Here is a 54,960-nt window from a genome sequence, read left to right on the forward strand (position 1 = left end):
TTGTGCTGGAAGTCGGCGCGGGCATTCGCCACTTTGGCGTGCAGCTTCGCGATATGCCGCTTGTGCTTGCGTGCCCGCTGCGCTTTCGCCAGCTTGTCGGCCGCGCGCCGGCCGAACTGGTCATTGGGCAGTTTTTCGCCGGTCGAAAGTGTGGCGAAGTCTTTCAGGCCGAGATCGATACCGACGCCGGAACGGATCGGGCGCGCCGGAACATCGGGCATCTCGATCACGATGTTCAGGAACCAGTTGCCGCGCGCATCCTGCGCGAAGTTGGTGCCGTCCTTGATTTTGCCGTCGGGAAGCGACCGGCTGCTATTGAACACGCGGAAGGTGTGGCCGGCGAAGCGAAACGCGTCGCCCTCCCGCTTCAGGTCACGGCCCTTCAGCGGCACCCGGCCGAGCGACTTCCGGCCGCGATAGCGCAGGTAGGGGCGACGTCGCTGGCTGCGCGACTTCGCGTATTGCTCGCACGTGGCATTGACCGTGCCGGAGTGGATGCCGAGTGCCTTGCTGCTGCCAGTCGTCAGCACGTTCAGGTCGAAACCCGTCGGCCATTTCTTGTCCCACTTGAGCGCGTGCTTCTGCGTGTCGTTGCAGAAGTTCCACACGTAGTTCACCGCACGGCTCTGCTGGTTCGGCAGTCCGTTGAGCGACTTCACCCGGTAGCGATAGACAAGGATCATGCCGGTCATCCCAACCAATGGAAGAAGCTGCCTGTCAAGCGCGCTTCTTTCCTCCTCGCCATGCGCCCCGAAGGGAGTCCCCTTGGGGGAAATGACGAGGTTTCGCGGAGCAACTGATGACAACCGGCCTCGACCCTGCCCAGCCTGCCTGGTTCTTCGATTTCGTCTCGCCGTTCTCCTACCTGCTGCTCGAACAGCACGAAAAATGGCCGGACGTGCCGTTCGAGCCGGTCGCGGTGTCGCTGTACGACCTGCAGCGCCACTGGGGCCAGCGCCCGTCCGCGGACGTGCCCGCGAAGCGCATGTTCGTCTATCGCCATGCGCTGTTTCGCGCGGAGCAGCTCGGCATCCGCTTCAAGATGCCGCCCGCGCATCCGTTCGACTCCGACAAGGCGCTGCGCCTCGCGATCGCGCTGCGCGCCGACATCGCGACGGTGCGCGAGATGTTCCGCTTCATCTGGCGCGACGGCAACGACCCGTCGACGCCGGACGGCTTCGCGGCGCTGTGCGAGCGGGTCGGCGTCGGGCATGGCGACCAGCTGATCGAATTCGAGGAAACGGCCGCGCAGCTGCGCCGCCACACCGACGACGCGATCGCGCTCGGCGTGTTCGGCGTGCCGACGTTCTGGATGAACAAGCAGCTGTTCTGGGGCGAGGATGCGCTGCCGATGGTGCTGTACTGCGCACGCACGCCGACCTGGCTCGAAACGCAAGAGGTGAAGCGCATCAGCGCGCTGCCGAAGGGCCGCACGTAAGTGCGCGTGATACCGGTCATCACGCACGGGCGCGCGCGGCTGCGGTAAGGTTACGCTTCGCCCGGACACCCCCCATCGATGGAAGACGACGACCGTACCGCCTCGCTCGACATCTGGCTCGTGCGCGTGCTGCGCACGCTGCTGCTCGAGCGCAGCGTCACGCAGGCCGCGCTGCGCCTGAACCAGACCCAGCCTGCGATCAGCACGGCGCTGCGCAAGCTGCGCGAGACGCTGAACGACCCGATCCTCGTGCGCGGCAAATCCGGGATGGTGCCGACCGAATACGGCGCGTCGCTGCTCGACGCCGCGCAGCGCGCGCTGCGCGAGGTCGACTTCATCGCGACGCCGCACGGCGAGTTCGCGCCCGAAAGCGCGCGCCGCACCTTCCGCGTTGCCGCACCCGACTACCTGAACGATTTCTTCATGCCGACGCTGATCGAGCGGTTTCGCGACGCGGCGCCGCATGCGCATCTGGAAATCGATTCGCTGAACCCCGCGCTCGATCACGCGGGCGCGCTCGAATCGGGTGCGCTCGATCTCGTGATCGGCAACTGGCCGAAGCCGGACCCGCGCTTCGCGCGCGACGACCTGTTCTCCGACACCGTCGTCTGCCTGATGCGCGACTCGCACCCGCTCGCGCAGGCGACGCTCACGCGCGACGCATACGCCGCCGCCGCGCATCTCGCGCCCACGCCGTACACCGGCGACAAGCGCAACGCGATCGAAATCGGCCTCGCGCGCGCGGGCCTCACGCGGCGGATCGTCACGACGCTGCCGTACTTCGGGCTCGTGCCGCAGGTGCTGCTGCAATCGGACCTGATCTTCACGACGACGCGGCGCTTCGCGACCCACTACGCGCAGCTGCTGCCGCTCGTCGTGGTCGCGCCGCCGGTGCCGTTTCCGCGCATCCGCAGCTACCTGCTCACGCATCCGCAGCCCGACCGGCCGACCGACATCGCGTGGCTGCGCGCGCTGATGCAGAGCGTGTCGGGCGAGCTGACGGCCGCGCGCGGCGCGCGCAAGCGCTGACGCGCGATTCGCGCGCGCCGGCGGGCAGGTTCGCTTCGATGAAAGTTGCGTTGCGCGGCGACGCGCAACGCCGTTCGTGCGCCCCGGGGCGCGCGGGTGGTTCCGCTCAGGCGGTGCAGAACGTTTCCTGAAGATGCGTCCAGCGCACCGCGCCGGCCGTGTCGCGCGCGAACACCGCGGTCGCGCGCCGCGCGGGCAGTTCGCCGGTTGCCGCGTGCTGCGCTTCGAGATACGTGATCACCGCGTGCCGGTCGTCCGACGCGAGCACGCGGACATCCGACAACGTGATGCGCAGCCCCGCCTTCGCGCCGGCAAGCTTCGCGAACAGGTCGCGCGTGCCGTCGCGGTCGAACGCGCGGCCGTCGGTGAGGATCATCGTGAAGCCGGGCGCGAACGGCGCCATCAGCGCGTCGAGCGCCGCGCCCGTCGTGTCCGCGCCGGACAGCCAGCGTTCGATGGCGACGAGGCTCGTGTCGAGCGTGTCGAGGAAAACCTGGGAATCGGGCATGGTCACCTGCATCGGGAAAGCGCGCGGCCCATGCCGCGCGATCCATGCAGTGTAAGGAAAAGCGTGCGGCGCTGCGTCGAAGCGGTCAGCGCGCGTCAACGCACGCAGGGCACGTCGTCCGGCGTGCGGCCCGACGCCGCCGCCTTCACGTCGGCGACGGGCATGCCCGCGCGCGCCTGCAGCAGCTCCGCGCAGACGGCCACCGCGATCGCGCCGGGCGCCTTGTCGACGATGCCCGCGACGCCGATCGGGCACACCATCTCGCGCATCCGCGCCGGCTCGACGCCGCGCGCGACGAGCCGGCGCTCGAACTTCACGCGCTTGGTGCGCGAGCCGATCATCCCGAAGTACGCGAAGTCGCGCCGCCGCATGATCCGCTCCGCCAGCGCGAAATCGAGCGCGTGATTGTGCGTCATCACGAGGAAGTACGCGCCCGGCGGCGCTTCGTCGACGAGCGCGTCGGGCGTGTCGGTCGGCTCGGGCTGCACGTTCGGCGGACATTCGTCCGGGAACAGCTCGTCGCGCGTGTCGACCCACTGCACGACGCACGGCAGCGCGCCGAGCAGCGTGACGAGCGCATGGCCGACATGCCCCGCGCCGAACAGCACGATGTGCATCGGCACGGGCATGCCCGTCGCGCGGTTGCGCCGGCCGGTTCCCTGGGCGAACGTCATCTCAGCCTCGCGCCGCGCGCACGGCCTGCACCGCGCGCAGGATCGACTCGCCGGTCGCCGGCGCGTCGAGCGGCGGGTTCACGCGATAGTCGCCCACCGCCGCCACCGCGTCGCGCACCGCGAAGAACACCGAGAACGGCAGCAGCAGCGGCGGCTCGCCCACCGCCTTCGAGCGGTGGATGCTGTCCTCGACGTTGCGGTTCTGGAACAGCCGCACGTTGAACTCGGGCGGCGTGTCGTTGACGGTCGGGATCTTGTAGGTGGACGGCGCATGCGTCATCAGCTTGCCGCCCGCGTTCCACCACAGCTCCTCGGTCGTGAGCCAGCCCATCCCCTGGATGAACGCGCCCTCGACCTGGCCGATGTCGAGCGCCGGGTTCAGCGACGCGCCGACGTCGTGCAGCGCATCGACGCGCAGCGTGCGCATCTCGCCCGTCAGCGTGTCGATCACGACTTCCGACACGGCCGCGCCGTACGCGTAGTAGTAGAACGGCCGGCCCTGCAGCTTCGACTGGTCCCAGTACAGCTTCGGCGTCGCGTAGAACCCGTCGGACCACAGCTGCACGCGCGCGAGATACGCCTTCGCGATCACCTCGCCGAACGGCACGCCGGTCGCGCCGACCCACACGGTGTCGTTGCCGAACCGCACGTCGGCCGCGTTGACCGTGCCGCCGCCGTAGTGGCTCGCCGCGAACGCCGCGAGCCGCTCGCGCAGCTGCCGCGCGGCATCCTGCGCGGCCTTGCCGTTCAGGTCCGAGCCGGTCGACGCGGCGGTCGCCGACGTGTTCGCGACCTTGCTCGTGTCGGTGGCGGTCACGCGGATGCGCTCGAAGCGAATTCCCAGCTCGTGCGCGACGACCTGCGCGACCTTCGTGTTGAGGCCCTGCCCCATCTCCGTGCCGCCGTGGTTCACGAGCACCGAGCCGTCGGTGTAGATGTGGACGAGCGAGCCCGCCTGGTTGAAGTGCGTGACGTTGAACGCGATGCCGAACTTCACCGGCGTCAGCGCGATGCCCTTCTTCAGCACCGTGTTGCGCGCGTTGAATTCGCGCACGCCGGCACGCCGCGCGCGGTAGCCGCTCGTCGCCTCGAGTTCGGCGAGCAGCTCGGGCAGCACGTTGTCCTCGATCGTCTGCCCGTACGGCGTCACGTTGCGCTCGGTCTTGCCGTACAGGTTCGCGTAGCGCACGTCGAGCGGGTCGCGGCCGAGCGCGCGCGCGATGTCGTCGACGATGTACTCGATCGCGAACGCGCCCTGCGGGCCGCCGAAGCCGCGGAACGCGGTGTTCGACTGCGTGTTGGTCTTGCCGCAGTAGCCGGCGATCGACACGTCGGGCAGCCAGTACGCGTTGTCGAAGTGGCACACCGCGCGCGTCATCACCGGGCCCGACAGGTCGGCCGAGAAGCCGCAGCGCGACGTCATGTCGAGCGACACGCCGTCGATGCGGCCGTCGTCGTCGTAGCCCACGTCGAAGCGGTAGTGGAAATCGTGCCGCTTGCCGGTGATCATCATGTCGTCGTCGCGGTCCGGGCGCAGCTTCACCGGGCACAGCAGCTTCCACGCGGCAAGCGCCGCGCAGCACGCGAACAGGCCCGACTGCGATTCCTTGCCGCCGAAGCCGCCGCCCATCCGGCGGCATTCGACCAGCACGTTGTGCGACGCGACGCCGAGCACGTGCGCGACGAGGTGCTGCATCTCGCTCGGGTGCTGCGTCGAGCAGTACACGTGCATGCCGTCGTCGTCCTTCGGCACCGCGTAGGCGATCTGCCCTTCGAGATAGAACTGCTCCTGGCCGCCGAGAACCATCTCCGCCGCGTGACGGTGCGCAGCCGCGTCGAGATGCGCGGCCGCGTCGCCGCGCGCGAGCTTCAGCGGCGGGATCACGTACGACTCGGCGCGGCGCGCGTCCTGCGCGGTCAGGATCGCGGGCAGCTCCTCGTACTCGACCTTCGCGCGGCGCGCGGCGAGCCGCGCGGTTTCGTGCGACGTCGCGACGACGATGAACATCGGCTGGCCGACGAACTGCACGAGCCCGCTGGCGAGCACCGGGTCGTCGTGGATGATCGGGCCGCAGTCGTTCACGCCGGGAATGTCGTCGGCGGTGAACACGGCGACGACGCCGGGCGTCGCGCGCACCGCATCGAAATTCATCGACACGATCTTCGCGTGCGCCTTCGCGGAGAGCCCGAGCGCCGCGTGCAGCGTGCCGGCGACGAGCGGGATGTCGTCGGTGTAGGTGGCGCGCCCGCTCACGTGCAGGTGCGCGGATTCGTGCGGACGCGAGATGTGGACCTGCGCGGCGTCGGCCTGCGCGTCGAGGGTGTTCAGGAACGGTTCGGCTTGCTGGTTCATCGTGTGTTCTCCCTCGTCAGGCCCGCGCCGTTTCGGCGGCCACTTCGCGCACGCTCAATGCCTGCGGCGGCAGCGGGTCGTGCGCACGCGTCTCCAGCCAGAACCGATACATCAGGTTCTTCGCGGTCTCGAGGCGGTAGGCGCTCGTCGCGCGCATGTCGGTGAGCGGCTGGTAGTCGCGCTCGAGCGCCTGCATCGCGGCCTGCGCGGTCGCTTCGTGCCACTGCGCGCCGTCGAGCACGGCCTCCGTGTGCGTCGCGCGCTTCGGCGTGGCGGCCATCCCGCCGAACGCGATGCGCGGCTCGCGGATCGTGTCGCCGTCCGCGATGAACGCGAACGCCGCGCACACGGCCGAGATGTCCGAATCGAAGCGCTTCGACAGCTTGTAGGTGCGGAACTGCAGCTTCGCGCGCGCGCCGCGGCGGGTCGGCACCTTCACGCCGACGACGAATTCGTGCGGGGCCATGTCCTTCTGCTGGTAGCCCGTGTAGAGCGCCTCGAGCGGCAGCTCGCGCACGGTGTCGCCGCCGCGCAGCACCACGTGCGCGCCGAGCGCGATCAGCCCCGGCATCGAATCGCCGATCGGCGAGCCGTTCGCGACGTTGCCGCCGAGCGTGCCCGCGTTGCGGATCGGCAGCGACGCGAAGCGCTTCCACATCTCGGTCAGCTCCGGATAGGTGCCGGCCAGCGCCGCGTAACCCGCCTCGACGGTGACGCCCGCGCCGATCTCGATCCAGTCTTCGCCGTGCACGATGCGCTGCAGTTCGGCGACCTGGCCGACGTAGATCAGGTCGTCGAGCCGGCGCATCTGCTTGGTGACCCACAACCCGATGTCGGTGCTGCCCGCGAGGATCCGCGCGTCCGGGCGCTCGACCTTCAGCGCGGCGAGCGCGTCGAGCGTGCGCGGCGCGGCGAAGCGCGCGCCGCCGATCTCGTAGTCGAACGTGCCGTCGCGCTTCAGCGACGCGAGCGCGCGGGCGAGCGCGGCCGTGTCGACCGGCGGGGATGGCTGCGCCGCGCCTTCGCCGGCCGCGTCGAACATCTGCACCGCCGCATCGACGATCGGCCGGTAGCCCGTGCAGCGGCACAGGTTGCCGGTCAGCGCGTCGGCTATCTCGGTGCGCGTCGGCACGTCCTTCGCCTTCGCGCACGCGCCGCTGCCGCAGCCTTCGTGGCCGTGCTTCTCGTACAGCGCCCACATCGACATCACGAAACCGGGCGTGCAGAACCCGCATTGCGAGCCGTGGCAGTCGACCATCGCCTGCTGCACGGGGTGCAGCGAGCCGTCCGGCCGGCGCAGGTCCTCGACGGTCAAGAGCGCCTTGCCGTCGAGCGTCGGCAGGAACTGGATGCAGGCGTTGACGGCCTTGAACGCGACCTCGCCCGCGTCGGTCAGCTCGCCGACGACGACCGTGCACGCGCCGCAGTCGCCTTCCGCGCAGCCTTCCTTGGTGCCGGTGCAGTGCGCGTCCTCGCGCAGGTATTGCAGCACCGTGCGGGTGACGTCCGCGCCGCTGACCTCGCGGATCGCATGACGATGATAGAAACGGATCGGCTCACTCATGTCTCGTAACGTTCTTCAAGTTGGGGCAAGGCGGCCCGCGCCGATGGGGCTGGCCGTCGTCTTCTCTGACAGTTTCAACGCTATCACCGTCAAATTCCGCAACCCATAGCCCATCACGCATGCGGCCCATATAACTGAGGCGATATGGCGCAGAGGGCCCGATTCACTCAATGGTCACTGCGGCAAAACCGGTTCCATGGGAAAATCCCGATTCCATTTTCGGCCGCCTTCCGTGCGGTTTCGCTCATCGGTTCCGACCCCACATGTCCACCGATTCCGCCTCAACGCCGCGCAGCGGGTTCGCCGTCACGCTGCAAATCGTCTCCGTCGTCTGCTTCACGTTCATCTGCTACCTGACCATCGGCCTGCCGCTCGCGGTGCTGCCGGGCTTCGTCCATGACGACCTCGGCTTCTCGGCGATCGTCGCGGGCGCGGCGATCAGCGTGCAGTATTTCGCGACGCTCGCGTCGCGGCCGCTCGCCGGGCGCCTTGCCGATACGCTCGGCCCGAAGCAGACGGTCATGCGCGGGCTGATCGGCTGCGGCGTGTCGGGCGTGCTGCTGCTGGTCGCGCTGCTGCTCGCGCACTGGCCGGCGGGCAGCCTCGTGCTGCTGGTCGCGAGCCGGCTCGTGCTCGGCGTCGGCGAGAGCCTGTGCGGCACCGGCGCGATCCTGTGGGGCATCGGCCGGGTCGGCATCGCGCACAACGCAAAGGTGATCTCGTGGAACGGCATCGCGACCTACGGCGCGCTCGCGCTCGGCGCGCCGGTCGGCGTCGCGATCGCGCACACGCTGAACCCGGCGCTGATCGGCGTGATCGTGATCGCGCTCGCCGCGCTCGGCTACTATCTCGCGCGCCTGATCGCCGCGGTGCCGGTCGTGCACGGCGAACGGATGTCGTATGCGAGCGTGTTCACCCGCGTGCTGCCGCACGGCCTCGGCCTCGCGCTCGGCTCGGCCGGCTTCGGCTCGATCGCGACGTTCGTCACGCTGTACTACGCGGCGCGCCACTGGCCGAACGCCGCGCTGTCGCTGACGGTATTCGGCACGCTGTTCATCGGCGCGCGGCTGCTGTTCGCGAACACGATCAAGACCTACGGCGGCTTCCGCGTCGCGATCGTGTCGTTCGCGTTCGAAGCCGCGGGGCTGCTGTTGTTGTGGCTCGCGCCGGTGCCGCACGTCGCGCTGGTCGGCGCGGCGCTGACCGGCTTCGGCTTCGCGCTGATCTTCCCCGCGCTCGGCGTCGAGGCGGTCGCGCTCGTGCCGCCGGCAAGCCGCGGCGCGGCGCTGTCCGCGTATTCGGTGTTCCTCGACCTGTCGCTCGGCATCACCGGCCCGCTCGCGGGCTACGTCGCCGGCGCGTTCGGCTATCCGCAGGTGTTCCTGTTCGCCGCGGCGGCATCGGCCGCGGGCGTCGCGCTGTCGGCGCTGCTGTACCAGCGGCAGGCCCGCGTCGCCGGCAGCGGCGCGGCGGCCTGAGCCGACGGCTGCGCACTATCGCGGCAAGACGTTGAAATCCCGTAGCACGCCGGCCGCTTCGGGATGGTCCCGGAAGCAGATCGCGTCCTTGAGCCTGAGTTTGGACGCGGCCCGGTCGAAGAGGACAAGCGCTTGCGCCGTATTCATGTGCCGCGACATGTACAGGAAGCCATCGACCTGCTCCTTGTGCCGGTGCACGGCAAGCGACCATTGCTGCGGGATGTCGTAAGGGACAATCGTCGAGAGCGCCCCGTCGCCGCCCAGGTTCTTCAGCGGTACGCCATGCAGGCTCGCCACGCGCAGCGGCGAACCGGCAAAGGACAGCACGTAACGCTCGAATTCAGTCGTCACGAGCGGAAAGCCGCCGAGTCGAAGGTCCGCCACTTCGTCGTGCAACACCGTCTCGGCGAATGCGCAATGCAGGTCGAAGCCGAAATAGCAGGTGCCATACCTGCCCCGCTTGCGCGGGTCGTCGAATCGGTTGCCGCCTGACTTGCCGAAGTAGGGCTCGCCGGTGTTGTAACGCGATACGCGCACCAGCGTCGCCGGGTCGATTTCCCTGGTTGCGAGCGTCGCGCTCGCCAAATGCCTGCTCGGGGCCGCCAGCATCAAAAGCCGCTCGCTCCAGGCCCTAGCGTTCCGCAAAGGCCACTGCCGCCCGCTCCACCTGCTCGACCTTGCCTCGCGACAGCGCGTCCAGCGGCGTGATGTTGCCGAGCGAAGCCTTGGGGGCCGTGAAGAACTGCCATTTGCTCCATCCCGGCAAACTGCCCAGACGCTGCGTCACCTTTCCGAGCGTCTTGCGGTCGATATCGCCCGCGAGATAGAAGGCCGGATAATACTGCCCCGCCCCGACGTCCAATGTGAACATCCGCCCCGACGCGACCGCCTTGTTGAGCGCCTGCCGCGTAATACCCAGCCCTACCCGAACCTCGATGGCCGGCAGCAACCTGCCCTCGGCAACCAGCGTTTGCCGTTCGGACAGCGCGCGGCGCTCGAAATCGGCGGAGACGCCGTCCGTGCGCGCAGCCGGCTTCGCATGCCGTGCAGGATCGGCGGATTTTTTCTTGTCGCGGGTAGCGGCAGCGGCGATGCCGAAAGTGACCGTGGCGGCAACATCGATCACCTGGGCGATGCCGATCTTGAACAGGCGCCCCAATTGTTCGTCGGACAGCCTGAGCAGCGCGCGGGCCCGATCGGGCCCGAGCATGGTCGCGGCACCGACGGCGCTGCGCAGCGCCGCTTCGGTCTCGACATCGAGAATCGCAACCGTGCCTTCGATCGCATGGGCATGCCGGGTCATCATCGCCTCCTTTTGCTGCTTCAGGAAAGCGTAGTCCATCATTGCAACCACGTCAACCATGTCAACCAAACCGAAGCGCCACGGAATCTCCGGCGGACAATCCGGCGACGCCGGTCACGGCCGCCGCGCGCCTCCTGATCTTGACTGCGCTCCCGCGCGGGCCCGCCGTCAGGCCCTCGCGGTACCGGCAAACAGCCGTCGCGCCACGTCGAACGCGACCAGGTTGCCGGCCAGCACCAGCAGCAGGCCGACGACGGCCAGCGGCGACCACTGATAGCCCTCGAACACCGTCGACACGGCCAGCGCGACGATCGGGAACAGCACCGTGCAGTACGCGGCGCGCTCCGGCCCGATGCGGCCGACGAGGGTCAGGTACGCGGTGAAGCCGATCACCGAGCCCGGCACGGCGAGGTACACGAGCGCGCCGAGATAGCGCGGGCTCGGGTCGAGCGCGAACGGCAGCCCGGCCGCGGCGCTGCCGACGGTGAGGATCGCCGCGCCGATCAGCATCGCCCAGCCGTTGGTCGCGAGCGGATGGAGCCCCATCGACTGCATGCGGCTCGACAGCAGGTTGCCCGCCGAGAAGCACATCGTGCCGGCGAACGCGATCGCGAGGCCGACCCAGGTCGCATGGTCGTCGAGATGGCCAGCCATCTGCTGCCAGAACAGGCACGCGATGCCCGCCAGGCCGAGCAGCGCGCCGGCCACCGCCGACGGCCGCAGCGGGCGGCCCATGAACAGCCGGCCGTTGATCGAGTTCAGCAGCGGCGCGGTCGAGAAGATCACCGCGACGAGGCCGCTCGGCACGACCCGCTCCGCGTAGTAGAAGCACAGGAAGTTCAGGCAGAACAGCGCGAAACCCTGCGCGGCGAGGTAGCGCCACGCTTCGCGCGGCGGCCGGATCGGCCGGCGCATCGCGCGCAGCAGCACGAACAGCACGGCCGCCGCGATCCAGAAGCGCCACGCGATCGACACGGGCGGCGGCACGCTGCCGAGCTGCCACTTGATCGCGATCCAGGTGGTACCCCAGATCAGCACGGTGAGAATGTAGAGCGAGAGGTTCATGATGCAAGCCGGGACGTGAGACGGAGCCGCCGACTATGCGGCCGCGCGGCGCGCGCCGATTGTCCGGAATTGCGGTCTTTTGCCGGCGGGCCGCTGCCGCCGGGGCCTGCGCGCGTATACTCGCTCGTCATGCGCCCTCCGCCTCCCGCCCCGCCCGCCGCCCGCCCGTCCGCCGCCGCCATTGCCGGCGACGCGATGCCGTTCGGGCTGCAGTCGGTGTGCCGCACGCTCGCGGAGGCGAACGCGACGCTCGAGCGCTTCGCATGGCTCGGCGACCATCTCGCGATCGCCGAATGGACGCGGATCACCGAGGAAGCCGAGACGGTCTACGACCAGCCCGGCCACCACACGCTGTCGTGCTACCTCGACGGCGGCTACCGCACGGAGCGCCAGAAGGTGCCGCGCTACGGCGCGCCGAGCCTGCTGTGCGCGCTGCCCGGCGACCACGAATCGCGCTGGTGGGTGCGCGGCGAGATGCACTTCGTCCACCTGTACTTCCTGCCCGAGCACTTCACGCAGCGCGCGATCCGCGAGCTCGACCGCGAGCCGCGCGAGCTGACGCTCGCCGATCGCACCTACTTCGAGGACGCGCAGGTCGCGGCGCTGTGCCGCTCACTGGCGCTGGAGAGCTGGGAGGACGCCGACGGCCGGCTGCGCGCGAACGAGACCGCGCACGACGTGCTGAGCCTGCTGCTGCGCGGGCAAAGCACGATGCGCGACGATACGCCGTTCAAGGGCGGCCTCGCGCCCGCCGTGCGGCGCCGCGTGCGCGACTACATCGACACCTACCTGACGCAGCCGCTGACGCTCGGCGAGCTGGCCGACGTCGCCGCGCTGTCCGAATACCACTTCTCGCGGATGTTCCGCCTGTCGTTCGGCCGCGCGCCGCATGCGTGGATCGCCGAGCAGCGGCTCGCGCGGGCGCGCCTGCTGCTGCGCACGACGTCGCTGCCGCTCGCGCAGGTCGCCGCGGCGTGCGGCTACGCGAACGCCGGGCACTTCAGCCATCGCTTCCGCGACGCGCACGGCACGACGCCGAACACCTACCGGCGGGCGATGCGGGGCGGCTGACGCCGCCCGCCGCGCGTTCAGCCGCCGCGCTGCGACAGCTCCTGCTCGAGCGCCGCGACGCCGGCCGGCAGGTCCACCGGCACCTTCAGGTCGACCATCGTGCGGCCGAACGCGTGCAGCGTGCGGAACAGGTTGTGCTCGCGGCATTGCTCGCCCATCTGGCCGATCCGCACGATCGGCAAGCCGAACGAGCCGGAGATCTCGACCTGGTACTGCTTCGAGATATGCCCGCAGATCATGCCGGGCGTGAGGCCTTCGGGCGTCTCGATCCCGACCACCGACGAGAGCCGGCACGATTTCGGCGCATACAGCTTGAGCCCCATCGCCTCGACGCCCGCCTGCAGCGCGAGCGAGCAGCGCAGGTGGCGCGCGAAGCGGCTTTCGAGCGTCTCCGCGCAGACGAGCCGCAGCGCCTCGTGCAGCGCGAGCACGCCCGACACCGGCGCGGTGTAGTGATAGCCGGCGTTGTGCCAGAAGTTCTCCGCGAGCGCCATGTCGAGGCACCAGTGCGCGTTCGGCTCGGGGCGGTTCTTCATCCGCTCCCAGGCGGCGTCGGAGAATGCGATCAGCGACACGCCCGGGATCGACGACAGCCCTTTCTGCCCGCCGGTGATCACCGCGTCGATGCCCCACGCGTCCATCTCGAGCGGCATCGTCGACAGCGTGCACACCGCGTCGACGACGACGAGCGCGCCGGCCGCCTTGGCGAGCGCCGCGATGTCGCGCAGCTCGCGATTCCAGACGGTGTTGGAGGTTTCGCCGTGGACGATCGTGACGATCTCCGGGCGCTCGCGCGCGATCGCGTCGGCGATCTCGTCGAGGCTCGCGACGGCCCGGTCGGGCACCTCGAGCATCGCGACGTCGGCGCCGACGCGCGTGGCCATCTCGGCCATCCGCGCGCTGAAGAAGCCGTTGCGGATCGACAGCACGCGCGTGCCGCGCCACGCGAGGTTGGACATCGCCATTTCCATCGCGGCCGAACCGGGGCCCGCGACGCCGAGCACCCATTTCGTGCGGGTCTGGAACACGTAGCGCGCCATCTCCTTCACTTGCTCGATGACCTTCGCCATCGTCGCGCCGAGGTGGTTGATCACGATCGTGTTCGCCTTGGCCACCGCGGCCGGGATCGGAACCGGGCCGGCCCCCATCATCAGCAGCGGTTCTTCGGGCAGGATCGCGTCGAGCGGCACGACGACGGGACAGGGGATCGGCGAGTAATCGATGGACATGGCTGGAAAAAGGTGAGGAACGAAAAGGCACGGACGCGCGTCGCGCATTGCGGCGAATCCATCGATCATTCCCCGTTCCGCTGCATTGCGCAAGAGGATCGTGCGAATGAATCGCATGACACGCGCCCGCGCCGCCCAATATCGGCGCCGGCCGTGCGTGCGACGCGATTCCCCCTTTCAATGGCGGTGTTATTCGAATCGCCGTGAATCGGTTCCATTTTTTCGCGCATGCCGGCGCGTTTCCGGGCGCCGGCCGTCGCGCCGATCGCCCTGGAGAATCGAGAAAATGCGCTGCATCAAAAATCGGCGCCGCCGATTTGCGTGCGATTTAGACGATCGCCCCCAAAAACCCGCTATTGCGGCACGCATTGCCGGGGCATTGCGCAAAACACCGGAACATGCCGCGCGCACCGTCGCAACACATTGATCTAAAAAGTGATTTTTTAATCATGCAGGCTGCGCGTCACAAAAACGACATGCCGCTTTCCGGCGTCATCCGCCGCCGTTTTCGCTGCATCGCGATACGCGTGATCCCGATTTTATGCAACCCGATTCTTTTCTCAGGTTGACGGATATAGCCACTGTCATGAACAATCGGCAACGCTATCGAAAATCCTCTTTTTTCGACGCGATGTCGATATAGGGGTTGCGCAGCGTTGCTTTTAGACTTGCGCAACGCAAAAACACAACCATAATCAATCAACCGGGCCGGAAAAATACGCAAGCTCTGAACCAGATTCAGACCATGCGTGTATTCGTCTGCGTCGCAGAGCAACAAAGCTTCAGGCGCGCAGCACATCAACTCGGCGTGTCGAACGCCCTCGTCACGCGCTCGATCGCGATGCTCGAAGGCCATCTGAACACGCGCCTGATCCACCGCACCACGCGCAACCTGTCGCTCACCGAGGCGGGCGTGCGCTACCTCGACGGGTGTCGGGCGCTGCTCGAGGAATTCGATCACCTGGAGGCGTCGGTCGCGCATGCGGTGCGCGAGCCGATCGGCACGCTGCGCATCGTCGCGTCCGGCATGCTGTCGCCGCTCGCGCTGACGCCGCTCGTGAGCGGCTTCCAGCGCCGCTATCCGCAGGTGCGCGTGCAGCTCACCATCGCCGAAGGCCCGCTCGACGTGCTCGACACGGGCTACGACGTCGGCATCGTCACCGGCAACCGGCTCGACGGCAATCCCGCGCTGATCGGCCACGCGCTCACGCCGAACACGCTCGTCGCGTGCGCGGCGCCCGCGTATCTGCAGCGCCGCGGCGAGCCGCTCGTGCCCGACGACCTGCCGCGCCACGACTGGGTCGCGCTCGCGCCGCACCAGCACGTCAGCGCATGGCGGCTGGTCGGCCCGGACGACGCGGTCCATCCGGTAACCGTGCGCCCCGCGTACACGGTCAACCAGCTGTCGCTCGTGCAGGCGGCCGCCGTCGCAGGCTCGGGCGTCGCGGTGCTGCCGGAGAGCGTCGTCGCCGACGCGCTCGACAGCGGCGCGCTCGTGCGGCTGCTGCCCGGCTACCGGATCGACGACCCCGATGCGCAGCTGTCGCTCGTCTACCCGAACCGCCAGTTCGTGCCCGCCCGCACCCGCGGCTTCGTCGAGCACGCGCTCGAGCACTTCAGCACGCAGGCGGCCCGCTCCCACGCGAGCTATGCGTTCCTGCGCGACACGCGCGCGCCCGACCGGCCCGATATCGTCACGGGCCTGCAGTAACAGTAAACTGCACGCTTCAGCCTTCGGAGGTGCAGCGTGCGCGTGATCCTGTTCAGCAGCCGGCAGTACGACAACGATTCGTTCACCGTGGCGAACCGGCAGTTCGGCTACCGGCTGCATTTCCAGCCGTCGCATCTCGACGCGGAAACCGCGATCCTCGCGCACGGCTACGAAGTCGTGTGCCCGTTCGTCAACGACACCGTCGACGCGGCGGTGCTCGAGCGCCTCGCGGACGGCGGCACGCGGCTCGTCGCGCTGCGCTCGGCGGGCTTCAATCACGTCGACCTCGCGGCCGCCGAGCGGCTCGGCATCACGGTGGTGCGCGTGCCCGCGTACTCGCCGCACGCGGTGGCCGAGCATGCGGTCGCGCTGATCCTCGCGCTCAACCGCCGGCTGCCGCGCGCCGTCGCACGCACCCGCGAAGGCGACTTCTCGCTGAACGGCCTGCTCGGCTTCGACCTGCACGGCAAGACCGTCGGCGTGATCGGCACCGGCATCATCGGCAGCGTGTTCGCGAAGATCATGATGGGCTTCGGGATGCATGTGCTCGCGCACTCGGTGCCGCCGTACAACGACGAGCTGATCGCGTTCGGCGCCCGCTACGTCGCGCTCGACGAGCTGCTGCGCCACGCCGACATCGTCAGCCTGCACTGCCCGCTGCTGCCGTCCACGCATCACCTGATCAACGCGCGCACGCTTGCGCAGATGAAGCACGGCGCGATGCTGATCAACACCGGGCGCGGCGCGCTCGTCGATGCGCCGGCGCTGGTCGACGCGCTCAAGAGCGGCCAGCTCGGCCATCTCGGGCTCGACGTGTACGAGGAGGAAAGCGGGCTGTTCTTCGAAGACCATTCGGACCAGCCGCTGCAGGACGACGTGCTCGCACGGCTCCTGACGTTCCCGAACGTGATCGTCACGTCGCACCAGGCGTTCTTCACGCGCGAGGCGCTCGCGGAGATCGCGCACACGACGCTCGTCAACGTCGAGGCGTGGCACGCGGGCACGCCGCAGAACGTCGTGACGTCGAATCGCTGACCGCACGCGCAGACTTCATTCCGAAAACATCAACGATCACGCATTTCATTGCGACTGAAGCAACGCCGCCCGCCCGCGGTCTGCTATCGTTGCGCCGACGTCATCCCAGCCCTTGCCGCCCATGCGTTTCGACGATCCCGCCATCGCCGCCGTCTACCGCGCCATCTTCGAGCGGCGCGACATGCGCCATTTCACGTCGGCCCCCGTCGATCCGGCCGTGCTCGCGCGGCTGCTGCGCGCCGCGCACCATGCGCCGAGCGTCGGCTTCATGCAGCCGTGGCGCTTCATCCGCATCACCGATCCCGCGCTGCGCACACGTATCCATGCGCTCGTCGAAGCCGAGCGCCGCGCGACCGCCGATGCGCTCGGCGAGCGGCAGGACGAGTTCATGCGGCTGAAGGTCGAGGGCGTGCGCGAATGCGGCGAGCTGCTGGTCGTCGCGCTGGCCGACGGCCGGGAGCGCCATGTGTTCGGCCGCCGCACGCTGCCGGAGATGGATCTCGCGTCCGCCGCGTGCGCGATCCAGAACATGTGGCTCGCGGCCCGCGCCGAAGGGCTCGGGATGGGGTGGGTATCGCTGTTCGACGTCGACGCGCTGCGCACGCTGCTCGGCATGCCCGACGGCGCGAAGCCGATCGCGGTGCTGTGCCTCGGCCACGTCGACGCGTTCTACGCGAAGCCGATGCTCGAGGAAGAACGCTGGGCCGCGCGGATGCCCGTCGAAGCCTGCCTGTTCGAAAACGGCTGGAACGGCGCCCCGACCGAGTCGGCCGAACCGGCCGAACCAACCGATTCCGGCGCATTTCCCAAATTCTGAGATTTCTGCGAGCCTTTCCCCATCGCCTGAGCGCCCCGCCGTCGCTTGCCGGCAACAACCGTTCCGGCCCCAAACGTAGGGGTTTTCACTGAAGTAGAATCGCGGCTGACGTTCCCTCCGCCTGCCTTGCGCATCCCGCGCCCGGCGGCATTTCCCGGGCCCACCGCGATGCCTTTACCTCTTCTCGCCCTCGCCATTGCCGCATTTGGAATCGGTACCACCGAATTCGTGATCATGGGGCTGCTGCCCAACGTCGCGCGCGACCTCGGCGTGTCGATCCCGGCCGCCGGGATGCTCGTGTCCGGCTATGCGCTCGGCGTGACGATCGGCGCGCCGATCCTCGCGATCGTCACCGCGAAGATGCCGCGCAAGCGCGCGCTGATGGGGCTGATCGGCCTGTTCATCGCGGGCAACCTGTTCTGCGCGATCGCGCCCGGCTATGAAGTGCTGATGGCCGCGCGCGTCGTCACCGCGTTCTGCCACGGCGCGTTCTTCGGGATCGGCTCGGTGGTCGCGAGCAACCTCGTCGCGCCGAACCGCCGCGCGCAGGCGATCGCGCTGATGTTCACCGGCCTCACGCTCGCGAACGTGCTCGGCGTGCCGCTCGGCACTGCGCTCGGCCAGGCGTACGGCTGGCGCGCGACGTTCTGGGCGGTGACGGGCATCGGCATCGCCGCGGCCGCCGCGCTCGCGGTCTGCCTGCCGAAGCACCTCGCGATGCCGGAAACCAGCATCACCCGCGAATTCGGCGTGCTGAAGCACCCGCAGGTGCTGATGGTGCTCGGCATCAGCGTGCTCGCGTCCGCGAGCCTGTTCAGCGTGTTCACGTACATCACGCCGATCCTCGAGGACGTCACCGGCTTCTCGCCGCGCCAGGTCACCTACGTGCTGCTGCTGTTCGGCCTCGGCCTGACGGTCGGCGGCACGCTGGGCGGCAAGCTCGCCGACTGGCGGCGGATGCCGTCGCTGATCGCGACGCTCGCGCTGATCGGCGTCGTGCTCGCGCTGTTCGCCGGCACGATGCACATGCCGCTCGCCGCGCTCGCGACCATCTTCGTGTGGGGCGTGCTCGCGTTCGCGATCGTGCCGCCGCTGCAGATCCTGATCGTCGACCGGGCAAGCGACGCGCCGAACCTCGCGTCCACGCTCAACCAGGGCGCGTTCAACCTCGGCAACGCGACGGGCGCGTGGCTCGGCGGGATGGCGATCGGCGCCAGCGTGCCGCTCGTGAAGCTGCCGTGGGTCGGCGTCGCGATGGCGGTCGCCGCGCTCGCGCTCACGCTGTGGTCGGCGTCGCTCGAACGCCGGCCGGTCGCCGCGCCGACCGAATACGTGTAATGCAGGCCTCGCGCCGTGCGGCGATCGGGCCGCGCGGCGCGCGCCGTCGGCGCGTGCACCAGGCCCCGCGCGCTTGACGGCCTTCATGGACCGTTGCGGGCCGCCGGTGTAGCATCTCGGCCGATGAAAGCTATTCTTAATCGGGATTTCCTGGCGCTGATCCTGAGCGTCGCCGTCGTCGGCCTGGGCACCGGCGCCACCCTCCCCCTCACCGCACTCGCACTGACCGAAGCCGGCCACGGCACCAACGTCGTCGGCATGCTGACGGCCGCGCAGGCCCTCGGCGGCCTCGCGATCGTGCCGTTCGTCACCGCGCTCGCACGTCACATCGGCTCGCGCCGCGCGATCGTCGTGTCGGTCGTGCTGCTCGCGGCGGCCACCGCGCTGATGCAGTTCACGTCGAATCTGATCCTGTGGGGCGTGCTGCGCGTGCTGTGCGGCGCCGCACTGATGCTGCTGTTCACGATCGGCGAGGCCTGGGTCAACCAGCTCGCCGACGATTCGACACGCGGGCGCGTCGTCGCGATCTACGCCACCAATTTCACGCTGTTCCAGATGGCGGGCCCGGTGCTCGTCAGCCAGATCGCGGGCGCGACGAGCATCCGCTTCGCGCTGTGCGGCGCACTGTTCCTGCTCGCGCTGCCGACGCTCGCGACGATCCGGCGCGCGCCGCTCGCCGGCGACGACGCGCATCACGAGGCGCACGATCGCTGGCTCGACGTGCTGCCGCGCATGCCCGCGCTGATCATCGGCACCGGCTTCTTCGCGCTGTTCGACACGCTCGCGCTGTCGCTGCTGCCGCTCTACGCGATGGATCGCGGCGTCGCAAGCGCGACCGCCGTGCTGCTCGCGTCGATCATGCTGTTCGGCGATACCGCGATGCAGTTCCCGATCGGCTGGCTCGCGGACAAGCTCGGCCGCGAACGCGTGCACCTCGGCGCCGGCTGGATCGTGCTGGCCGGCCTGCCACTGCTGCCGTTCGTGATCACGAATCCGTGGCTGTGCTGGCCGCTGCTGTTCGTGCTCGGCGCGGCGGCCGGCAGCATCTACACGCTGTCGCTCGTCGCGTGCGGCGAGCGCTTCCGCGGCGCCGCGCTCGTCACCGCGAGCTCGCTCGTGTCGGCGTCGTGGAGCGCCGCGAGCTTCGGCGGCCCGCTCGTGGCGGGCGCGTTGATGGAGCAGTTGGGCAGCAATGCGCTGGTCGGCGTGCTGGTCGTCTGCGTCGCGGCGTTCGTCGCGGCCGCATTGTGGGAACGTCGCGCCGCGCTGCAACGCGCGGTCTGACGCCGGCGCCGTCGCCGGCGCTCACCGTGACGCGCGTGCGTGACGCCATACGTCCGCGCACACGCACCGCCGCCCGCCGGTACAACGAAAACGGCCCGCGCAATGCGGGCCGCCCTGTCCTTCCGGATTGCGCGTGACTTGTCGCGCCATCGCGCCGTCGCGCGTTACGCGCTCCGCGCCGGCAGGATCTTGCCGGCGCACGTGCCGAAGCCGACGCGATAGCCGTCGCCCTGGCACCAGCCGCCGAGCGTGAGCTCGTCGCCGTCCTCGATGAACGCGCGGCTGCCGCCGCCCGTCAGCGCGACCGGCTCCTTGCCGTTCCACGTCAGTTCGAGCAGGCTGCCGAACGAATCCTTGGTCGGCCCGCTGATCGTGCCCGAGCCCATCAGGTCGCCCACCCGCGTGTTGCAGCCCGACACCGTGTGATGCGCGAGCTGCTGCGCCATCGTCCAGTACATGTGCTTGAAGTTGGTGCGGCAGATCGTCGTCGCGTCGGCCGCGCCGTCGGCGCGCAGCGTCACTTCGAGCGTGATGTCGAAACCGTGCGCGCCTGCATGCCGCAGATACGCGAGCGGCTGCGGCGACTGCTCGGGCTGCGCGGTGCGGAACGGCTCGAGCGCGTCGAGCGTGACGATCCACGGCGAGATCGTCGTCGCGAAGGTCTTCGCGTTGAACGGCCCGAGCGGCACGTATTCCCACTGCTGGATGTCGCGCGCGCTCCAGTCGTTCAGCAGCACCATGCCGAAGATGTGCGCCTCGGCATCCTCGCACGCGATCGGCTCGCCGAGCGCGTTGCCGCGGCCGATGATGAAGCCCGTCTCCAGCTCGATGTCGAGCTTGCGGCATGCGCCGAACACCGGGCGCTCCTGGTCGGGCAGCTTCAGTTGCCCGTTCGGCCGACGCACCGGCGTGCCGCTGACCACCACCGACGACGCGCGGCCGTTGTAGCCGATCGGCATCTCCGACCAGTTCGGCAGCAGCGCGTTCTTCGGATCGCGGAACATCGAGCCGACGTTGGTCGCATGCTCCTTCGACGAATAGAAATCCGTATAGCCGGGGATGTCGACCGGCAGATGCAGCGTCGCGTCGCGCTGCGGCACGAGCACTTGCGCGCGCAGCGCCGCGTCGTCGCGCAGCCGCGCGGCGTCGCGCGCGAACAGCGCGCTCAATTGCACGCGCACGCCGCGCCATGCGTCGCGGCCGAGCGCGATGAACGCATTCAGCGTCGGCTGCGCGAACACGTCGCCGGCGCCGGCCGGCAGCGTCACGAGGCCCGCGCGCGCGAGCGCCGCGAGGTCGACGATCTGGTCGCCGAGCGCGACGCCCGCGCGGCGCGCCGTCTGCTTCGTATCGCTGAAGATGCCGAACGGCAGGTTCTGGATCGGGAAGTCGCACGCGGGTTCGTTCGCCGTGTCGACCCAGCTCTTGCGGGCCGGGTCGAGCGTCGCGCGCAGTTCAGGGGACATGCTCATCGTTGCTCCGGAGTGAAGTGTTTCTGGATGCCTTGCCAGCATTCGAAGTAGTCGGCCTGCAACTGCGCGGTGTCGAGCGCGAAGCGCGTCGGCCGGATCAGCGTGCGGGTCTCGAACATGAACGCCATCGTGTCGTCGACCTTGTGCGGCTTCGTCGTGTCGCTCGCCGACGCCTTATCGAACGTGTCGGCGTCCGGCCCGTGGCCCGCCATGCAGTTGTGCAGGCTCGCGCCGCCCGGCACGAAGCCTTCGGCCTTCGCGTCGTATGCGCCGTGCACGAGGCCCATGAATTCGCTCGCGACGTTGCGGTGGAACCAGGGCGGGCGGAACGTGTCCTCGGCCGCGAGCCAGCGCGGCGGGAAGATCACGAAGTCGATCGCATCGACGCCCGGCGTGTCGCTGGTCGAATGCAGCACGAGGAAGATCGACGGATCGGGATGGTCGTAGCTGATCGAGCCGATCGTGTTGAACAGGCGCAGGTCGTATTTGTACGGCACGTAGTTGCCGTGCCACGCGACGACGTCGAGCGGCGAATGGCCGATGTCCGCGCGCCACAGGCGCCCGTTCAGCTTCGTGACCAGTTCGAACGCGCCTTCGCGATCTTCATACGCGGCCTGCGGCGTCAGGAAGTCGCGCGGGTTCGCGAGGCCGTTCGAGCCGATCGGGCCGAGATCCGGCAGCCGCAGCAGCGCGCCGAAGTTCTCGCAGATGTAGCCGCGCGCGTGACCGTCGGGCAGCGCGACCGTGAAGCGCACGCCGCGCGGGATCACCGCGATCTCGAACGGCTCGACGTCGAGCCGGCCGAGTTCGGTTGCGATCTGCAGGCGCCCCTGCTGCGGGACGATCAGCAGCTCGCCGTCGGTGTTGTAGAAGAAGCGGTCCTGCATCGAGCGGTTCGCCGCATACAGGTGGATCGCGCAGCCGTTCATCGCGGCGGCCGACCCGTTGCCGGCCATCGTCACCCAGCCCTCGACGAAATCGACCGGCTCGACCGGCATCGGCAGCGGGTTCCAGCGCAGCTGGTTCGGCGGTGTCGGCGGCACGTCGGCCGAATCGCCGAACTCCGACACGAGCCGCTGCGGGCCGCCGAACGGCTCGAACGGCCGGTGCACGGCCGCCGGGCGGATCCGGTACAGCCAGGAGCGGCGGTTGTGGCTGCGCGGCGCGGTGAACGCGGTGCCCGACAGCTGCTCCGCATAGAGCCCGTACGGCGCGCGCTGCGGCGAGTTGCGGCCATGCGGCAGCGCGCCCGGCAGCGCCTCGGTCGCGAATTCGTTCGCGAATCCGCTCAGGTAGCCGGCAGTCGCCGGTGTCGACAGGTCAAGCGTCATCGTTTCAGTTCTCCCTCGATTCAGACGGCGCGCGGTGTCTCGGCACCGCGCCGCCGCGTCACGTTTGCAAGCCCGAGCACGAACAGCGCCGAACACAGCACCGGCACCGCCGCCGCATGGAACAGCGCGTCGTTCGACCAGTTCAGCGCGATCAGCTGCCCGCCGACGAGCGGCCCGAGCACCGAGCCGATCCGGCCGATGCCGAGGCTCCAGCCGATGCCCGTCGAGCGCAGCGAGGTCGGGTAGTACTGGCCCGCGAGCGCGTTCACGGCCGGCTGCCCGCCCACCACGCAGAAGCCGCCCGCGAACACGACGAGCAGCAGCCACGGCAGCGCGTGCGCGACCGAGCCGATCAGCCCGACCGACACCGCCGCGCCCGCGAAGCACGCGAACAGCACACGCACGAAACCGTAGCGCTCGATAAACCAGCCGAGCGACAGCGTGCCGATCACGCCGCCCGTCTGCAGCACGGTGCCGACGATCACCGCGGTGCCCGGCGCGTAGCCCGCGTCGCGCATCACGGTCGGCAGCCAGTTCGACAGGAAATACAGGTCGATCAGGTTCATGAAGCTGATCGCCCACAACAGCAGCGTGACCGGCAGCCGGCCGTCGCGGAACAGTTCGGCGACCGGCGCGCCGCTCGGCGCCTGCTCGCGCACGACGAGGCGCGTGCCGGCGTCGATGCCCGCGGCCGGCGCGAAGCGCGCGAGCCAGTCGCGAGCCTGCGCGTCGCGGCCTTTCAGCACCAGGAACTGCAGCGATTCGGGCAGCCGCGCGAGCATCGCGATCGCGAGCACGAGCGGCACCGCGCCGCCGACGAAGAACACCGCGCGCCAGCCGAGCGCGGGAATCAGCGCGGCGCTGATGAAGCCGCCGAGCGCCGCGCCGAGCGTGAAGCCGCACGACACGATCATCATCCGCTTCACGCGATGCGCGGCCGGGCTGAACTCGCCGACCAGCGCCATCGCGTTCGGCATGATGCAGCCGAGGCCGAGGCCCGTGACGAAGCGCAGCGCCATCAGCATCGGGATCGACTTCGCGAACGGCGTCGCGAGCATCGTCAGCGCGAAGAACAGCGTCGCGCCGATCAGCACCGGCCGCCGCCCGATCCGGTCGGCCAGCACCGACAGGCCGAGCGCGCCGAGCAGCATCCCGAACAGGCTCGCGCTGAACACCGGGCCGAGCGCCTGCTTCGGCACGCCCCACTCGGCGATCACGCTCGGCGCGACGTAGCCCATCGCCTGCGCATCGAAGCCGTCGATCACGAGACACAGCCCGCACAGCGCGAGCAGCATCCAGTGAAACGCGGGGCGATGCGTGTCGTCGATCACGCTCTCGACTTCGAGCGAACGTCCCGCGGCCGGCGCGGCGCTCATTGCACGGCCTCCGCGGCCGGATGCGCGGGCGGCGTCACGCCCTGGCGCGCGAGCGCCATCGCCTCGCGCAGCACATCGGCGTCGCCGATCTGGTTCGCGAGCAGCAGGATCAGCTTCGCGTTGACGAGCTGGCTGTCGCTGTCGGTCAGGTCGCGGTGCATGTCGATCAGCGCTTCGTAGAACGCGTCCGGATCGGCCAGGCGCGGGCGGGTGTCGAGATGGTGAGGCATCACGGGTGTCTCCGATGTGTCGTGGTCGGTCAGGCCGCGCAGGTCGCGCGCGCGAGCGCGTCGCCCACCGCCTGCCGGTCGAGCGCGCGCATCCGCGCGCATACGTGCTGGTCGGGGCGCAGCAGGTAGAACGTGCCGGGCTTCGCGTCGTAGCGCTGCGCGGCGAGGCCGTCGACGTCCTCCAGCACGTCGACACCCGGCGCACCCTGCACGGCCTGCGCCTGCCCGCGCGGCACGACCAGCACCGGCTTCACCGGCAGCGCGAGGCCGGCCACCGCCTGCGCGAGCGCGGGCGCGTCGCCGGGCAGGCCGAACAGCACGCCCGCGAAGCCGTCGCGCAGGTGCTGCAGCAGCCAGCCGGCCGCGCCGTGCGCGCGCACCGGCGCGTCCGCGGCCGCCGCGCCCGGCCGCATCGCGCCCGCGAACGCGTCGCCGCCGCGGTCCGGCGTGTTGAGCGGCGAATCGGCGAGCACCGCCGGCACCGACAGGCGGCCGCTGTTGACGAGCTTGCGCGCGAATTCGCAGTCGCGCGCCAGCTTCAGCGTCGCGTCGCGGAACACGCGCGACACGAGGCTCTTCGGCGTGATGAAGTCGGTCGAGCGCGTCGAGTTGCGGATGTTCTCGTCGGCCGCGAACTCGCGCTCGCTCGCATAGGTGTCGAGCAGCCGGTCGGGGGCCTGGCCGTCCAGCACGAGCTTCAGCTTCCACGCGAGGTTGTCGGCATCCTGCACGCCGCTGTTCGCGCCGCGCGCGCCGAACGGCGACACGCCGTGCGCCGAATCGCCGGCGAACAGCACGCGGCCGTGGCGGAACGCATCCATCCGCTGGCAGCGGAACGTGTAGACGCTCACCCACTCCAGTTCGAACTCGACGTCCGGGCCGAGCAGCGCGCGCACGCGCGGGATCACGCGCTCGGGCTGCTTCTCGGCGACCGGGTCGGCATCCCAGCCGAGCTGGAAGTCGATGCGCCACACGTTGTCCGGCTGGCGATGCAGCAGCACCGACTGGTTGCGGTGGAACGGCGGATCGAACCAGAACCAGCGCTCGGTCGGGAATTCCGCCTTCATCTTCACGTCGGCGATCAGGAAGCGGTCCTTGAAGGTGCGGCCGTGGCTCTCGAGGCCCATCAGCGTGCGCATCGGGCTGCGCGAGCCGTCCGCGGCGATCACGTAGCGCGCGCGCAGCGTCTCGACGCCCTCGGGCGTCTCGACCGTCACCGTCGCGTGTTCGGGCGTCTGCGCGATGCCCGACACCTTGTGCTTCCAGCGGATGTCGAGGTTCGGCAGCGCGAACGCGCGCTCGGCCAGATAGCCTTCGACGTAGTACTGCTGCAGGTTGATGAACGCCGGGCGCGCGTGGCCCGCCTCGGGCAGCAGGTCGAAGGCATACAGCTGCTCGTCCTGCAGGAACACCTTGCCGACGTGCCAGCTGACGCCCTTGTCGACGAAGCGCTCGCCGCAGCCGAGCCGGTCGAAGATCTCGAGCGTGCGCTTCGCGAAGCAGATCGCGCGCGAGCCGGTGGACAGCGTGTCGTCGTCGTCGAGCAGCACGACCGGCACGCCCTGCTGCGCGAGGTCGATCGCCGCAGCGAGGCCCACCGGGCCCGCGCCGACGACGATCACCGGATGGATCGCCGCATCGCGGCCGGCGTCGCGCTCCGCGCGCGGCCGGTACGCGAACTTCAGGGTCTGGTAATCGATGCTCATGGCTGTCGTCCGTCCGCTCGACCCTGGCTGCGGCGCGACGCCGCGCCCGCCTGCCCCGCCCGTTGCCCGCCGGCGGCCTTCCGGCCTGCCGGGCCCGCTTGGTCCATCTGCGACCCACGTTTCCACTCACCCGCCACGTCTCGCTCCTTGCTTCCTGTTGAATCGGGGACAGGACATCGCCGGGCGATGCCCGAATGCGCTTGTTTTGATCGGCGACAAACTCAGGATTTACGAATAGTAAAACCAATTACGGATAGTGAAAACAACGTAAACCCTAGGTCATCGCCCCGGGGACGGGATAACGATATGAGCGATTCGCCGAGCCGAGCCCGGCGGGCGCTGCTACTATCGAGACATGAGGCGGCCGGTTCGGCCGCCGTTTTTCCATTCCGATTCCCGATGATTCCGCCCACCATTCCCGAGCTGGTCACCCGCGCCGGGCAGTTGCCGTTCCTGCGGGATCACGTCGCGCTCGTCGACGGCGGCACCGCCTGCGCGCGGCTGCCCGAGCTGACGCTCAACAGCGCGTACGAACCGATCTACGACGTGACGATGCCGGGCGCGCCGCAGTCGACGTCGTTCGCCGACACGATCGAGCGCTACGGCGACGAGCTGGGTTTCCAGGCGGTCACGCTGGCGACGGGCAACGCGCCCGATCCGTTCGATTCGGCCGCCGACGATCAGGCGCTGGTCGCGGTCGACCGCCTGTCGCGCGCACTGCACGCGATCAATTTCTTCGGCGCGCAGCGCCACGGGCTGCTGTTCCTGCGCGTGCACGAACGTCTGCTGAAGAGCGTGAAATACGATCACGGCAAGCACTTCTCGTCGGTGCTGCAGCGGTTCGGCCTGCCGACGGAGCGGGTCGTGATCGAGCTGCCGGCGGCCGCGGTCGCGCACAAGACGTTCCTCGGCTACCTGACGCGCAGCTACCAGCACCACGGCTTCAAGGTCGCGGACAAGCTGCCCGACCCGGGCCGCATCCTCGCGGTCGAATCGGACATGGCGCGGCCGGACTACATCAAGATGGACGCGGGCATCGCGTTGCGCGACGGGATGGTCAAGGCGCTCGTCGCGTATGCGCAGCGCGCGCGGATTCCGCTGATCTTCGACGGCGTGGTCGACGAGACTCAGTGCGAACTGCTGCGGCAGCACGACGTGCGGTTCATGCAGGGGCCGGTGTTTGCGAAGGTGGTATCGGCTTGATGAGGGGATGAGCCGGGCCGGAGGCCTGTCGCTTCGGGCCGGGCGCTTGCGTGCCGGGTGTCACGCGTCGCCGCCGTCGTGCTTCGGCAGCGTGTCGCCGATCTCGAGGCCGGGAAACCGGCTCGCATACCAGATGTGCCACGCCGGGCGAATCCTCGATGGATCGTCGAGCGTCGCGTAGTTGATCTCGACCGTTTTCGGCGCATCGCGCAGCCGGTATTCGAGCTGCGCGCCGCATCGGCCGCAGAAGCGCCGCTCGCCCCATGCGCTCGACGCGTACACCACCGGCTCGCCGCGCAGGTAGTCGAACGCGTCGATCGGCACCGACGCGGACGCGAGCACGGCCGCGCCCGTCGTCTTCTGGCACAGCCGGCAATGACAGAAGCCGGCGTCGGTCGGGATTTGCGTGATCCGGTAACGGATCGCGCCGCAGGCGCAGCCGCCTTCCAGCGTTTCCGGGTGTGACATCGTCGACCTCGTCGTTTTCGCGCGTCGGGCCAACGATGATGAGCGCCGCTCGGCGCGTGCGCAACCGGCGCGTCACGCGCGCCCGGCGCATTTCGCGCTCAGCCGAGCTGCCCCAGCCGTTGCGCGAGCGCCTTCAGGCGCGGCCCGACCTGCGACCGGAACACGTCCTCCCCCATCGACGACGCCGGCCCGCTGCAGCTCAGGATCAGCCAGCGCCCCTCGCGCGGCTCGCGAAACGGCACCGCGGCCGCGTTGACGTCCGCATGCCACGCGCGGAACGAATAGCAGCAGCCGCCCGACGCGAACTCGGCCGCCGCGTCCTGCGCGGCGCGCACGAGCGCGTCGGCGTCGGGCCCCGCGCCAGCGGCCCGGTGCAGCTCCGCGTATAGCGCGCGCCGCACGTCCTCGGGCTGCACGGCCAGGTACGCGCGCCCCATCGAACTCGTCAGCATCGACAGCCGCGAGCCGGGCGCGAGCCCCAGCGTCAGCGCGGTCTCGCTGCGGATCGTCTCCAGATAGATCATGTCGAGCCCGTCGCGGCAGCCGAGCGACACCGCCGCGCCGATCTCGCGCGCGAGCGCCTGCATGTGCGGCCGCGCGAGGTCGAGCGTGCCCGTGCCGGACAGCAGCGCGTAGCCGAGCGACAGCACGCCGGCGTCGAGCGCGTATTTGCCGAGCGTGTCGTCGTAGCGCAGGTAGCCGAGCACCGTCAGCGTGTACGCGAGCCGGTTCACCGTCGCCTTCGGCAGGCCCGTGCGCTCCGCGAAATCGCGGTTGCCGAGCATCGTCTCGCCGGGACGGAAGGCGCGCAGCAGGTCCAGGCCGCGCGCGAGCGCCACGACGAACTTGCGTTCGTCGATCGGTTGATCGTCAATGGTTGAAGGCGTCATCTGATGCTACACTGGGATCAATTTGCAAAACATTGTTCCGCACAGCGGAACGTTAGTCAAGCGAGGAGATGACACGATGAGCGCTGCAACCTTTCATTGGGACGATCCGCTGCTGCTCGACCAGCAGCTCACCGAGGACGAGCGGATGGTGCGCGACGCCGCGCACGCGTATGCACAGGACAAGCTCGCGCCGCGTGTCACCGAGGCGTTCCGCCACGAACGCACCGATGCCGGGATCTTCCGTGAAATGGGCGAACTCGGCCTGCTCGGCCCGACGATCCCCGAGCAGTACGGCGGCCCGGGCCTCAACTACGTGAGCTACGGCCTGATCGCGCGCGAGGTCGAGCGCATCGATTCGGGCTACCGGTCGATGATGTCGGTGCAGTCGTCGCTCGTGATGGTGCCGATCCACGAATTCGGCTCCGACGCGCAAAAGGAGAAATACCTGCCGAAGCTCGCGACCGGCGAATGGATCGGCTGCTTCGGCCTCACCGAGCCGAACCACGGCTCCGATCCGGGCAGCATGGTCACGCGCGCGAAGAAGGTGTCCGGCGGCTATTCGCTGTCCGGCTCGAAGATGTGGATCACGAACTCGCCGATCGCCGACGTGTTCGTCGTCTGGGCGAAGCTCGAGGAAGACGGCCACGACACGATCCGCGGCTTCATCCTCGAGAAGGGCTGGAAGGGCCTGTCCGCGCCCGTGATCCACGGCAAGGTCGGCCTGCGCGCGTCGATCACCGGCGAGATCGTGCTCGACGAGGTGTTCGTGCCGGAAGAAAACCGCCTGCCGCACGTCGGCGGCCTGCGCGGCCCGTTCACCTGCCTGAACTCGGCGCGCTACGGCATCGCGTGGGGCGCGCTCGGCGCCGCCGAGGCCTGCTGGCACACCGCGCGCCAGTACGTGCTCGACCGCAAGCAGTTCGGCCGGCCGCTCGCCGCGAACCAGCTGATCCAGAAGAAGCTCGCCGACATGCAGACCGAAATCACGCTCGGCCTGCAAGGCGTGCTGCGCCTCGGCCGGATGAAGGACGAAGGCACCGCGGCCGTCGAGATCACGTCGATCATGAAGCGCAATTCGTGCGGCAAGTCGCTCGACATCGCGCGGCTCGCGCGCGACATGCTCGGCGGCAACGGCATCTCGGACGAGTTCTGCGTCGCGCGCCACCTCGTCAACCTCGAAGTGGTCAACACGTACGAAGGCACGCACGACATCCACGCGCTGATCCTCGGCCGCGCGCAAACCGGCATCCAGGCGTTCTTCTGATCGTCCGCGCGTGACGGCACGGCGGTGCGCGGTACGCGCCGCCGAGACAGAAGCAGAAAACAGAAACGGAAACGGCCCGCCCGGCGTCGATGCCGGGCGGGCCGTGCTGCCGATGCGCGAGCGTGCGCTGCGTGCCGTGCTTACTTGTTCGGCTGCGGCGTGAGGCGCAGGTACGGGCGCACCGCGTTGAAGCCCTTCGGGAAGCGCTTCTTCAGCTCTTCCGGATCCTGCAGCGACGGGACGATCACCACGTCGTCGCCATCCTTCCAGTTGCCCGGCGTCGCGACCTTGTAGTTGTCGGTCAGCTGCAGCGAGTCGATCACGCGCAGCACTTCATCGAAGTTGCGCCCGGTGCTGGCCGGATAGGTGATGATGAGCCGCACCTTCTTGTTCGGATCGATCACGAACAGCGAGCGCACGGTGAGCGTCTCGTTCGCGTTCGGGTGGATCATGTCGTAGAGCTGCGAGACCTTGCGATCCGCGTCCGCGATGATCGGGAAACCGACGACCGTCGACTGCGTGTCGTTGATGTCGTTGATCCAGCCCGCGTGCGATTCGACGCTGTCGACCGACAGCGCGATCACCTTCGCGTTGCGCTTCTCGAACTCGCCCTTCAGCTTCGAGGTCAGCCCGAGTTCCGTCGTGCATACCGGCGTGTAGTCGGCCGGATGGGAAAACAGCACGCCCCAGCCGTCGCCCAGCCACTCGTGAAACTTGATGCGGCCGAGGCTCGAATCCTGCTCGAAATCCGGCGCGATGTCGCCAAGACGCAGACCCATGTTGTTCCCTCCTTGAACTGTGCGTGGTGAAACCCGCGCCACCGGCGCGGGACAGTCGGGTAGCTTACGGGAAGCGGACGGCGGTGCGAACGATTATTCCGTTCGATATTCATACATTTTTATCATTTTTGCGCCGGGCCCCGCCGCGCCGTGAAACTTTTCCTCGCCGTTGTATCTCTTCCCATTCATTACAAATCGTTTACCATGCCATCTCCGCGCAGCAGCCCCGCGCGATCCCGGCTCGCCAGCGGGCACACGTTTCGCTACGATGTGAACCTGCAGCATGACAGCATGAAGGGAGTTGCAATGTCGGAAATCAACAAGGAGAAACTGATGTCGGATATCAAAACCGTTCTCGCGGACGCCGAAGATCTGCTCAAGCAAGCCGCGAGCAGCACGGGCGACCGTGCGGCCGAACTGCGCGAGAAAGCGATGTCGCGCCTGAAGCAGGCGAAGGACAAGGCAGCCGACGTTCAGGTCGTGGTGGTCGAGAAAGGCAAGAAGGCCGCGCGCGCGACGGACGACTACGTGCACGAGCACCCGTGGACGTCGATCGGCGTCGCGGCCGGTGTCGGCGTGCTGATCGGCCTGCTGATCAACCGCAAGTAACGCGCAGCCTGCGCCCTGTCGCCCGGCGCGCCGCCTGACGTGGCGCGCGGGCGCCGAAGCTGACTGGCGGCACGCCGCCGGTCGGCTTTGCCTTAGCCGCTTTCTGCGCGCGCAAGCGCCTCATTCATGACGACAGACACCACCTCGCAGTCCGCCGGCCACGGCCCGCTGCGCCGCTTTGCCGGCTCTGCAATCGGACTGCTGCAAACGCGCCTCGAGCTGGCGGGCATCGAGCTCGCCGAGGAGAAGGAGCGCCTGATGGGCGTGCTGTTCCTCGGCCTCGCCGCGATGATGCTGGCGACGATGGCGCTCATCAGCCTGACCGTGCTCGTCGCGATCGCCTTCTGGGATAGCTATCGCTGGCAATCGCTCGCAGTGGTCACCGCGCTGTATGCGTTCGCCGGCATCGGCTGCGCGCTGAAGGCGCGCGCGAACCTGCGCGATGCGCCGATCGTGTTCGAGGCCACGCTGGCCGAGCTCGAGAAAGACCGCGACGTGTTCCGCGGCAAGTCGTGAACGCGCACGCGTTCGTTCCTTTCATTCCACTCGCCGCCGCGCCATGAGCCAGAACGCCACAGGCAATCGTTACCGCCCCGCTTCGTCGCAATCGCGCTTGAGCGCCGCGCAAAATCGCGCCGTCCGCAAGGAATTGCTGATCCTGCGCGCCGAAGTCGAACGGCTGGAGCTCGCGGAGGCCGGTGCGGAAATACGACATTCCTTTTCCCGCTTCCGCTGGCTCAAGGTGCTGGTTCCGGGGTTCGGCAGCGGATCGCTCGGCCAGTCCGCGAAGAACCTCAATGCAAGCCTCGGCAACCTCGTCAACCAGTATCCGATGGTGAGTTCGCTGATCTCGCTGGTGCTCGCGAAACCCGTGCGCTCGCTGCTGCGCGCGAGTGCGGGGCCGGCGCTGAAGTGGGGTTTGCTCGGCTTCGCCGCGTGGGAAATCTACCGGATCCTGAAGGAATCGCGCGACGACGGCGAAGACGGGGCAGCCCGCGCGGAGTGACGCACGGCTGCGCGCGCATGACGCACATGGTGCGCATGCCGCGCACGCCGCGCATGCCGCATCACGTCATCGCACGCCCCAGCACTGCTGATCCCATTCGTTCGCGCCATCCGGCCGCACATTGCCTTTCGAGCCGTCAGCGCTCAGCGTGAACGCGCCGCATCGGTCGTCGCGCATCGGGCCGCCGTCGAGCGGGCTCGCCTCCAGCACGTAGGACACGAATGCATCATCGTCCGGACGCCGGATGGCCAGCCGATAGACGGCACGCCCGTCCGACGGCGCATGCGCGAGCGCGTCCGGCAATGCGGGCGGCGCAGCGCCGTCGAGCGTCTCGAGATACTGCGCCGCGCGATACAGCGCAGCCACGGCCGACGCGTGATGCGCCTGCGCGGCTTGCCGGTGGTACGACGGAATCGCGACACCCGTCAGGATCGCGACGATCGCCAGCGCGATCATCAATTCAAGCAACGTGAAGCCGGCCGGCCGACGCACGCGCACTCCACGCATCATCGATGCTGTGCCGCGACGCGGCGCCAGCGTTGCGCGACAATTCGCCCATCGCGCATCACGACCTGCGTCTGCAGCCAGACGGCGCTGGATGCGTGGGCCCCGACGCCGCGCGCGGTGACGAGGTATGCCCGCCCGTCAGCGGGCCACGCGAGCGACCATGCCTCGATCAGGCAGCGTGGCGGCCGCGCGACCATCGGCCATCCGGCAAACGGCGCGAACGCTTCGTGCATCGCCAGCGCAGGCACGCGACGCCATGCATCGGGTTCGGCATCCGACGCCCCGGCGATGAGATAAGGCACCACTCCGCCCTGCCGCAGGCGCGCAACGCAGGCGACGAGTGCCGCATCGGCGGCGTGAAACGCGATCAGGCGGTCCGACAACGCGCGTGTGCGGCGCGCCTCCGTCAATGCGGCTTCGAACCACGTGCCCGTCAGCGCCGCAACGGCCGCGCCGACCGCGACGACGGCCGGCAACGCCATGCCCGCGTCACGGCGCCGAACCATGCCGCGGGTGGGCGTCCATGCACGATGTCGGCCCAGGCTCATCGTGTCGCTCCGAGTGTGCGCCGCCCATCGGGCCGCTCGTCGCTGCGATCGGTCGATACGTTCCGCAACATGACGACGCGATGCAGCGTCAGCCGCGCGCGATGGTCCGGCGCGCTGGATGCAATGCCGTCGCAATCGACATGCCGGCCGCGCTCCCGCATCGGTTCGCCTCGCGCCCGCACGCAGAGATGCACGGCGATCACGTCATGCCAATCGTCTTCACGCATCGCGCCGGCGGCGACGAACTGCGTCTCGCCGCGCCGCAGATACCGCACCCGCAGCTGGTCGATTCCGGAAACGACAGGCTGCGCGGTCCCCAGGCGCCCGTTTCCTTCGCAATAGAGTTCGGGCTCGCCCGTCGACGGGCTGACGTGCGCGTCGAAGCGGTTCGACACGAGCGGCCGCGCCGCCGGCGCACCCACGCCCTGCCCGAGACAATCCGATACCTGGCCGCTGGCCGTCGGCCACGTCGACACGGCATCGCCGACGTATCGAACCAGCAATGCGTCGGACGATGCCTGCGCGGGTTCGCAGCGCACGTGTTCGTCGCTGCCGCGCACGCGCGCCGCTGCGCAACCGAACAGCGGCGGCAGCGATCGCGGCGCCGCGCCGTCGAGCGGCCGGAAGCCCGCCATCTGAATCTCCTGGCCGATCAGCGTCAATGCGGTGCTTGCGGCATCCCGCATGCGAAAACCGTCCTCGGCCCGGCGCTGCGCGACACGCTGTGCGTGGTACAGCGCGCCGACGGCCGCCAGCACGAGCAAGCCGACGGACATCGCGATCAGCATCTCGAGGAGCGTATGCGCTCGCGCGCGACGATCAATGCCCATCGGCCATCACCTCGCGAAACGGAATCCGCACACACGACGGCGGACGCGCCGACACACCGGCCGCGCCGCATTGCACAGGTGCAGCGGCGTCGCCGTCACGCCAACCGACGATGGCGAGCCGCACGCTACCCGCGCCGCCGTCGAGCTTCATCGCCCCTCCCGGCAACGAAGCAGCGGCGATCGCCGTCATACCCGCTTCCGCGCCGGGCGCCGCGTGCTCGAGTTCGATTCGCGCGTCGGCCAGCCATAACGCGCGTTCACGCCAGATCGTCGTGCGTTGCGCACGCGCCATCGTGAGCTGGCTGCCGGCCACCGCGAGCGTGATCAACGCGAGCAGCGCGACCGCCACCGTCGCCTCGATCAGCGACGCGCCACGCATCGTGTGCCGCAGGTTCACGATGCGCCCTCGCAACGGCCGGCGACGACGCGTGCCCGGCCGCCTGCGGCGATCCGCACGCAGCGCGACGAGCGCGCCGCGTCGGCCTCGGGCGCCCCGCGGGCCGGGCGCAGCTCGAATCGCCGGATCCCGCCGATCGCCTGGCCGGCCGGCGGTGCAAATGCCAGATCGTGCGCCACGCCCGCGACAGCCACGCCGGGGTCGCGCGGATACCGCCGCAACACGCGCGCCTGTTCGTCGAAATGCCCGCTCACGATCCAGCCGCACGACCATTCCGCATCATCGCAGCGCTGCCCGGATTGCAGGCAGGCGCCATCGCTCCCGGCCCGGCACAGCGTGACGCGCACACCGAGACGCGCCGCTTCGGCCCGCGCGAACGACAGCGCGCCGAGCAACGCACGCGAGCGGGCGTCGACCCGTTCGCGCATCTGCCACTGGTCGAATGCAGGCGCCGCGTAGAGGCCGAGTCCGGCCATCACCGCAACCACCACCATCAACTCGACGAGCGAGAATCCGCACGCCCGCCACCCTGTTCCACCGCGCCGCATCGCCACCCTCCGCCAACGTCATGCGACGACTGTAGCGGCGCGTACGCACGCGCACCATCTGCCGAACGGCCAGCTGGCGGCGCGCGAACGCCCCGGCCACAATCGGCGCAGGACGAGCAACCTGGAGGGAACGTAATGAAACAGCGCAGCGCGTCAGCGCTTACGCGTCGGCTTGGCGGCCGGAGAGGCGCGACGGAATTCTTCGATCACGTCGGCAAATTCGGAGACGTCTTCGAACCGGCGATATACCGATGCGAAACGCACGTAGGCAATCGTATCGAGGCCGCGCAACTCGTTCATCACGAGCTCGCCGAGCTTCTCGCTACGCACTTCGCGCTCGCCTGTCGCGAGCAGCTGATATTCGATGCGGGCGACCGCCGCGTCGATCGCGTCAGCCGCAACCGGCCGCTTGCGCAGCGCGAGTTGCATGCTGGCGACGATCTTGCGACGGTCGAACTCCGTGCGGCTGCCGTCCTTCTTCACGACGGCCGGCAATGCCAGCTCGACCCGCTCGTACGTCGTGAAACGCTTGTCGCAGGCCGAGCAGCGACGACGCCGGCGAATCGCGGCGCCATCTTCGGACACGCGAGAATCCACCACCTGCGTGTCGTCGCTCCGGCAGAACGGGCAGCGCATGAGCGATCAGCGATAGACCGGGAAACGCTTGGTCAGCTCGGCCACTTGCGTGCGCACGCGCTCGATCGTCGCCGCGTCTTCCGGGCTCTCGAGCACGTCGGCGATCAGGTTGCCGACCAGCTCGGCTTCCGCCGGGCCGAAGCCGCGCGTCGTCATCGCCGGCGAGCCAAGGCGCACGCCGCTCGTCACGAACGGTTTTTCCGGATCGTTCGGAATCGCGTTCTTGTTGACCGTGATGTGCGCGGCGCCGAGCGCGGCTTCCGCTGCCTTGCCGGTGATGTTCTTCGCGCGCAGGTCGACCAGCATCACGTGGCTTTCGGTGCGGCCCGACACGATGCGCAGGCCGCGCTTCACGAGCGTTTCAGCCAGCACGCGTGCGTTCTCGACCACCTTCTGCTGGTACGCCTTGAATTCCGGCGACAGCGCTTCCTTGAACGCGACGGCCTTCGCGGCGATCACGTGCATCAGCGGGCCACCCTGGATGCCCGGGAAGATCGCCGAGTTGATCTGCTTCTCGTACTCGGCCTTCATCAGGATCACGCCGCCGCGCGGGCCGCGCAGGCTCTTGTGCGTCGTGGTCGTGACGAAGTCGGCGTGCGGCACCGGGTTCGGGTAGACGCCCGCGGCGATCAGGCCAGCGTAGTGCGCCATGTCGACCATCAGGTACGCGCCGACCGACTTCGCGATCTTCGCGAGACGCTCGAAATCGATCTTCAGCGCGAATGCCGACGCGCCCGCGACGATCAGCTTCGGCTTGTGTTCCTGCGCGAGCTTCTCGGCGGCGTCATAGTCGATGTCTTCGTTTTCGTTCAGGCCGTAGCTGACGACGTTGAACCACTTGCCCGACATGTTCACCGGCGAGCCGTGCGTCAGGTGGCCGCCGTGCGCGAGGCTCATGCCCATGATCGTGTCGCCCGGCTTGAGCATCGCGAAGAACACGCCCTGGTTCGCCTGCGAACCCGAGTTCGGCTGGACGTTCGCGGCTTCCGCGCCGAACAGCGCCTTCACGCGATCGATCGCGAGCTGCTCGACGACGTCGACATACTCGCAACCGCCGTAATAGCGCTTGCCCGGATACCCTTCGGCGTACTTGTTCGTGAGTTGCGAGCCCTGCGCAGCCATCACGGCCGGGCTCGTGTAGTTTTCCGACGCGATCAGCTCGATGTGATCTTCCTGGCGGCGGTTTTCCTGTTCGATCGCGGCAAAGACTTCGGGATCGACGTTCGCAATGGTGCTTTGGGCTCTGTCAAACATACGGTTTCCGTTAAGTGTGTACAGGTTGACCGGGGTGGCCGAGTACATTGCGCTGCTGGAGGCACCAGCTCGACATGGCGGAAGAATCCGTATGACGCGAGACAGGACAGCCACCGGCGATGCACGCGACGGCGCACAACGGCTGCCCAGGCGAACGGCAAAAAACGATGCCCTGCGCTTCACGGTGGGACGCTCCACCTTGAACCCGAGGGTTCTATCGCCAGTCACGCAGGGGTGATGAACGCACTAGTTTATTGGATGCGTCATGAATAGGCAACCGCGCGGGCGCCGCCCGGACAATTGGGGACAGGCCCATCACGCCCGCAGCGTATACCTTCCGCCGCCTTGCCGCGGTGCGGCAATCACAGTACGCTTGCAGGTTCCTCATCCGCTTCTTTACCGACCAGGAGCAGCAATGATCGTGTTCGTCACAGGCGCGTCCGCCGGCTTCGGCGCCGCCATCGCCCGTGCCTTCGTCAAGGGTGGCCACCGCGTCGTCGCGACCGCGCGCCGCAAGGATCGCCTCGACGCGCTCGCCGCCGAGCTCGGCGACGCGCTGCTGCCGCTCGAGCTCGACGTGCGCGACCGCGCCGCCGTCGAGGCCGTCGAGGCCACGCTTCCCGCCGAATTCGCGGCGCTCGACGTGCTCGTCAACAACGCGGGCCTCGCGCTCGGCGTCGAGCCGGCGCAGAAAGCCAGCCTCGACGAATGGCAGACGATGATCGACACGAACTGCTCGGGGCTCGTGACGGTCACGCATGCACTGCTGCCCGGCATGATCGCGCGCGGCCGCGGCCACATCTTCAACCTCGGGTCGGTCGCCGGCATGTACCCGTATCCGGGCGGCAACGTCTACGGGGCGACCAAGGCATTCGTCAGACAATTCAGCCTGAACCTGCGCGCCGACCTGATCGGCACGCCGCTGCGCGTCACCGACATCGAGCCGGGCCTCTGCGGCGGCACCGAGTTCTCGAACGTCCGCTACCGCGGCGACGACACGAAGGCAGCGAACGTGTATGCGAACGTCCAGCCGCTCACGGCCGAGGACATCGCCGACACGATCTACTGGATCGCGACCCGCCCCGCGCACGTGAACATCAACACGATCGAGATGATGCCGGTCGCCCAGGCGCCCGCCGGCCTGACGATCCACCGCGGCTGACCGCCCTGCGGGCCCGGCCGCGGGCCGGCCCGCATCCCACAACATTCCGTTACGAATCGGTACCGAACCGGGTACCCCGGTTCCGGTAGAATGCGCGCCATGACCCAGCCTACCCGCCCCCCGGAAGCGCCTTCCGGCTTCGCCTGGCCGGTTCGCGTTTATTACGAGGATACGGACGCAGGCGGCATCGTCTTCTATGCCAACTACCTGAAATTCTTCGAGCGCGCGCGCACGGAGTGGCTGCGCGCCTGCGGCATCGACCAGCGGCGGCTCGCCGACGAAACGGGCGCGATCTTCATCGTCCGCAGCACCGCGCTCGACTATCGCGCGCCGGCGCGGCTCGACGACACGCTGGCGATCACGAGCCGGCCCGGGCGGATCGGCCGCGCGTCGGTGGAATTCATGCAGGAAGCGTGGCGCGGCGAAACGCTGCTCGTCTCGGGGCACATCCGCATCGGTTGCGTCGACCGCGACGGCATCCGGCCGGCGCCGATCCCGCCGGGCGTGCTCGACGCGCTGCAACGCGGGCCCGTCACCGAAGCCGGGCAGACTGTAGTGTCAACGGGGCCGGCATGAGCCCCGTTTAGACAAAGCCCATGAACTCGCCTTCCTGAATCGATACTAAGCAAGGTTCGGCGTCAGGGGCGGCAGCGGCAATCCGGCGCGCCGCGCGCTGCCGGCGCCGGGCGCTCCTGGCCTTGCACCGCTCGCCGGGCTCCCGGCCAAGCACTGTTGGCCAGGCACCCCCGAAGGGACGTTACTCAAACCTCTATGAATACTTCTCAAGACCTGTCGATCATTTCCCTCGTCCTCAATGCGAGCGTCCTGGCCCAGGCGGTGATGGGGCTGCTGCTGTTGCTGTCGCTGATGTCGTGGACCTTCATCTTCCGCAAGTGGTTCGCGATCCGCCGCGCGCGCGCGCAGACCGAACGCTTCGAGCGGGATTTCTGGTCGGGCGGCGACCTGCAGGCCTTGTACCAGAGCGCGGCGAACAACCGCCACACGATCGGCGCGCTCGAGCGGATCTTCGAATCGGGGATGCGCGAGTTCCTGAAGGCGAAGGAAAAGCGCATCAGCGATCCGGGCCTCGTCCTCGACGGCGCGCGGCGCGCAATGCGCGCATCGTTCCAGCGCGAAATGGACGTGCTCGAAGCGAACCTCGCGTTCCTCGCGTCGGTCGGCTCGGTCAGCCCGTACATCGGCCTGTTCGGCACGGTCTGGGGCATCATGAACTCGTTCCGCGGCCTCGCGAACGTCCAGCAGGCCACGCTCGCGAACGTCGCGCCGGGCATCGCCGAGGCGCTCGTCGCAACCGCGATCGGCCTGTTCGCCGCGATTCCGGCAGTCGTCGCGTACAACCGCTACGCGCACGACATCGACCGCCTCGCGATCCGCTTCGAGACCTTCATCGAAGAGTTCTCGAACATCCTGCAGCGTCAGGCCCAGTAAGGAGCACGCCATGGCAGGAACGCCCATCCGATCCAGCATGCGCGGCGGCCGCTCGCGCCGCGCGATGGCCGACATCAACGTCGTGCCGTACATCGACGTGATGCTCGTGCTGCTCGTGATCTTCATGGTCACCGCGCCGCTCGTCGCCCCGTCGATCATCAACCTGCCGACCGTCGGCAATGCCGCGCCGCAGGAGCAGACGCCGCCCGTCGTCGTCAACATCAAGGCCGACCGCACGATGAGCGTCAAGTACAAGAGCGCCTCGGGCGCGACGCAGGAAGACACGATGACCAAGGCCGAGCTCGACAGCTTCATCGTGGCCCGCCAGGCGGATCATCCCGACCAGCCGGTCGTGATCGCAGCGGACAAGACCGTGCAGTACGATGCAGTCATGACCGTGATGTCGGACCTGAAGGCGCGCGGCGTCAAGCGCGTCGGCCTCCTCGTCAAATCGCAATGAAACGGCAATCCCCGCGCGGCAGCGCCTACCCGCCGATGCCGCCGCGCGAGCGCGGCACGTGGCGCGCGTTCGCGCTCGCCGCGTTGATGCACGTGCTGCTCGCGCTGTTCCTGTATCACGGCGTGCAGTGGCAGAACAGCACGCCGGCCGGCGCCGAGGCCGAACTGTGGACGGCGGTGCCGGACACCACGCCCCCGCAACCGGTCGCGCCGCCGCCCGCGAAGGTCGCGCCGCCCCCTCCCCCGGTGAGGAACGAGGAAGCGGACATCGCGCTGCAGCAGAAGAAGCGCCAGCAGGAAGCCGCCGCGCGTGAAGCGCTGCTCGAGCAGCAGCGCCGCGCGGCGCAACTGAAGGCACAGCAGGAAGAAGACACCCGGCGCGCGCAGCTCGCGGCCAGGCAGGCGGCCGCGCTCGCCGCGCAGAAAGCCGCCGCGCAGAAAGCCGCCGAGCAGGAAAAGCAGAAGCAGGCCGACAAGCTCAAGCAGAAACAGCTTGCCGAGCAGCAGAAACTCGAACAGCAAAAGCTCGAGCAACAGAAGCAGGCGAAGCTCGAAGCCCAGCAGGCGGCCAAGGCGAAAGCCGAAGCCGCGTCGAAGGCGAAGGCCGAAGCGGCCGCGAAGGCCAAGGCAGACTCCGCGGCGAAGGCGAAGCTCGACCAGGAACGCCGCACGCGCCTCGCGCAGATGCAGGGCCTCGCGGGCGGTGGCGAAGGCGGCGGCGAGGGCCTCGCGAAGAGCGGCACCGGCACGGGCTCCGGCGGCAATGCGGCGTCCCCGGGCTACCCGGACAAGGTGCGGCGCCGCGTGAAGCCGAACATCGTCTGGGGCGGCGAGCGCGCGGGCCTGACGACGGTCGTCGCGATCCGCTGCACGCCGTCGGGCGATGTATTGAGCGTATCGATCCGCCGTTCGAGCGGAAATTCGGGGTGGGATCAAGCCGTGGTCAGTGCGATCCAGGCGTCGGTCCCGTTGCCGCCCGATTCTAACGGCCGTACCCCGTCGGACATTACGATTACCTTCAAGGCGGCGGAGTGAGCGGAAATGCGCTTACACTCCGGACGTCGCTGTAAGACGGGAACGAATCGGGTATTTTTACTGTCTCTGCGGTTGCGCAGCGATACAAGTCATACGGGAAGCAAGAAGCATGAGTTTGATGACGAAGCTAGGTTTCAGGGCACTCGTGGCCTCGTGTCTGATTGCGGCGGGCAGCGCCGCTAACGCGCAGGTCGACGTGCTGATCACCGGCGTCGGTTCGACCCAGTTCCCCATCGCCACCGCGAACTTCGCGAACGAGGCGGGCCTGCCCCAGCAGGTCACGTCGATCGTCCGCGCCGACCTCGCCCGCAGCGGCAAGTTCACCAACGTCGACGCCGGCAGCACGCCGGTGCCGGAAACCGCGCAGGTCGACCTCGGCGCGTGGAAGGCCAAGGGCGCGAATGCGTTCGTCGCCGGCAGCGTGAACCGCGAGGCAAACGGCCAGTACAAGGTCAACTTCATCCTGTACGACACCGTGAAGCAGCAGAGCCTCGGCGGCCTGTCGCTGACCGCGAACGACGGCACGCTGCGCACGGCCGGCCACAAGATCGCCGACTACATCTACCAGAAGCTGCTCGGTACGCGCGGCGTGTTCGCGACGCGCCTGTCGTACGTGATCAAGTCCGGCAACCGCTACCAGCTGCAGATTTCCGATTCGGACGGCCAGAACGCGCGCATCGCGCTGTCGAGCACCGAGCCGATCATCTCGCCGTCGTGGTCGCCGAGCGGCACGAAGGTCGCGTACGTCTCGTTCGAGCGCAAGAAGCCGATCGTCTACATCCACGACCTGCCGACCGGCCGCCGCTACATCGTGTCCGACCAGAAGGGCAACAACAGCGCGCCGGCGTGGTCGCCGGACAGCCAGACGCTGTCGGTCGCGCTGTCGCTGACGGGCAACACGCAGATCTACTCGGTCAATGCGAACGGCGGCGGCCTGCGCCGGCTGACGCAGAGCAGCTCGATCGACACCGAGCCGTTCTACTCGCCTGACGGCCGCTGGATCTACTTCACGAGCGACCGCGGCGGCGCGCCGCAGATCTACCGGATGCCGGCCCAGGGCGAAAGCGCCGGCTCGGCCCAGCGCGTGACCTTCACCGGCAGCTACAACACGAGCCCGCGCGTGAGCCCGGACGGCAAGCTGCTCGCTTACATCTCCCGCACGGGCGGGGGCTTCAAGCTCTACGTTCAGGATCTGCAGACGGGCGCGGCGAACGCGATCACGAATACCAGCCATGACGAGTCGCCGAGCTTTGCGGCGAACGGCCAGTACGTGCTGTACGCCACGCAGTCGGGTGGCCGCAACGTGCTGGCTGCCGTCCCGTCCGACGGCAGCGCGCCGCCGCAGATTCTGTCCGTCCAGGGCGGCTCCGTACGCGAGCCGTCGTGGGGACCCTTCATGCAATGACCACAAGGAGAGTAACCATGATGTCAAAAAAGGCTCGTCTGGCCCTGGCCGTGATGATGATCGGCGCACTGGCAGCATGTAAGTCGGGCGTGAAGCTCGACGACAAGGCCAACGCCGGCGCGGTGAGCACGCAGCCGAACCCGGAAAACGTCGCGCAAGTGAACGTCGATCCGCTGAACGATCCGAACAGCCCGCTCGCGAAGCGCAGCATCTACTTCGACTTCGACAGCTATTCGGTGAAGGACGAGTACCAGCCGCTGATGCAGCAGCACGCTCAGTACCTGAAGAGCCATCCGCAGCGTCACGTGCTGATCCAGGGCAACACCGACGAGCGCGGCACGAGCGAGTACAACCTGGCGCTGGGCCAGAAGCGTGCCGAAGCCGTCCGTCGCGCGATGGCGCTGCTCGGCGTGGCCGACGCGCAAATGGAAGCCGTGAGCCTCGGCAAGGAAAAGCCGCAGGCAGCGGGTCACGACGAAGCTTCGTGGGCGCAGAACCGCCGCGCGGATCTCGTCTACCAACAGTAAGTAACGGAAGAATCGCCGTATGACGCACCGTCTATCCTGGCTGCGCGTGGCCGCAGCCTTCTGCGTCGCCGGCGCGGCGTGGTCGGCCGCGCCGGCGCACGCCGGCATGTTCGACGACAACGAAGCGCGCCGCGCCGTGCTCGACCTGCGCAGCAAGAGCGACAATCTTGCGAACCAGTTGTCGGCCGCGCAACGCACGATCCTCGATCAGACCGCCCGCCTCGACCAGCTGAACCAGCAGGTCGCGACGCTGCGCGGCGAGAACGAGGATCTGACGAACCGGCTCACGACGCTCGAACGCCAGCAGAAGGAGTACTACACCGATCTCGATACGCGGCTCAAGAAGTTCGAGCCGCAGCAGAAGACGGTCGACGGTGTCGAAGGCACCGTGCAGCCGGGCGAGACGGACGCGTTCAATACAGCGCAGCAGCAGTTCCGCGACGGCAACTTCAAGGCGGCCGCCGCATCGTTCCGCAGCTTCATCGCGAAGTATCCGCAGAGCCCTTACCAGCCGACCGCGCAGTACTGGCTCGGCAACGCGCAGTACGCACTGCGCGACTACAAGGGTTCGACGGCGACGTGGCAGGGCATCGTCGGCAAGTACCCGCAGCATCCGCGCGCAGCCGATGCGATGCTGGCGATCGGCACGAACCAGCTCGAGCAAGGCCAGAAGGCGGCGGCGAAGAAGACCTTCGAACAGGTCGTCTCGCAGTACAGCGGGTCGAGCGCGGCGCAGACGGCACAGGGCAAGCTGCAGACGATGAAATAATTTAGCTCCGGGTTGTTGACGAGCTCAAAACCCGCCGCTATAATTTCGCCTCTTTGGGTCGTTAGCTCAGTTGGTAGAGCAGCGGACTTTTAATCCGTTGGTCGCGTGTTCGAGTCACGCACGGCCTACCAGATGGACGAAAAAGGGCTTAGCTTCGGCTAAGCCCTTTTTCTTTTGCGCCTCAATATCGGCGGCGCCTCGCCCAAACCACCGGCCTGCCCCGGAGCGGCCACGGCACCCGGGGCAAGTTGTCGCGCATCATCAAACAGCGCCGCAACCCAGTCGCCGAATTCTCGATCTGCTCCCCCCCTCGCCCGCATCCGGTCGGCTCACCGATTCTCACGTTCAGACGCGGTCGCGAACATAACTCCGACCGCCGCCCCCTGATCCATCCCGGAATCAACCCAAGCGAATCGGCCGACACCCTGCGCCGCACACCCTGCTGCGCCACGCTCACCCCGCGCCCCGCTCTTGCGCGACGCCAATCGTTCACTTTTAGAGAAACCCCATATCTGTATTTTTCATCCCGCACCCGCAATAAAATTCATATGATCTGCATGTTCTTTTACCTGCCGGCATCGCGCGTCAGCCGATGAGGATCAAGGAGAAGCCTACATGCTGGACGCCATCGTCATCACCGTCGGCATCGCGGCGGTCGCGGGTTCGTTGTTCTACAAATTCCTGTTGCTGCTGTACGAGGCCGACCAGCGCGCCGCCGCACGCCGACGGGAAAAAGTCCTGCGCGACGAATCCGACCCATTCTAAGAGCGGCACGCCGTCGCAGAACGGCGCCGGCAGGCACCCGCTACCCCAATCTGTCCTTCCCTTCCATTTCCGAGGAACAACCCATGCCACGCTCGCTTTCCACCCCGCTGTCCCAACGGCTCGGCATCGCCCTGCCGATCGTGCAAGGCCCGATGAACGGCGGCTCGACGCCCGAGATGGTCATCGCGGTCTCCAACGCCGGCGGTCTCGGCTCGCTCGCCGCGGCCAGCCTCAGCCCGGAGGCGATCCGCGCGCAGGTCGCGACGATCCGCGCCGGCACGTCGAAGCCGTTCGCCATCAACCTGTTCGTACTCGACACGCCCACGCCGACCGACGACGAAATCAGCCGCGCGCTCGAGCGGCTGCAGCCGATTCGCGCCGAGCTCGGCCTCGAGCAGGGACAGCCGCTCGAACGGTATTGCGAGAACTTTCGCGAGCAGCTCGACGCGCTCGTCGAGCTGAAGGTGCCGGTCGCGAGCTTCACGTTCGGCCTGCTCGACGCGCCGTCCGTCCGGCGCCTGCACGACGCCGGCAGCCTCGTCATCGGCACGGCCACCAGCGTCGCCGAAGCCCGCGCGTGGGAAGCCAACGGCGCGGACATCATCTGCGCGCAGGGCGCGGAGGCAGGCGGGCATCGCGGCACCTTCCTCGGCGACCTCGACGCCAGCATGGTCGGCACGCTCGCGCTCGTGCCGCAGATCGTCGACGCCGTGTCGCTGCCGGTGATCGCCGCGGGGGGCATCATGGACGGCCGCGGCATCGCCGCCGCGCTGACGCTGGGCGCGCAGGCCGCGCAGCTCGGCACGGCCTTCCTGACGAGCGCCGAATCGCCGATCCACCCCGCGTGGAAGGCGCAGATCCGCCAGGCGGCCGATACGTCGACGCGCACGAGCCGCACGTTCACCGGGCGCCCGGCGCGCGGAATCGTCAACGACTACATCCGCCGCATGGCCGAGTTCGAGCAGCACGTGCCCGCGTATCCGGTTCAGAACGCGCTGACGGCCGAGATCCGCAAGGCCGCGGGCGCCGCGAACCGCACCGACTTCATTTCGATGTGGGCCGGACAGGCGGCAGGCCTGAGCCGCCGGCGCGACGACGGCATCCCGGCCGAGGCGCTGGTGCACGCGCTCGCCGAGGAAACGGCCGCGGCGTTCGGCTAACTCAACCTCGCAACGCAACGACGCACGGCCCCTTCACGGGGCCGTGCGTCCGTCTTGATCCGCTTCTCCCGTTACCGGAACACCACCGTCTTGTTGCCGTTCGGCAAAATTCGGCGCTCCGCGAACCACTTCACCGCCCGCGCCAGCACCACGCACTCCGCGTCCCCGCCGATCGCCGCGAGCGCCTCAGGCGACATCGCGTGATCGATGCGCGCGACGTCCTGCTCGATGATCGGCCCCTCGTCGAGATCTCGCGTCACGAAATGCGCGGTCGCGCCGATCAGCTTGACGCCGCGCGCGTGGGCCTGGCCGTATGGCTGCGCGCCCTTGAAGCTCGGCAGGAACGAGTGATGGATGTTGATGACGCGCCCCTTCAGCGCATCGCAGAACCCGGCCGACAGGATCTGCATGTAGCGCGCGAGCACCACCAGTTCGATGTCGTGCGCGGCGACGAGCGCGAGGATGCCCCGCTCCTGCGCGGCCCGCGCGTCGGCCGATGCATGCGGCGGCAGCGGAAAATGATGGAACGGCACGTTGTAGCCGTCGACGAGCCGCGCGAGATCGCGATGATTCGACACGACGCCGCACACCTCGACCGGCAGCGTGCCGCTCGCGTAGCGAAACAGCAGGTCGTTCAGGCAATGGCCGAGCTTCGACGCCATCAGCAGCACCCGGGGGCGCTGCCGCGCGACGAAGAGCTGCCACTGCAGGTCCGCCCCGTGATCGAGCACGCCGATGCCCGCGCGCAGCGCCGCCTCGGTCGCGCCGCCTTCGTCCACCGCGAATACGATCCGCATGAACAGCCGTTGCGACGACGGATCGCTGTACTGCGCCGAATCCAGCACGTGGCCGCCCAGTTCCGCAAGCAGGCTCGATACGCGGTGAATCATGCCGCGCTGCGCGCGGCACGACGCGACCAGCACGTATTCGACACTCGCCTGCGCGAGCGTCGCCGCGGCCCCGTCGGGCGAGCGGGCTTCGCTTTGTGTCAACACGACGTCTCCTCCTCGTCAGATCGCGGCATGCGCTTTGCCGCTGCGCGCCGCCATGTTCAGGTGGTCCACCACGTCGCCGAGCCGGCGGATGCCCTCGGTGATGTCGGCGGCGCTCAGCGCGCAGAACGGCACGCGCAGGAATTGGTAGCCGGGATGCGCGTCGAAGAACGCGTTTCCCGACGACAGCACGAGCCCCGCCTCCGCGGCCGCCGTCTGCAGCGATCGCTCGTCGATGCGCGCACCGAGCCGCAGCGACGCGAAAAACCCGCCTTCGGGCCTCACGAACAGCCGCCCGGGCAGGTAGCGCTCGATCGCCTGCACGCAGGTTTCGAGCCGCGGCCCATACAGGTGCCGCAGGCGGTCGAGCTGCGGCGCGAGCTGGCCGCTCTCGCACCACGCCGCCACGATGCCCTGCGCGAAGAAGCTCGGCGTGATGTAGTGCCGCTCGGCGACGCTCGCGACGCGCTTCACGACCTCGTCCGGCGCCACCAGGAACCCGGTCCTGACGCCCGGGCTGATCAGCTTCGTGAACGAGCTGAGATGCAGCGTCAGGTCCGGCGCCATGCTGTGCAGCGACGGCAGCGGCGTGCCGCGATAGCGGAGCAAGCCGTAAGGCCCGTCCTCGACGAGCAGGAACCGGTGCTCGCGCGCGCAGCGGATCACGGTGCGCCGCGCCTCGACGCTCATGCACGCGCCGGTCGGATTCTGGAAATCGGGAATCAGATAGACGAGCTTGGGCCGGTGGCGTCGCAGCGCGCGCTCGAACGCGTCGATGCACATGCCGTCGTCGCCGACGTCGATGCCGACGATCGTGACGCCATGCTGCCGCAGGGTCGTGATCGCGCGGTCGTAGGTCGGGCGCTCGACGAACACGACGTCGCCCGGCTTCAGGTAGGCGTCGCAGATGAAATTGAACAGTTCGAGCGAGCCGTGGCCGATCAGCACGTTCGACATCTTGCTGTCGAACCACGACGCGATGAATTCGCGCAGCGGCGGATAGCCGAACGCCGGCCCGTACTGCAGCATCCGGCCGGCGTCGCGCTCGAGCGCGGCCGCCGCCATCGCGCGCAGCGAGTCGACCGGAAACGATTGCGGATCGGGAACGCCGCGCGACAAATCGATCGTTTTCATGGGAATCCTGTGGGCATGAGGGTTAGTTGGCGAGACGGACCGTGCCGCGCGCGCGCGGATCGGACGCGGCTTCCGGCATGTCGCCGTTGACGCGAATCACCTGGATGTCGCCGTTCGTGAAACGCGGCCGCAGGTTGTAGCCGCGCGCGAGAAGCTCGTCGGCGAGCGCGCCCTCGATCGGCGCGTAAGGCTCCCAGTACACGGTGTTGACGGGCAGCAGCTGGTGATGAACGCGCATCTTCGCGACGGCTTTCGCGAGCGACATGTCGAACGAATGCAGGTTGCTGAGCACCTGGAAGATCGATCCGAAGATCCGCGACCCGCCCGGCGTGCCGATCACGATGGACACGCGGCCGTCCTTCGTCAGGATCGTGGGCGTCATCGACGACAGCATCCGCTTGCCCGGCGCGATCGCATTCGCATCCGTGCCGACGAGGTCGAACCGGTTGGCCGCGCCCGGTTTCGCGGAGAAATCGTCCATGTCGTTGTTCAGCAGGAAGCCCGCGCCCTCCACGACGATGCCGCTGCCGAACTTCGAGTTCAGCGTGTACGTGTTGGACACCGCGTTGCCGAACTTGTCGACGATCGAGAAGTGCGTGGTCTCCTCGCTCTCCTCCAGCCCTGGCTGGACGGCGTCGACCGGCGTCGGCGTCGCGAGATCGACCTCCGCCGCGCGGCGGCGGATATAGGCGGGATGCAGCAGCGCGTCGACCGGCATCTCCTGGAAGGCCGGGTCGCCCAGATATTCGGCGCGATCCGCGAACACGCGCTTCGACATTTCCGCGAACAGGTGAACGTACTGCGTCGAGTTGTGCTCGACGCCCGCGAATGCGGCGCTCAGCACGTCCTTCATCTTCAGCAGCTGAAGCAGCCCGATCCCGCCCGAGCTGGGCGGCGGCGCGGTCACCACCTGGTAGCCGTTCCAGTCCGCGACGAGCGGCTTGCGCCAGATCGTGCGGTATTGGCGCAGATCGTCCTTCGTGATCGGCACGTCGAGGTCGGTCAGCTGCTTGACCAGCAAGTCCGCCGTCACGCCGAGATAGAACTCGCCGACGCCGTAACGCGCGATCCGCTCGAGCGTATTGGCGAGATCCGGCTGGCGGAACACGCCGCCCTCCTCCATCTTGCCGAAGAACTGCGTGAAGTTCGTCTTGCCCTCGAAATCGGCCAGCATCACGTCGCGACGCTCGATCAACTGGCGATGCACGATGAAGCCCAGCTTCGCGTAGCGGATCGCGGGCGCCACGAGCCGCCGCCACGGCAGGCTGCCGAACCGGCGGTGCGCATCCCACAGCCCGCGCACGGTGCCCGGCACGGCGACCGAATGGCGGCCGACCACGCACATGCCCGGCACGACCTCGCCCGCTTCGTCCAGGTACATGTCGCGCCGCGCATTCGCCGGCGCGCATTCGCGGTAGTCGAGGAAGTACGGCGAGCCGTCGTAATGGATGTTCATGAACCCGCCGCCGCCGATGTTGCCCGCTTCCGGATAGGTGACGGCCAGCACGAACGCCGCCGCGACCGCGGCGTCGACCGCGTTGCCGCCTTCCGCCAGCACCGCCTCGGCCTCGTGCGCGCTGTACACGTCCGGCGCGGCCACGGCGCCTGCCTTCAGCACCTGCGTCTGCCGCGCACCGACCTCCTGCTTCATCTTCCGCACGACGCGCTGCGACTCCTCGGCCGCCTCGCGCGCCCGGGCGTCATAGTCGCGTTCGCGCTGGGTCGGTTTCTTGTTGGTGATCTTCATGGTCTGCCAGTCTCGATGGAATGAATGAAACGGCGCGCGGGCCGGCCGGGGAAACCGCCCGCGCGCCCCGTCCGTCAGCCGAGCACGGCTTCCGGATGCGCGAGCGTCTGCGGCAGCGGCGCCGACGCGCCGAGGAACACGCCCGGCCGGTTCGGGTGGTAGGCGAAATGCATCGGATGCTCGCGGCGCTCGACGGCGTCGAACACCGCCTGCGCGATCTCGGGCGCCTGCGCGAATCCGCCGGTGTTGTGCCCGCCCGTGATCACGCAGCGGCCGCCGTTCGCGCCCGGCAGGATCTCGAACACGCCGAGGCCCGACGACGTCCACGGGCGCACGCAGTACTTGAAGCTGTCCCGCAGGTTGCCGGCCTCGGCCGCCGCGCGGTACGACGCGGGAAAGTACTTGGCGGCCGTGTCGACGAGCCCCTCGTAGATCTGCCGCAGCTGCGCGAGGTCGACGTTGCGCGGATCGACGCCGGTATGGCCGTATCCCGAGCCGATCACGAGGATCGGCCGGCCGTGCTCATCCGTCGCGACGGTGATGTTCGCGTCCTCGGTGATGTGCCCCTTGCGCGCCAGCTTCAGCGAGTGGCGCAGGTCGGGCTCGAGATTCGGAATGCGCAGCCACGCGCCGAGCACGCCGTGGATCTTGCCCTTCGTCTCGGTGCCGCTCAGCAGCGCATCGCCGTACGCGCCGGTCGACAGCACGTAGTGATCGGCCTCCAGCACGTCACCGTCGATCCGCACGCCGCACACCCGTGCCTGCGCATCCCGCTCGAGGCTCTGCACGCTGCGCTCCCACGTGAACTCCGCGCCGCCCGCACGCAGGCGCCGCAGCAGTTCGCGGACGAACTTGTGCGAATTGACCGTGAAGCCGACGACATGGACGCCGCCCGCGACATGGCCGCCGCGCACCGCATCGGCAAGCGCCGGATGCTGCTGCGCAACCTCCTGCGGCGTGAGCACGTGCCGGGTCGCGCCGATGCGGTTCTGCCGCCGCACCGCGGCCGCGAACTGCGTCTTGTCCGAGTAGAGCCGCAGGATGCCCTCGCGCATCAGCGCGGCCGTGAACAAATCCGGATCGTCGTCGATCCAGCGGGTCCATTTCGGATGGCTCGCGCGCGACAGCGCGAAGATGTCCTCGTTGTACTTGTCGGCCAGCCAGACCGGAATGCCCTCGAACTCCCGGACCCAGCGCAGTTCGCCGTCGGACAGCGTCTCCTGCCAGTGGACGTTCCAGCCGAGCTCCGTCACGCTGCGCCGGAACAGGCTGTTCATCGTCAGCGAGACCTGCCGGTCGTTGTAGTTGTCCATCTCCGACAGCGTGAACATGCGTGCGTCGTCGCCGCCGTGGCTGCATCCGTATGCCGTCCACGCGCGGGCCGCGCCGGGATCCGGCCGCGCATCGACGAAATGCACCGCATAGCCCTCTTGCTGCAGCCGGTAACCCGTCACGAGATTGACGAGCCCCGCGCCGACCAGCAGCACTTTCGTGCGGCCGGCAACGACGTCGGGCAGCGCGGCTTCGTCGACGGCGAAGCGGCTGCGCAGCGCCTGCTTGACCCAGCGGCCTTCGAGCAGGTCGAATGCATTCACGTACGCGTCGCCGAGGGATTTTCCGACCGCCTGCAGCGTCACGCTGCGGCCCGCCTCGATCTCGCCCGACGGCGCGTAGTCGAGCAGGTCGTGCGCGTTCGGATCGGGAATCACGACACGCACGACGTAGACCGTCGATGCGCGCGCCGCCGCCCATTCGTCGATCGCTTTCCGGGGAACCGGCTCGCTCGAGATCAGCGCGTCGATCTCCCCCTCGATCAGCGTGCGCGCCAGCATGTCCTGGCTCTTGTTCAGCAGATCCGGGCGGTAGACCACGTTGTCCGCAAGCAGCGAATCCTGAAGCGGCTGACTCAGCAAATCTAGCAACAGTATCTTCATGGTGGTGTCCGATGGAGTGTCGGTAAGGGTCATGGATGCGCGCCGCGCATCCGGAACGTTCGCGCGCGGGCGTCAGCCGTGCGGCAGGAACTTCAGCAGCGCGAGCACGTAGACATAGGCGATCGCCATGCCGAGCGCGCAGAAGCGCCAGTTCGATACGAAACTGGTGTCGCGGCTCGACATCTGCAGGCTCGTCGCGGCGAGGATCGAGCAGATCGACACGGGCGACAGCAGGTTCGACATCACGAACATCGACGTCCAGGCGAGATACTGGACGTACGTCGGCCCGAGCGCGGTCGCATCCACGAGCGGGAAGAAGATGCCGAACAGGATCATCGGGTGCACGCCGAGCATCGTGATCGCCGGCAGCACGCCGATCAGCAGCACGCCGATCGCATAGGGATTGGCGAGCGGCGCGCGCGCGGCCTGCGGCAGGTACGCGGCGAGATCGATGTGCTGGATCGTGAAGATCAGCAGGCTCGACGCCGCGAGCAGCAGCAGCTCCGGCGCGATCCCGTCGATGCTCTTCGGCGCTTCCTTCGCCAGCGTCTGCGCGGCCTTGCCGCCCGACAGCACCAACAGCTCGAATGCGTAGCCGGACACCATCGCGAACGCGAACGACCAGGTCAGCTTGTTCGTCGCCACGTAGCAGATCACGCCGAACGCCGTCACCATCGCCGCGAGCACGATCGGCTTGAGCTTGTCGACCTCGCGCGCCTTGCCCGGACCGTCGTCGAGCTCGAGATGCGGCGTCATCGCCCCCGCGACGACGAACAGCGCCAGCGGCATGCCGAGCAACAGCACCGCGGCGGTGTCCAGATGCGGGATCGCCGCCGCGATCGACGCCGACGCGACCGTCGTCGGCAGGACGAACATCGATGCGCACAGCGCGCGCATCGTGATCCGCGCGATGCCGAGCCGGTTCTTCACCTGCGGCCCGCAGACGGCGCCCATCATCGAGATCGCCCCCTGGCTCGTGAACAGCGTGAGCGCCATCGTCGCGAGCGCGACGCGCACCGAGTTCCGCGCGCCGGCGGGCGGCGTGATGAGCCGGCTGCTGACGAGCGCGGCGAGCCCCGAGCGCGTCAGGCTGTGCCGGAACAGCGACACGCCCACGAGCAGCGCCATCACCGGCGAGAAACGCCCCATCGCCGCCAGCAGCTGCGGCGCATCGAGCGCGTTCCCGACGAGCGGCACGCAAATCACGAAGATGCCCGCCGCATACCAGAGCGTCTGCTTCTTGCGGCTCTCCTTCGACATGCAGAGGATCGCGAGCGGGATGCAGACGATCACGCCGACGCTCGACGCCAGCTTGGGAAGCGCCGCGGAAAACGCGATCGCCGCCAGCAGCAGCAGCGAGCTCAGTATCAGCGCGCTGACTTTCTGCCATCCGTTCAACATGATGTTCTCCTTATCGTTTCAGATGGATTGCAGAAATTCGTTGAGCAGGTGAGGTTCGGTCACCATCGGATCGTGCCGCGCGTCCAGTTCTCGCCAGATCCAGCCCGGCTGCGCGCGAATGTCCTTCTTGAGCTTCGCGAGCGGCGCGAACGAGTGTGCGACGCAGTCGACATAGATGCGCGGCACGCCGTTTCCGATCGGGTTCTTCAGGTGGAACTTCTCCTGGTAAGGACCGACCGGATGCGGCGTCAGCAACGACCCGACCCACGCCTTGTCCTCCTCCGCGACGATGTCGTAGGTGCTGAGCGGCGGCGGCGGAATCGCGATGCCGTTGCCTTCGCGGGCCACCTGCTCGAGCCGCTTGCGGGTGATTTCCGCCGGCTGCGCGTCGAATGCGGACACGCCGTTCGGCACCACGAGCGCATCGAGATAGACGAGCGTCCTGAGCGTGTGCGGAATCCGGTCGGCCACGCCGCTGATGATGAGCCCGGAAAAGCCGCTGCCCACGAGAACCACGTCGCTCAGCCCTTCGTACTGGATGTGATTCACGATGCTCGTGATGTGGGTGGTGAGCGTGATGTCCTTCGACAGCAGGTGCTTGGCTTCGCCCACGCCCGGGCACGTCGGCGTGGACACGTAATGCCCGGCCGCGCGCAGCTCCTTCGCGACCTTCTTCCAGCACCAGCCCCCATACCACGCGCCGTGCACGAGCACGAACGTCTTCGCCTTCGACTGCGATTTCTCCGGCGTCCTGGCCGCCGCGTCCTGCGCGTTGACCTGCCGGGCCGCGAACGCGCCCAGCGCGAGGCCGAGCGCCCCCTGGTTGAAGTTTCGACGATTCATGGTTCGGTCTCCTGTCATGCGGTTTCGGCTGCCAGCGGCTGCTCCGCCTGGCAGCGCGCCTCGATGTCGTTCGCCATCGCGATGCAGGCATGGCCCGCATCCTGCAGCCCGCGCGAATTCGAAAACGGGCGCGGCAGCACGTACGTATAGAAGTGCGCGCCTTCCACCACATAGCCGAGCGCCCACAGGTTCGGGATCACGTCGCCTGCGCGGTTGATCACGTTGACGCCCTGCGTGATCTCGATGCCGCTCGGCTTGAAGGCGCCGTTTTCGAACGGCGTGATGACGCCGGACGCGAGCATGTTCCGAACCAGCGGCGACGGGCTCGCTTCGGGTTCGAAGAGGTCGACCTTCGCGCGGATCAGCACGTCGAACGCCTCCTGCACCGGCTCGGCGAAACGATCGGTCGACAGCGTGAAGCAATGGTGCTGCTCGTCGTAGCCGAGATCCGGCTTCGGACCGAAAAAGGACAGCACGCCTGCGTCGATCAGCGCGAGCATTTCCATGTTCCGCTCCTTCGGCGGCCCGCTTGCGATGCGGTTGCTGATCGAACACCAGTACGACAGGAAGCGGCGGTGCGATTCCGGCGTCAGCCGGCAGTAGTCGACCGCGTGCCGGATGTTGTCGCGGATGTCGCGCAGGATGTCGGCCGCCGCCTTGCGCGGATTGTCGACGTTGCCGGCGAAGCAGTCCGCGATGTCCTCGGTCAGGTGGCTGCGGACGTACTTGCGGTACGCGTCCTGGTCGACGAACTCGAGATGCGCGGCGGGCACCATCAACAGGTCGACCGCCGCGCCGATCTCCGGCTCGATCTCGTAGCTCGCCGGATCCGCCCACACGCCCGACACGGAGCTCGAGTACACGTAAGCCATTTCCTTTCTCAGCGTCGGCCACAGGTCGCGATCGAAATCGAGTTGCGCGTTGCCGCGCTCGGCCAGGTTCTTCGCCCGACATACGTCGACGAAATCGCGCGTGAAGAATTTCGCCTTGTACTGGCCGTAGGTGCCTTTCTGGTTCACGGCCCGCCCTCCCGCCGGCAGGCCTTGGCGCGAAAACACGGTGATCTTCGGCTCGCGTCCGCAGGCCACATAGCGATAGCGGTCGAACGACACCTTCTCGAAGCGGCCGCCGAGCCCGATCGTCAACGCCGAAATGGCGTCCGCCGCCGTCAGGCCGGTGCCGCAAATCGCGACGCGCGCCTGCGAACTGATCGAATTGAGCGACGTG

Annotated in this window: 56 protein-coding genes, 1 tRNA gene and 1 riboswitch (1 of these 58 only partly in view); of the genes, 25 read left to right on the forward strand and 32 right to left on the reverse strand. The window is 68.4% G+C overall.

Annotated features, from left to right (window positions below; genetic code table 11):
- A partial coding sequence (locus tag HWY45_RS29070) for an RNA-guided endonuclease InsQ/TnpB family protein (protein WP_244111026.1) occupies window positions 1-683 on the reverse strand: 683 nt, incomplete at its 3' end.
- Between the two features lie 116 nt (window positions 684-799).
- Here HWY45_RS29070 and HWY45_RS29075 point away from each other — a divergent pair.
- Both HWY45_RS29075 and HWY45_RS29080 read left to right on the forward strand, forming a co-directional pair.
- Window positions 800-1,438, forward strand: coding sequence for a DsbA family protein (locus HWY45_RS29075; RefSeq protein WP_059802428.1), 639 nt, complete (start codon window positions 800-802; stop codon window positions 1,436-1,438).
- A 78-nt stretch (window positions 1,439-1,516) separates the two neighbouring features.
- Complete coding sequence (locus HWY45_RS29080) at window positions 1,517-2,467, forward strand: LysR family transcriptional regulator (protein WP_059565315.1); 951 nt, start codon at window positions 1,517-1,519, stop codon at window positions 2,465-2,467.
- Window positions 2,468-2,573: 106 nt separating this feature from the next.
- Here the strand turns inward: HWY45_RS29080 and HWY45_RS29085 are convergent, their stop codons facing one another.
- The 4 genes from HWY45_RS29085 to xdhA all read right to left on the reverse strand — a co-directional run bounded on the left by HWY45_RS29085 (window position 2,574) and on the right by xdhA (window position 7,566).
- Window positions 2,574-2,975 (reverse strand): nuclear transport factor 2 family protein, encoded by a 402-nt coding sequence (locus tag HWY45_RS29085; RefSeq protein ID WP_059882691.1) that lies wholly within the window; start codon window positions 2,973-2,975, stop codon window positions 2,574-2,576.
- 95 nt (window positions 2,976-3,070) lie between these two features.
- Complete coding sequence (xdhC, locus tag HWY45_RS29090; RefSeq protein ID WP_059882670.1) at window positions 3,071-3,649, reverse strand: xanthine dehydrogenase accessory protein XdhC; 579 nt, start codon at window positions 3,647-3,649, stop codon at window positions 3,071-3,073.
- A 1-nt stretch (window position 3,650) separates the two neighbouring features.
- Window positions 3,651-6,002 (reverse strand): xanthine dehydrogenase molybdopterin binding subunit, encoded by a 2,352-nt coding sequence (gene xdhB / locus HWY45_RS29095; RefSeq protein WP_059882669.1) that lies wholly within the window; start codon window positions 6,000-6,002, stop codon window positions 3,651-3,653.
- A gap of 16 nt (window positions 6,003-6,018) precedes the next feature.
- Window positions 6,019-7,566, reverse strand: a complete 1,548-nt coding sequence (xdhA, locus tag HWY45_RS29100) for a xanthine dehydrogenase small subunit (protein WP_059882667.1) — start codon at window positions 7,564-7,566, stop codon at window positions 6,019-6,021.
- Between the two features lie 263 nt (window positions 7,567-7,829).
- Here xdhA and HWY45_RS29105 point away from each other — a divergent pair, with 263 nt between their 5' ends.
- Entirely contained in the window at window positions 7,830-9,044 is a 1,215-nt protein-coding gene (locus HWY45_RS29105; protein WP_059882666.1) for an MFS transporter, read from the forward strand.
- 15 nt (window positions 9,045-9,059) lie between these two features.
- Here HWY45_RS29105 and HWY45_RS29110 read toward each other — a convergent pair whose 3' ends face one another.
- The 3 genes from HWY45_RS29110 to HWY45_RS29120 form a co-directional block, all read right to left on the reverse strand.
- Complete coding sequence (locus HWY45_RS29110) at window positions 9,060-9,653, reverse strand: RES family NAD+ phosphorylase (RefSeq protein WP_059882664.1); 594 nt, start codon at window positions 9,651-9,653, stop codon at window positions 9,060-9,062.
- 22 nt (window positions 9,654-9,675) lie between these two features.
- Complete coding sequence (locus HWY45_RS29115; RefSeq protein WP_230947022.1) at window positions 9,676-10,389, reverse strand: hypothetical protein; 714 nt, start codon at window positions 10,387-10,389, stop codon at window positions 9,676-9,678.
- Window positions 10,390-10,515: 126 nt separating this feature from the next.
- Entirely contained in the window at window positions 10,516-11,412 is an 897-nt protein-coding gene (locus HWY45_RS29120; protein WP_059802443.1) for a DMT family transporter, read from the reverse strand.
- Window positions 11,413-11,541: 129 nt separating this feature from the next.
- Here HWY45_RS29120 and HWY45_RS29125 point away from each other — a divergent pair, with 129 nt between their 5' ends.
- Window positions 11,542-12,483 carry an AraC family transcriptional regulator gene (locus tag HWY45_RS29125; RefSeq protein WP_059565483.1) on the forward strand — a complete coding sequence of 314 codons (942 nt, stop codon included), beginning with the start codon at window positions 11,542-11,544 and terminating at the stop codon, window positions 12,481-12,483.
- Between the two features lie 17 nt (window positions 12,484-12,500).
- On the opposite strand, the gene HWY45_RS29130 is transcribed toward HWY45_RS29125, so the two are convergent.
- Window positions 12,501-13,712, reverse strand: a complete 1,212-nt coding sequence (locus tag HWY45_RS29130) for a pyridoxal-phosphate-dependent aminotransferase family protein (RefSeq protein WP_059882662.1) — start codon at window positions 13,710-13,712, stop codon at window positions 12,501-12,503.
- A gap of 463 nt (window positions 13,713-14,175) precedes the next feature.
- On the reverse strand, window positions 14,176-14,568 hold the full coding sequence (locus HWY45_RS37000) for a hypothetical protein (RefSeq protein ID WP_244111027.1): 393 nt from the start codon (window positions 14,566-14,568) through the stop codon (window positions 14,176-14,178).
- On the opposite strand from HWY45_RS37000, the gene HWY45_RS29140 reads away from it, so the two are divergent.
- The 5 genes from HWY45_RS29140 (at window position 14,458) to HWY45_RS29160 (ending at window position 19,897) form a co-directional block, all read left to right on the forward strand.
- The gene (locus tag HWY45_RS29140) at window positions 14,458-15,423 is read left to right on the forward strand and encodes a LysR family transcriptional regulator (RefSeq protein WP_230941824.1); all 966 of its coding nucleotides are present in this window, start codon (window positions 14,458-14,460) and stop codon (window positions 15,421-15,423) included. The genes HWY45_RS37000 and HWY45_RS29140 overlap by 111 nt on opposite strands.
- Window positions 15,424-15,459: 36 nt before the next feature.
- Window positions 15,460-16,458 (forward strand): 2-hydroxyacid dehydrogenase, encoded by a 999-nt coding sequence (locus tag HWY45_RS29145; RefSeq protein WP_059565307.1) that lies wholly within the window; start codon window positions 15,460-15,462, stop codon window positions 16,456-16,458.
- Between the two features lie 121 nt (window positions 16,459-16,579).
- Window positions 16,580-17,275, forward strand: coding sequence for a 5,6-dimethylbenzimidazole synthase (gene bluB / locus HWY45_RS29150; RefSeq protein ID WP_059802447.1), 696 nt, complete (start codon window positions 16,580-16,582; stop codon window positions 17,273-17,275).
- Between the two features lie 168 nt (window positions 17,276-17,443).
- Window positions 17,444-18,613 carry an MFS transporter gene (locus HWY45_RS29155; protein WP_059882660.1) on the forward strand — a complete coding sequence of 390 codons (1,170 nt, stop codon included), beginning with the start codon at window positions 17,444-17,446 and terminating at the stop codon, window positions 18,611-18,613.
- Between the two features lie 123 nt (window positions 18,614-18,736).
- A complete protein-coding gene (locus HWY45_RS29160) occupies window positions 18,737-19,897 on the forward strand; it encodes an MFS transporter (RefSeq protein WP_059565304.1) in 1,161 nt (386 codons plus the stop codon).
- Between the two features lie 164 nt (window positions 19,898-20,061).
- Here the strand turns inward: HWY45_RS29160 and fahA are convergent, their stop codons facing one another.
- From fahA to HWY45_RS29185, 5 genes are read right to left on the reverse strand one after another with little or no spacing between them, the layout of a single operon-like run.
- Window positions 20,062-21,369: a fumarylacetoacetase gene (gene fahA / locus HWY45_RS29165; protein WP_059882658.1), complete on the reverse strand. Its 1,308-nt coding sequence runs from the start codon at window positions 21,367-21,369 to the stop codon at window positions 20,062-20,064.
- Window positions 21,366-22,700 (reverse strand): homogentisate 1,2-dioxygenase, encoded by a 1,335-nt coding sequence (gene hmgA, locus HWY45_RS29170; protein WP_059882656.1) that lies wholly within the window; start codon window positions 22,698-22,700, stop codon window positions 21,366-21,368. The genes fahA and hmgA overlap by 4 nt, the downstream gene beginning before the upstream one ends.
- Window positions 22,701-22,720: 20 nt before the next feature.
- The gene (locus HWY45_RS29175) at window positions 22,721-24,076 is read right to left on the reverse strand and encodes an MFS transporter (protein ID WP_059882654.1); all 1,356 of its coding nucleotides are present in this window, start codon (window positions 24,074-24,076) and stop codon (window positions 22,721-22,723) included.
- Window positions 24,073-24,306, reverse strand: a complete 234-nt coding sequence (locus tag HWY45_RS29180) for a DUF2783 domain-containing protein (protein WP_059565300.1) — start codon at window positions 24,304-24,306, stop codon at window positions 24,073-24,075. The genes HWY45_RS29175 and HWY45_RS29180 overlap by 4 nt, the downstream gene beginning before the upstream one ends.
- Before the next feature lie 29 nt (window positions 24,307-24,335).
- Window positions 24,336-26,012 (reverse strand): FAD-dependent oxidoreductase, encoded by a 1,677-nt coding sequence (locus HWY45_RS29185; RefSeq protein ID WP_059882652.1) that lies wholly within the window; start codon window positions 26,010-26,012, stop codon window positions 24,336-24,338.
- Between the two features lie 399 nt (window positions 26,013-26,411).
- Here HWY45_RS29185 and HWY45_RS29190 point away from each other — a divergent pair, with 399 nt between their 5' ends.
- A complete protein-coding gene (locus HWY45_RS29190; protein WP_059565298.1) occupies window positions 26,412-27,215 on the forward strand; it encodes an EAL domain-containing protein in 804 nt (267 codons plus the stop codon).
- A gap of 60 nt (window positions 27,216-27,275) precedes the next feature.
- Here the strand turns inward: HWY45_RS29190 and HWY45_RS29195 are convergent, their stop codons facing one another.
- The gene (locus HWY45_RS29195; RefSeq protein WP_059882650.1) at window positions 27,276-27,683 is read right to left on the reverse strand and encodes a GFA family protein; all 408 of its coding nucleotides are present in this window, start codon (window positions 27,681-27,683) and stop codon (window positions 27,276-27,278) included.
- Window positions 27,684-27,781: 98 nt separating this feature from the next.
- Window positions 27,782-28,573 carry an IclR family transcriptional regulator gene (locus HWY45_RS29200; RefSeq protein WP_059882649.1) on the reverse strand — a complete coding sequence of 264 codons (792 nt, stop codon included), beginning with the start codon at window positions 28,571-28,573 and terminating at the stop codon, window positions 27,782-27,784.
- 76 nt (window positions 28,574-28,649) lie between these two features.
- Here HWY45_RS29200 and HWY45_RS29205 point away from each other — a divergent pair, with 76 nt between their 5' ends.
- Window positions 28,650-29,837 (forward strand): acyl-CoA dehydrogenase, encoded by a 1,188-nt coding sequence (locus tag HWY45_RS29205; protein ID WP_059882647.1) that lies wholly within the window; start codon window positions 28,650-28,652, stop codon window positions 29,835-29,837.
- 140 nt (window positions 29,838-29,977) lie between these two features.
- Here the strand turns inward: HWY45_RS29205 and HWY45_RS29210 are convergent, their stop codons facing one another.
- Complete coding sequence (locus HWY45_RS29210) at window positions 29,978-30,616, reverse strand: peroxiredoxin (protein ID WP_059565295.1); 639 nt, start codon at window positions 30,614-30,616, stop codon at window positions 29,978-29,980.
- Between the two features lie 306 nt (window positions 30,617-30,922).
- Between HWY45_RS29210 and HWY45_RS29215 the strand changes: the two genes are divergently transcribed.
- From HWY45_RS29215 to HWY45_RS29225, 3 genes are all read left to right on the forward strand, one after another.
- Window positions 30,923-31,225, forward strand: a complete 303-nt coding sequence (locus tag HWY45_RS29215) for an ElaB/YgaM/YqjD family protein (protein WP_026044969.1) — start codon at window positions 30,923-30,925, stop codon at window positions 31,223-31,225.
- A gap of 126 nt (window positions 31,226-31,351) precedes the next feature.
- Complete coding sequence (locus HWY45_RS29220; RefSeq protein ID WP_059882645.1) at window positions 31,352-31,741, forward strand: phage holin family protein; 390 nt, start codon at window positions 31,352-31,354, stop codon at window positions 31,739-31,741.
- 43 nt (window positions 31,742-31,784) lie between these two features.
- Window positions 31,785-32,231, forward strand: coding sequence for a DUF3318 domain-containing protein (locus HWY45_RS29225; protein WP_059882643.1), 447 nt, complete (start codon window positions 31,785-31,787; stop codon window positions 32,229-32,231).
- Between the two features lie 66 nt (window positions 32,232-32,297).
- On the opposite strand, the gene HWY45_RS29230 is transcribed toward HWY45_RS29225, so the two are convergent.
- The 7 genes from HWY45_RS29230 to glyA all read right to left on the reverse strand — a co-directional run bounded on the left by HWY45_RS29230 (window position 32,298) and on the right by glyA (window position 36,951).
- Window positions 32,298-32,723 carry a type IV pilin protein gene (locus HWY45_RS29230; protein WP_059882684.1) on the reverse strand — a complete coding sequence of 142 codons (426 nt, stop codon included), beginning with the start codon at window positions 32,721-32,723 and terminating at the stop codon, window positions 32,298-32,300.
- A 14-nt stretch (window positions 32,724-32,737) separates the two neighbouring features.
- On the reverse strand, window positions 32,738-33,244 hold the full coding sequence (locus HWY45_RS29235) for a pilus assembly PilX family protein (RefSeq protein ID WP_059882641.1): 507 nt from the start codon (window positions 33,242-33,244) through the stop codon (window positions 32,738-32,740).
- Between the two features lie 38 nt (window positions 33,245-33,282).
- Window positions 33,283-34,116: a type IV pilus assembly protein gene (locus HWY45_RS29240; protein ID WP_059882640.1), complete on the reverse strand. Its 834-nt coding sequence runs from the start codon at window positions 34,114-34,116 to the stop codon at window positions 33,283-33,285.
- Window positions 34,106-34,495, reverse strand: coding sequence for a type IV pilus modification PilV family protein (locus HWY45_RS29245; RefSeq protein WP_059882686.1), 390 nt, complete (start codon window positions 34,493-34,495; stop codon window positions 34,106-34,108). Before HWY45_RS29245 ends, HWY45_RS29240 begins: the two co-directional genes overlap by 11 nt.
- A 14-nt stretch (window positions 34,496-34,509) precedes the next feature.
- Window positions 34,510-35,061, reverse strand: a complete 552-nt coding sequence (locus HWY45_RS29250) for a GspH/FimT family pseudopilin (protein ID WP_059882638.1) — start codon at window positions 35,059-35,061, stop codon at window positions 34,510-34,512.
- Window positions 35,062-35,214: 153 nt separating this feature from the next.
- The gene (nrdR, locus tag HWY45_RS29255; RefSeq protein WP_017333303.1) at window positions 35,215-35,697 is read right to left on the reverse strand and encodes a transcriptional regulator NrdR; all 483 of its coding nucleotides are present in this window, start codon (window positions 35,695-35,697) and stop codon (window positions 35,215-35,217) included.
- Between the two features lie 6 nt (window positions 35,698-35,703).
- Entirely contained in the window at window positions 35,704-36,951 is a 1,248-nt protein-coding gene (gene glyA, locus HWY45_RS29260; protein ID WP_059802460.1) for a serine hydroxymethyltransferase, read from the reverse strand.
- A gap of 137 nt (window positions 36,952-37,088) precedes the next feature.
- Window positions 37,089-37,189, reverse strand: a riboswitch (ZMP/ZTP riboswitch).
- A 177-nt stretch (window positions 37,190-37,366) separates the two neighbouring features.
- On the opposite strand from glyA, the gene HWY45_RS29265 reads away from it, so the two are divergent.
- The 11 genes from HWY45_RS29265 (at window position 37,367) to HWY45_RS29315 (ending at window position 45,682) form a co-directional block, all read left to right on the forward strand.
- On the forward strand, window positions 37,367-38,113 hold the full coding sequence (locus HWY45_RS29265; RefSeq protein WP_059802461.1) for an SDR family NAD(P)-dependent oxidoreductase: 747 nt from the start codon (window positions 37,367-37,369) through the stop codon (window positions 38,111-38,113).
- Between the two features lie 90 nt (window positions 38,114-38,203).
- On the forward strand, window positions 38,204-38,689 hold the full coding sequence (gene ybgC / locus HWY45_RS29270) for a tol-pal system-associated acyl-CoA thioesterase (protein WP_059802463.1): 486 nt from the start codon (window positions 38,204-38,206) through the stop codon (window positions 38,687-38,689).
- 195 nt (window positions 38,690-38,884) lie between these two features.
- A complete protein-coding gene (gene tolQ, locus HWY45_RS29275) occupies window positions 38,885-39,562 on the forward strand; it encodes a protein TolQ (protein ID WP_010091489.1) in 678 nt (225 codons plus the stop codon).
- 10 nt (window positions 39,563-39,572) lie between these two features.
- A complete protein-coding gene (gene tolR, locus HWY45_RS29280; RefSeq protein WP_059565286.1) occupies window positions 39,573-40,022 on the forward strand; it encodes a protein TolR in 450 nt (149 codons plus the stop codon).
- Window positions 40,019-41,056 carry a cell envelope integrity protein TolA gene (gene tolA, locus HWY45_RS29285; protein WP_059882636.1) on the forward strand — a complete coding sequence of 346 codons (1,038 nt, stop codon included), beginning with the start codon at window positions 40,019-40,021 and terminating at the stop codon, window positions 41,054-41,056. The genes tolR and tolA overlap by 4 nt, the downstream gene beginning before the upstream one ends.
- Before the next feature lie 109 nt (window positions 41,057-41,165).
- Complete coding sequence (gene tolB / locus HWY45_RS29290; protein ID WP_059565284.1) at window positions 41,166-42,461, forward strand: Tol-Pal system beta propeller repeat protein TolB; 1,296 nt, start codon at window positions 41,166-41,168, stop codon at window positions 42,459-42,461.
- Between the two features lie 17 nt (window positions 42,462-42,478).
- Window positions 42,479-42,988, forward strand: coding sequence for a peptidoglycan-associated lipoprotein Pal (pal, locus tag HWY45_RS29295; protein WP_059882634.1), 510 nt, complete (start codon window positions 42,479-42,481; stop codon window positions 42,986-42,988).
- A 19-nt stretch (window positions 42,989-43,007) separates the two neighbouring features.
- On the forward strand, window positions 43,008-43,757 hold the full coding sequence (gene ybgF, locus HWY45_RS29300; protein WP_059565282.1) for a tol-pal system protein YbgF: 750 nt from the start codon (window positions 43,008-43,010) through the stop codon (window positions 43,755-43,757).
- 55 nt (window positions 43,758-43,812) lie between these two features.
- Window positions 43,813-43,888: transfer RNA gene (locus tag HWY45_RS29305), tRNA-Lys, on the forward strand.
- 484 nt (window positions 43,889-44,372) lie between these two features.
- On the forward strand, window positions 44,373-44,522 hold the full coding sequence (locus tag HWY45_RS29310) for a hypothetical protein (protein ID WP_155628720.1): 150 nt from the start codon (window positions 44,373-44,375) through the stop codon (window positions 44,520-44,522).
- Window positions 44,523-44,605: 83 nt separating this feature from the next.
- Entirely contained in the window at window positions 44,606-45,682 is a 1,077-nt protein-coding gene (locus HWY45_RS29315; RefSeq protein WP_059802467.1) for an NAD(P)H-dependent flavin oxidoreductase, read from the forward strand.
- Window positions 45,683-45,753: 71 nt separating this feature from the next.
- On the opposite strand, the gene purU is transcribed toward HWY45_RS29315, so the two are convergent.
- The 7 genes from purU to HWY45_RS29350 form a co-directional block, all read right to left on the reverse strand.
- Window positions 45,754-46,677: a formyltetrahydrofolate deformylase gene (gene purU / locus HWY45_RS29320; RefSeq protein ID WP_081059591.1), complete on the reverse strand. Its 924-nt coding sequence runs from the start codon at window positions 46,675-46,677 to the stop codon at window positions 45,754-45,756.
- Window positions 46,678-46,692: 15 nt separating this feature from the next.
- On the reverse strand, window positions 46,693-47,808 hold the full coding sequence (locus HWY45_RS29325; protein WP_059882632.1) for an aminotransferase-like domain-containing protein: 1,116 nt from the start codon (window positions 47,806-47,808) through the stop codon (window positions 46,693-46,695).
- 22 nt (window positions 47,809-47,830) lie between these two features.
- Window positions 47,831-49,459 carry a gamma-glutamyltransferase gene (ggt, locus tag HWY45_RS29330; RefSeq protein WP_230942674.1) on the reverse strand — a complete coding sequence of 543 codons (1,629 nt, stop codon included), beginning with the start codon at window positions 49,457-49,459 and terminating at the stop codon, window positions 47,831-47,833.
- Window positions 49,460-49,629: 170 nt separating this feature from the next.
- Window positions 49,630-51,489 carry an NAD(P)/FAD-dependent oxidoreductase gene (locus tag HWY45_RS29335; RefSeq protein ID WP_170304046.1) on the reverse strand — a complete coding sequence of 620 codons (1,860 nt, stop codon included), beginning with the start codon at window positions 51,487-51,489 and terminating at the stop codon, window positions 49,630-49,632.
- A gap of 72 nt (window positions 51,490-51,561) precedes the next feature.
- Window positions 51,562-52,890: a hypothetical protein gene (locus HWY45_RS29340; RefSeq protein ID WP_059565277.1), complete on the reverse strand. Its 1,329-nt coding sequence runs from the start codon at window positions 52,888-52,890 to the stop codon at window positions 51,562-51,564.
- 18 nt (window positions 52,891-52,908) lie between these two features.
- Entirely contained in the window at window positions 52,909-53,733 is an 825-nt protein-coding gene (locus tag HWY45_RS29345; protein WP_059882626.1) for an alpha/beta fold hydrolase, read from the reverse strand.
- Window positions 53,734-53,747: 14 nt separating this feature from the next.
- Window positions 53,748-54,960 carry the 3' portion of an FAD/NAD(P)-binding protein gene (locus tag HWY45_RS29350; protein ID WP_059882624.1) on the reverse strand. Its footprint extends 653 nt past the window's final position, so only the last 1,213 of its 1,866 coding nucleotides appear in the window; its start codon lies beyond the right edge, outside the window; the stop codon is at window positions 53,748-53,750.

Origin of the sequence: Burkholderia stagnalis, assembly GCF_902830275.1 — a bacterium.
In the GTDB taxonomy this organism is placed as follows: domain Bacteria; phylum Pseudomonadota; class Gammaproteobacteria; order Burkholderiales; family Burkholderiaceae; genus Burkholderia; species Burkholderia stagnalis.

Excerpts from the sequence above, each read along its gene's own strand:
- HWY45_RS29075 (WP_059802428.1), top strand. The coding sequence starts at position 800 with ATGACAACCGGCCTCGACCCTGCCCAGCCTGCCTGGTTCTTCGATTTC.
- HWY45_RS29080 (WP_059565315.1), top strand. The coding sequence starts at position 1,517 with ATGGAAGACGACGACCGTACCGCCTCGCTCGACATCTGGCTCGTGCGC.
- HWY45_RS29085 (WP_059882691.1), bottom strand. The coding sequence starts at position 2,975 with ATGCCCGATTCCCAGGTTTTCCTCGACACGCTCGACACGAGCCTCGTC.
- xdhC (WP_059882670.1), bottom strand. The coding sequence starts at position 3,649 with ATGACGTTCGCCCAGGGAACCGGCCGGCGCAACCGCGCGACGGGCATG.
- xdhB (WP_059882669.1), bottom strand. The coding sequence starts at position 6,002 with ATGAACCAGCAAGCCGAACCGTTCCTGAACACCCTCGACGCGCAGGCC.
- xdhA (WP_059882667.1), bottom strand. The coding sequence starts at position 7,566 with ATGAGTGAGCCGATCCGTTTCTATCATCGTCATGCGATCCGCGAGGTC.
- HWY45_RS29105 (WP_059882666.1), top strand. The coding sequence starts at position 7,830 with ATGTCCACCGATTCCGCCTCAACGCCGCGCAGCGGGTTCGCCGTCACG.
- HWY45_RS29110 (WP_059882664.1), bottom strand. The coding sequence starts at position 9,653 with ATGCTGGCGGCCCCGAGCAGGCATTTGGCGAGCGCGACGCTCGCAACC.
- HWY45_RS29115 (WP_230947022.1), bottom strand. The coding sequence starts at position 10,389 with ATGATGGACTACGCTTTCCTGAAGCAGCAAAAGGAGGCGATGATGACC.
- HWY45_RS29120 (WP_059802443.1), bottom strand. The coding sequence starts at position 11,412 with ATGAACCTCTCGCTCTACATTCTCACCGTGCTGATCTGGGGTACCACC.
- HWY45_RS29125 (WP_059565483.1), top strand. The coding sequence starts at position 11,542 with ATGCGCCCTCCGCCTCCCGCCCCGCCCGCCGCCCGCCCGTCCGCCGCC.
- HWY45_RS29130 (WP_059882662.1), bottom strand. The coding sequence starts at position 13,712 with ATGTCCATCGATTACTCGCCGATCCCCTGTCCCGTCGTCGTGCCGCTC.
- HWY45_RS29140 (WP_230941824.1), top strand. The coding sequence starts at position 14,458 with ATGCGTGTATTCGTCTGCGTCGCAGAGCAACAAAGCTTCAGGCGCGCA.
- HWY45_RS37000 (WP_244111027.1), bottom strand. The coding sequence starts at position 14,568 with ATGGCCTTCGAGCATCGCGATCGAGCGCGTGACGAGGGCGTTCGACAC.
- bluB (WP_059802447.1), top strand. The coding sequence starts at position 16,580 with ATGCGTTTCGACGATCCCGCCATCGCCGCCGTCTACCGCGCCATCTTC.
- HWY45_RS29155 (WP_059882660.1), top strand. The coding sequence starts at position 17,444 with ATGCCTTTACCTCTTCTCGCCCTCGCCATTGCCGCATTTGGAATCGGT.
- HWY45_RS29160 (WP_059565304.1), top strand. The coding sequence starts at position 18,737 with ATGAAAGCTATTCTTAATCGGGATTTCCTGGCGCTGATCCTGAGCGTC.
- fahA (WP_059882658.1), bottom strand. The coding sequence starts at position 21,369 with ATGAGCATGTCCCCTGAACTGCGCGCGACGCTCGACCCGGCCCGCAAG.
- hmgA (WP_059882656.1), bottom strand. The coding sequence starts at position 22,700 with ATGACGCTTGACCTGTCGACACCGGCGACTGCCGGCTACCTGAGCGGA.
- HWY45_RS29175 (WP_059882654.1), bottom strand. The coding sequence starts at position 24,076 with ATGAGCGCCGCGCCGGCCGCGGGACGTTCGCTCGAAGTCGAGAGCGTG.
- HWY45_RS29180 (WP_059565300.1), bottom strand. The coding sequence starts at position 24,306 with ATGCCTCACCATCTCGACACCCGCCCGCGCCTGGCCGATCCGGACGCG.
- HWY45_RS29185 (WP_059882652.1), bottom strand. The coding sequence starts at position 26,012 with ATGAGCATCGATTACCAGACCCTGAAGTTCGCGTACCGGCCGCGCGCG.
- HWY45_RS29190 (WP_059565298.1), top strand. The coding sequence starts at position 26,412 with ATGATTCCGCCCACCATTCCCGAGCTGGTCACCCGCGCCGGGCAGTTG.
- HWY45_RS29195 (WP_059882650.1), bottom strand. The coding sequence starts at position 27,683 with ATGTCACACCCGGAAACGCTGGAAGGCGGCTGCGCCTGCGGCGCGATC.
- HWY45_RS29200 (WP_059882649.1), bottom strand. The coding sequence starts at position 28,573 with ATGACGCCTTCAACCATTGACGATCAACCGATCGACGAACGCAAGTTC.
- HWY45_RS29205 (WP_059882647.1), top strand. The coding sequence starts at position 28,650 with ATGAGCGCTGCAACCTTTCATTGGGACGATCCGCTGCTGCTCGACCAG.
- HWY45_RS29210 (WP_059565295.1), bottom strand. The coding sequence starts at position 30,616 with ATGGGTCTGCGTCTTGGCGACATCGCGCCGGATTTCGAGCAGGATTCG.
- HWY45_RS29215 (WP_026044969.1), top strand. The coding sequence starts at position 30,923 with ATGTCGGAAATCAACAAGGAGAAACTGATGTCGGATATCAAAACCGTT.
- HWY45_RS29220 (WP_059882645.1), top strand. The coding sequence starts at position 31,352 with ATGACGACAGACACCACCTCGCAGTCCGCCGGCCACGGCCCGCTGCGC.
- HWY45_RS29225 (WP_059882643.1), top strand. The coding sequence starts at position 31,785 with ATGAGCCAGAACGCCACAGGCAATCGTTACCGCCCCGCTTCGTCGCAA.
- HWY45_RS29235 (WP_059882641.1), bottom strand. The coding sequence starts at position 33,244 with ATGGTTCGGCGCCGTGACGCGGGCATGGCGTTGCCGGCCGTCGTCGCG.
- HWY45_RS29240 (WP_059882640.1), bottom strand. The coding sequence starts at position 34,116 with ATGGGCATTGATCGTCGCGCGCGAGCGCATACGCTCCTCGAGATGCTG.
- HWY45_RS29245 (WP_059882686.1), bottom strand. The coding sequence starts at position 34,495 with ATGCGTGGCGCGTCGCTGATCGAGGCGACGGTGGCGGTCGCGCTGCTC.
- HWY45_RS29250 (WP_059882638.1), bottom strand. The coding sequence starts at position 35,061 with ATGCGGCGCGGTGGAACAGGGTGGCGGGCGTGCGGATTCTCGCTCGTC.
- nrdR (WP_017333303.1), bottom strand. The coding sequence starts at position 35,697 with ATGCGCTGCCCGTTCTGCCGGAGCGACGACACGCAGGTGGTGGATTCT.
- glyA (WP_059802460.1), bottom strand. The coding sequence starts at position 36,951 with ATGTTTGACAGAGCCCAAAGCACCATTGCGAACGTCGATCCCGAAGTC.
- HWY45_RS29265 (WP_059802461.1), top strand. The coding sequence starts at position 37,367 with ATGATCGTGTTCGTCACAGGCGCGTCCGCCGGCTTCGGCGCCGCCATC.
- ybgC (WP_059802463.1), top strand. The coding sequence starts at position 38,204 with ATGCGCGCCATGACCCAGCCTACCCGCCCCCCGGAAGCGCCTTCCGGC.
- tolQ (WP_010091489.1), top strand. The coding sequence starts at position 38,885 with ATGAATACTTCTCAAGACCTGTCGATCATTTCCCTCGTCCTCAATGCG.
- tolR (WP_059565286.1), top strand. The coding sequence starts at position 39,573 with ATGGCAGGAACGCCCATCCGATCCAGCATGCGCGGCGGCCGCTCGCGC.
- tolA (WP_059882636.1), top strand. The coding sequence starts at position 40,019 with ATGAAACGGCAATCCCCGCGCGGCAGCGCCTACCCGCCGATGCCGCCG.
- tolB (WP_059565284.1), top strand. The coding sequence starts at position 41,166 with ATGAGTTTGATGACGAAGCTAGGTTTCAGGGCACTCGTGGCCTCGTGT.
- pal (WP_059882634.1), top strand. The coding sequence starts at position 42,479 with ATGATGTCAAAAAAGGCTCGTCTGGCCCTGGCCGTGATGATGATCGGC.
- ybgF (WP_059565282.1), top strand. The coding sequence starts at position 43,008 with ATGACGCACCGTCTATCCTGGCTGCGCGTGGCCGCAGCCTTCTGCGTC.
- HWY45_RS29310 (WP_155628720.1), top strand. The coding sequence starts at position 44,373 with ATGCTGGACGCCATCGTCATCACCGTCGGCATCGCGGCGGTCGCGGGT.
- HWY45_RS29315 (WP_059802467.1), top strand. The coding sequence starts at position 44,606 with ATGCCACGCTCGCTTTCCACCCCGCTGTCCCAACGGCTCGGCATCGCC.
- HWY45_RS29325 (WP_059882632.1), bottom strand. The coding sequence starts at position 47,808 with ATGAAAACGATCGATTTGTCGCGCGGCGTTCCCGATCCGCAATCGTTT.
- ggt (WP_230942674.1), bottom strand. The coding sequence starts at position 49,459 with ATGAAGCAGGAGGTCGGTGCGCGGCAGACGCAGGTGCTGAAGGCAGGC.
- HWY45_RS29335 (WP_170304046.1), bottom strand. The coding sequence starts at position 51,489 with ATGAAGATACTGTTGCTAGATTTGCTGAGTCAGCCGCTTCAGGATTCG.
- HWY45_RS29340 (WP_059565277.1), bottom strand. The coding sequence starts at position 52,890 with ATGTTGAACGGATGGCAGAAAGTCAGCGCGCTGATACTGAGCTCGCTG.
- HWY45_RS29345 (WP_059882626.1), bottom strand. The coding sequence starts at position 53,733 with ATGAATCGTCGAAACTTCAACCAGGGGGCGCTCGGCCTCGCGCTGGGC.